The sequence below is a fragment of the Pediococcus pentosaceus genome (genome assembly GCF_001437285.1).
Lineage (GTDB): Bacteria > Bacillota > Bacilli > Lactobacillales > Lactobacillaceae > Pediococcus > Pediococcus pentosaceus.
The window spans coordinates 173015-230685 of record NZ_JQBF01000002.1 but is presented as its reverse complement, the minus strand read 5'-3'; the positions used below and the strand labels follow the sequence as shown (position 1 = coordinate 230685).

The 57671-nt window shown below is 37.1% G+C and carries 56 protein-coding genes and 1 other RNA gene (2 of these 57 running past the window's edge); 16 read left to right on the top strand and 41 right to left on the bottom strand.

Translation table 11 applies throughout. The features are described 5' to 3' along the window. From IV86_RS02955 to IV86_RS02905, 12 genes are all read right to left on the bottom strand, one after another. On the bottom strand, window positions 1-746 hold the 5' portion of the coding sequence (locus IV86_RS02955) for an ATP-binding protein (protein WP_002833060.1). It extends 1711 nt beyond the left edge of the window; only the first 746 of its 2457 coding nucleotides appear in the window; the start codon lies at window positions 744-746; its stop codon lies off the left edge, out of view. A 1-nt stretch (window position 747) separates the two neighbouring features. Next, window positions 748-1827, bottom strand: coding sequence for a carbamoyl phosphate synthase small subunit (locus tag IV86_RS02950; protein WP_002833059.1), 1080 nt, complete (start codon window positions 1825-1827; stop codon window positions 748-750). A 27-nt stretch (window positions 1828-1854) separates the two neighbouring features. Next, on the bottom strand, window positions 1855-2388 hold the full coding sequence (gene pyrR, locus IV86_RS02945) for a bifunctional pyr operon transcriptional regulator/uracil phosphoribosyltransferase PyrR (RefSeq protein WP_056979343.1): 534 nt from the start codon (window positions 2386-2388) through the stop codon (window positions 1855-1857). Window positions 2389-2548: 160 nt separating this feature from the next. Next, window positions 2549-3451, bottom strand: a complete 903-nt coding sequence (locus IV86_RS02940) for an RluA family pseudouridine synthase (RefSeq protein ID WP_011673359.1) — start codon at window positions 3449-3451, stop codon at window positions 2549-2551. A 9-nt stretch (window positions 3452-3460) separates the two neighbouring features. Beyond that, a complete protein-coding gene (gene lspA, locus IV86_RS02935) occupies window positions 3461-3913 on the bottom strand; it encodes a signal peptidase II (RefSeq protein WP_011673358.1) in 453 nt (150 codons plus the stop codon). 13 nt (window positions 3914-3926) lie between these two features. After that, a complete protein-coding gene (locus tag IV86_RS02930) occupies window positions 3927-5588 on the bottom strand; it encodes a formate--tetrahydrofolate ligase (protein ID WP_056979342.1) in 1662 nt (553 codons plus the stop codon). A 7-nt stretch (window positions 5589-5595) separates the two neighbouring features. Then, entirely contained in the window at window positions 5596-5982 is a 387-nt protein-coding gene (locus tag IV86_RS02925) for an EbsA family protein (RefSeq protein WP_023440352.1), read from the bottom strand. A gap of 13 nt (window positions 5983-5995) precedes the next feature. Beyond that, entirely contained in the window at window positions 5996-7090 is a 1095-nt protein-coding gene (locus IV86_RS02920; protein WP_056979341.1) for an NAD(P)/FAD-dependent oxidoreductase, read from the bottom strand. 9 nt (window positions 7091-7099) lie between these two features. Then, window positions 7100-8230, bottom strand: coding sequence for a THUMP domain-containing class I SAM-dependent RNA methyltransferase (locus tag IV86_RS02915; protein ID WP_002833052.1), 1131 nt, complete (start codon window positions 8228-8230; stop codon window positions 7100-7102). Between the two features lie 86 nt (window positions 8231-8316). Next, window positions 8317-8689: RNase P RNA component class B (gene rnpB, locus IV86_RS08580), an RNA gene on the bottom strand. Window positions 8690-8711: 22 nt separating this feature from the next. Beyond that, complete coding sequence (gene gpsB, locus IV86_RS02910; RefSeq protein WP_056979340.1) at window positions 8712-9053, bottom strand: cell division regulator GpsB; 342 nt, start codon at window positions 9051-9053, stop codon at window positions 8712-8714. A 75-nt stretch (window positions 9054-9128) separates the two neighbouring features. Beyond that, window positions 9129-9680 carry an SLOG family protein gene (locus IV86_RS02905; protein WP_002833050.1) on the bottom strand — a complete coding sequence of 184 codons (552 nt, stop codon included), beginning with the start codon at window positions 9678-9680 and terminating at the stop codon, window positions 9129-9131. Window positions 9681-9816: 136 nt separating this feature from the next. On the opposite strand from IV86_RS02905, the gene recU reads away from it, so the two are divergent. Next, entirely contained in the window at window positions 9817-10422 is a 606-nt protein-coding gene (gene recU, locus IV86_RS02900) for a Holliday junction resolvase RecU (protein ID WP_002833049.1), read from the top strand. A 33-nt stretch (window positions 10423-10455) separates the two neighbouring features. After that, window positions 10456-12765, top strand: coding sequence for a PBP1A family penicillin-binding protein (locus IV86_RS02895; RefSeq protein ID WP_056979339.1), 2310 nt, complete (start codon window positions 10456-10458; stop codon window positions 12763-12765). Window positions 12766-12802: 37 nt separating this feature from the next. Here the strand turns inward: IV86_RS02895 and IV86_RS02890 are convergent, their stop codons facing one another. The 3 genes from IV86_RS02890 to IV86_RS02880 are packed head-to-tail and all read right to left on the bottom strand — an operon-like array spanning window position 12803 to window position 16861. Continuing rightward, window positions 12803-13507 (bottom strand): DnaD domain-containing protein, encoded by a 705-nt coding sequence (locus tag IV86_RS02890; RefSeq protein ID WP_002833047.1) that lies wholly within the window; start codon window positions 13505-13507, stop codon window positions 12803-12805. A 12-nt stretch (window positions 13508-13519) separates the two neighbouring features. After that, window positions 13520-14011 (bottom strand): cell wall elongation regulator TseB-like domain-containing protein, encoded by a 492-nt coding sequence (locus tag IV86_RS02885; RefSeq protein WP_002833046.1) that lies wholly within the window; start codon window positions 14009-14011, stop codon window positions 13520-13522. 60 nt (window positions 14012-14071) lie between these two features. Continuing rightward, window positions 14072-16861: a helicase C-terminal domain-containing protein gene (locus tag IV86_RS02880; RefSeq protein ID WP_056979338.1), complete on the bottom strand. Its 2790-nt coding sequence runs from the start codon at window positions 16859-16861 to the stop codon at window positions 14072-14074. Between the two features lie 116 nt (window positions 16862-16977). On the opposite strand from IV86_RS02880, the gene mvk reads away from it, so the two are divergent. Genes mvk through fni form a run of 4 tightly spaced genes read left to right on the top strand, consistent with a single transcriptional unit; the run spans window position 16978 to window position 20988 of the window. Beyond that, the gene (gene mvk / locus IV86_RS02875; protein ID WP_002833044.1) at window positions 16978-17898 is read left to right on the top strand and encodes a mevalonate kinase; all 921 of its coding nucleotides are present in this window, start codon (window positions 16978-16980) and stop codon (window positions 17896-17898) included. Window positions 17899-17916: 18 nt separating this feature from the next. Further along, window positions 17917-18900 carry a diphosphomevalonate decarboxylase gene (mvaD, locus tag IV86_RS02870; protein WP_002833043.1) on the top strand — a complete coding sequence of 328 codons (984 nt, stop codon included), beginning with the start codon at window positions 17917-17919 and terminating at the stop codon, window positions 18898-18900. A gap of 13 nt (window positions 18901-18913) precedes the next feature. Further along, window positions 18914-19996: a phosphomevalonate kinase gene (locus tag IV86_RS02865; RefSeq protein WP_002833042.1), complete on the top strand. Its 1083-nt coding sequence runs from the start codon at window positions 18914-18916 to the stop codon at window positions 19994-19996. A gap of 8 nt (window positions 19997-20004) precedes the next feature. Further along, window positions 20005-20988: a type 2 isopentenyl-diphosphate Delta-isomerase gene (gene fni, locus IV86_RS02860; RefSeq protein WP_002833040.1), complete on the top strand. Its 984-nt coding sequence runs from the start codon at window positions 20005-20007 to the stop codon at window positions 20986-20988. A gap of 177 nt (window positions 20989-21165) precedes the next feature. Here the strand turns inward: fni and IV86_RS02855 are convergent, their stop codons facing one another. Together IV86_RS02855 and IV86_RS02850 are read right to left on the bottom strand one after the other, a co-directional pair. Further along, complete coding sequence (locus IV86_RS02855; RefSeq protein ID WP_029257943.1) at window positions 21166-21717, bottom strand: TMEM175 family protein; 552 nt, start codon at window positions 21715-21717, stop codon at window positions 21166-21168. 150 nt (window positions 21718-21867) lie between these two features. Then, window positions 21868-22977: a lactate oxidase gene (locus tag IV86_RS02850; RefSeq protein ID WP_002833038.1), complete on the bottom strand. Its 1110-nt coding sequence runs from the start codon at window positions 22975-22977 to the stop codon at window positions 21868-21870. 287 nt (window positions 22978-23264) lie between these two features. Between IV86_RS02850 and IV86_RS02845 the strand changes: the two genes are divergently transcribed. Next, window positions 23265-24044, top strand: a complete 780-nt coding sequence (locus IV86_RS02845; protein ID WP_002833037.1) for an alpha/beta hydrolase family protein — start codon at window positions 23265-23267, stop codon at window positions 24042-24044. 89 nt (window positions 24045-24133) lie between these two features. Here the strand turns inward: IV86_RS02845 and IV86_RS02840 are convergent, their stop codons facing one another. Both IV86_RS02840 and IV86_RS02835 read right to left on the bottom strand, forming a co-directional pair. Continuing rightward, window positions 24134-24814: an NADPH-dependent F420 reductase gene (locus IV86_RS02840; protein ID WP_029257941.1), complete on the bottom strand. Its 681-nt coding sequence runs from the start codon at window positions 24812-24814 to the stop codon at window positions 24134-24136. Then, entirely contained in the window at window positions 24811-25866 is a 1056-nt protein-coding gene (locus IV86_RS02835; protein WP_002834583.1) for an LLM class flavin-dependent oxidoreductase, read from the bottom strand. The genes IV86_RS02840 and IV86_RS02835 overlap by 4 nt, the downstream gene beginning before the upstream one ends. Before the next feature lie 299 nt (window positions 25867-26165). Between IV86_RS02835 and IV86_RS02830 the strand changes: the two genes are divergently transcribed. Further along, complete coding sequence (locus tag IV86_RS02830; RefSeq protein ID WP_002834582.1) at window positions 26166-27599, top strand: L,D-transpeptidase family protein; 1434 nt, start codon at window positions 26166-26168, stop codon at window positions 27597-27599. Between the two features lie 79 nt (window positions 27600-27678). Here IV86_RS02830 and IV86_RS02825 read toward each other — a convergent pair whose 3' ends face one another. Further along, window positions 27679-28632, bottom strand: a complete 954-nt coding sequence (locus IV86_RS02825) for a serine hydrolase (protein WP_056979337.1) — start codon at window positions 28630-28632, stop codon at window positions 27679-27681. Window positions 28633-29129: 497 nt separating this feature from the next. Next, a complete protein-coding gene (locus IV86_RS02820) occupies window positions 29130-30506 on the bottom strand; it encodes an RsmB/NOP family class I SAM-dependent RNA methyltransferase (RefSeq protein ID WP_002833643.1) in 1377 nt (458 codons plus the stop codon). A gap of 177 nt (window positions 30507-30683) precedes the next feature. On the opposite strand from IV86_RS02820, the gene IV86_RS02815 reads away from it, so the two are divergent. Next, window positions 30684-31496, top strand: a complete 813-nt coding sequence (locus IV86_RS02815; protein WP_029257940.1) for a Cof-type HAD-IIB family hydrolase — start codon at window positions 30684-30686, stop codon at window positions 31494-31496. A gap of 47 nt (window positions 31497-31543) precedes the next feature. Here the strand turns inward: IV86_RS02815 and IV86_RS02810 are convergent, their stop codons facing one another. Next, a complete protein-coding gene (locus IV86_RS02810; RefSeq protein ID WP_002833641.1) occupies window positions 31544-31732 on the bottom strand; it encodes a 2-hydroxymuconate tautomerase in 189 nt (62 codons plus the stop codon). Window positions 31733-31857: 125 nt separating this feature from the next. Between IV86_RS02810 and IV86_RS02805 the strand changes: the two genes are divergently transcribed. After that, window positions 31858-33279 carry a C69 family dipeptidase gene (locus IV86_RS02805; protein ID WP_133281359.1) on the top strand — a complete coding sequence of 474 codons (1422 nt, stop codon included), beginning with the start codon at window positions 31858-31860 and terminating at the stop codon, window positions 33277-33279. 88 nt (window positions 33280-33367) lie between these two features. Then, window positions 33368-34468, top strand: coding sequence for an SLC13 family permease (locus IV86_RS02800; protein WP_036673057.1), 1101 nt, complete (start codon window positions 33368-33370; stop codon window positions 34466-34468). A gap of 39 nt (window positions 34469-34507) precedes the next feature. Here IV86_RS02800 and IV86_RS02795 read toward each other — a convergent pair whose 3' ends face one another. Next, window positions 34508-35116: a hypothetical protein gene (locus IV86_RS02795; RefSeq protein ID WP_056979336.1), complete on the bottom strand. Its 609-nt coding sequence runs from the start codon at window positions 35114-35116 to the stop codon at window positions 34508-34510. Window positions 35117-35341: 225 nt separating this feature from the next. Between IV86_RS02795 and lepA the strand changes: the two genes are divergently transcribed. The 3 genes from lepA (at window position 35342) to IV86_RS02780 (ending at window position 39937) form a co-directional block, all read left to right on the top strand. Beyond that, window positions 35342-37183 (top strand): translation elongation factor 4, encoded by a 1842-nt coding sequence (gene lepA, locus IV86_RS02790; protein WP_002833634.1) that lies wholly within the window; start codon window positions 35342-35344, stop codon window positions 37181-37183. Window positions 37184-38401: 1218 nt separating this feature from the next. After that, window positions 38402-38635, top strand: a complete 234-nt coding sequence (locus IV86_RS08755; RefSeq protein WP_029257935.1) for a hypothetical protein — start codon at window positions 38402-38404, stop codon at window positions 38633-38635. Window positions 38636-39136: 501 nt separating this feature from the next. After that, window positions 39137-39937 carry a manganese catalase gene (locus tag IV86_RS02780; RefSeq protein WP_002833633.1) on the top strand — a complete coding sequence of 267 codons (801 nt, stop codon included), beginning with the start codon at window positions 39137-39139 and terminating at the stop codon, window positions 39935-39937. Between the two features lie 122 nt (window positions 39938-40059). On the opposite strand, the gene IV86_RS02775 is transcribed toward IV86_RS02780, so the two are convergent. From IV86_RS02775 to IV86_RS02755, 5 genes are all read right to left on the bottom strand, one after another. Then, window positions 40060-40308 (bottom strand): GlsB/YeaQ/YmgE family stress response membrane protein, encoded by a 249-nt coding sequence (locus IV86_RS02775; protein ID WP_002833632.1) that lies wholly within the window; start codon window positions 40306-40308, stop codon window positions 40060-40062. Window positions 40309-40499: 191 nt separating this feature from the next. Beyond that, complete coding sequence (locus IV86_RS02770; RefSeq protein WP_002833631.1) at window positions 40500-41021, bottom strand: DUF4373 domain-containing protein; 522 nt, start codon at window positions 41019-41021, stop codon at window positions 40500-40502. 123 nt (window positions 41022-41144) lie between these two features. Beyond that, window positions 41145-41885 carry a 3-oxoacyl-ACP reductase gene (locus IV86_RS02765; protein ID WP_002833630.1) on the bottom strand — a complete coding sequence of 247 codons (741 nt, stop codon included), beginning with the start codon at window positions 41883-41885 and terminating at the stop codon, window positions 41145-41147. Beyond that, window positions 41886-42107, bottom strand: a complete 222-nt coding sequence (locus IV86_RS02760; RefSeq protein ID WP_002833629.1) for a DUF2829 domain-containing protein — start codon at window positions 42105-42107, stop codon at window positions 41886-41888. Window positions 42108-42123: 16 nt separating this feature from the next. After that, window positions 42124-42606, bottom strand: coding sequence for a QueT transporter family protein (locus IV86_RS02755; protein WP_002833628.1), 483 nt, complete (start codon window positions 42604-42606; stop codon window positions 42124-42126). A 236-nt stretch (window positions 42607-42842) separates the two neighbouring features. Between IV86_RS02755 and IV86_RS02750 the strand changes: the two genes are divergently transcribed. Then, the gene (locus tag IV86_RS02750; RefSeq protein ID WP_002833627.1) at window positions 42843-43313 is read left to right on the top strand and encodes a TspO/MBR family protein; all 471 of its coding nucleotides are present in this window, start codon (window positions 42843-42845) and stop codon (window positions 43311-43313) included. Window positions 43314-43441: 128 nt separating this feature from the next. Then, on the top strand, window positions 43442-43669 hold the full coding sequence (locus tag IV86_RS02745; protein WP_002833626.1) for a DUF378 domain-containing protein: 228 nt from the start codon (window positions 43442-43444) through the stop codon (window positions 43667-43669). 103 nt (window positions 43670-43772) lie between these two features. On the opposite strand, the gene dnaJ is transcribed toward IV86_RS02745, so the two are convergent. The 13 genes from dnaJ to IV86_RS02680 form a co-directional block, all read right to left on the bottom strand. Beyond that, entirely contained in the window at window positions 43773-44897 is a 1125-nt protein-coding gene (gene dnaJ / locus IV86_RS02740) for a molecular chaperone DnaJ (RefSeq protein ID WP_002833625.1), read from the bottom strand. A 96-nt stretch (window positions 44898-44993) separates the two neighbouring features. Further along, window positions 44994-46853, bottom strand: a complete 1860-nt coding sequence (gene dnaK, locus IV86_RS02735) for a molecular chaperone DnaK (protein WP_011673326.1) — start codon at window positions 46851-46853, stop codon at window positions 44994-44996. A gap of 25 nt (window positions 46854-46878) precedes the next feature. Beyond that, window positions 46879-47451 carry a nucleotide exchange factor GrpE gene (gene grpE, locus IV86_RS02730; RefSeq protein WP_370397706.1) on the bottom strand — a complete coding sequence of 191 codons (573 nt, stop codon included), beginning with the start codon at window positions 47449-47451 and terminating at the stop codon, window positions 46879-46881. Window positions 47452-47461: 10 nt separating this feature from the next. Then, entirely contained in the window at window positions 47462-48502 is a 1041-nt protein-coding gene (gene hrcA / locus IV86_RS02725) for a heat-inducible transcriptional repressor HrcA (protein WP_002833622.1), read from the bottom strand. Between the two features lie 107 nt (window positions 48503-48609). After that, window positions 48610-49554 carry a riboflavin biosynthesis protein RibF gene (gene ribF, locus IV86_RS02720; protein ID WP_002833621.1) on the bottom strand — a complete coding sequence of 315 codons (945 nt, stop codon included), beginning with the start codon at window positions 49552-49554 and terminating at the stop codon, window positions 48610-48612. 3 nt (window positions 49555-49557) lie between these two features. After that, complete coding sequence (gene truB, locus IV86_RS02715; protein WP_002833620.1) at window positions 49558-50457, bottom strand: tRNA pseudouridine(55) synthase TruB; 900 nt, start codon at window positions 50455-50457, stop codon at window positions 49558-49560. A 138-nt stretch (window positions 50458-50595) separates the two neighbouring features. Continuing rightward, complete coding sequence (gene rbfA / locus IV86_RS02710; protein WP_002833619.1) at window positions 50596-50946, bottom strand: 30S ribosome-binding factor RbfA; 351 nt, start codon at window positions 50944-50946, stop codon at window positions 50596-50598. A gap of 16 nt (window positions 50947-50962) precedes the next feature. Then, window positions 50963-53701 carry a translation initiation factor IF-2 gene (gene infB, locus IV86_RS02705; protein WP_056979335.1) on the bottom strand — a complete coding sequence of 913 codons (2739 nt, stop codon included), beginning with the start codon at window positions 53699-53701 and terminating at the stop codon, window positions 50963-50965. Window positions 53702-53713: 12 nt separating this feature from the next. Next, complete coding sequence (locus tag IV86_RS02700; RefSeq protein WP_002833617.1) at window positions 53714-54016, bottom strand: L7Ae/L30e/S12e/Gadd45 family ribosomal protein; 303 nt, start codon at window positions 54014-54016, stop codon at window positions 53714-53716. Then, entirely contained in the window at window positions 54017-54310 is a 294-nt protein-coding gene (gene rnpM / locus IV86_RS02695; RefSeq protein ID WP_011673321.1) for an RNase P modulator RnpM, read from the bottom strand. 21 nt (window positions 54311-54331) lie between these two features. After that, on the bottom strand, window positions 54332-55420 hold the full coding sequence (nusA, locus tag IV86_RS02690; protein ID WP_002833615.1) for a transcription termination factor NusA: 1089 nt from the start codon (window positions 55418-55420) through the stop codon (window positions 54332-54334). Between the two features lie 13 nt (window positions 55421-55433). Continuing rightward, complete coding sequence (gene rimP, locus IV86_RS02685; protein ID WP_002833614.1) at window positions 55434-55910, bottom strand: ribosome maturation factor RimP; 477 nt, start codon at window positions 55908-55910, stop codon at window positions 55434-55436. A 119-nt stretch (window positions 55911-56029) separates the two neighbouring features. Next, window positions 56030-57671: the 3' end of a PolC-type DNA polymerase III gene (locus IV86_RS02680; protein WP_036673054.1), read on the bottom strand. It continues 2672 nt past the right edge of the window; 1642 of the gene's 4314 nt are visible here — the last part of the coding sequence; the start codon falls outside the window, past its right edge; its stop codon occupies window positions 56030-56032.

Below are 57671 nucleotides of genomic sequence, written 5' to 3'. Positions count from 1 at the left end.
AAAATAATGGAATCTCCAGAGTGAACGCCAATTGGATTAAAGTTTTCGCCCCCGTTAATTAAAAGCTTTGATCCTTCAGCGTCACGAATGACAATCATTTCAATTTCTTTATAGCCAACTACACTTTTTTCAACAGCAACTTGATTAGTAATAGAAACCTTGAATGCCGATTCAAGCATCTCCATTAGTTGATGTTCATTATCACACTTAATCCGGTTAGTTTTAGTTAAAGATGCAATGGGCTTAATCAAAACCGGGAATCCAACCCTTTTCGCAAATCTTAACGCATCTGTCACATTTTCAACAACCGTAGTAGGAATAGTTGGTTCTTTAATATGTTTAAGAACGCGGTTCATCAACTCAGGGTTGTTAATATTATGAATAGTAGTGGTTGTTACCCCCAAGGTACGGACGTTGAGTTCTTTTAAAATACCTGATTCATTTAGTTGTTCAGAAAGCTGCAAAGCAACTGTATTTCCAGCCACTGGCAAAATAACATCTATTTCATTTTCTCGTAAAATTTGGATCAGGCTGTTAACCGTTAATTCGGCTTCAATAAATTTAACATCAACATCTAAACGAGGAATCACTGAATTTGCATCACTAGTGACATAAAATAAATTACGATCAGTTTCAGCAAAATTTTTGATTATTTGAACGGCGGCCGCTTCACTTTCGGTATCACGTCCGATTTGTGTTGGTCCTGCTCCAATAATCAAAATATTTTTAGCACGCGATCTTGCCAAATCAACGACCCCCTCTTGTCATCATTTCCATAAATTCATCAAACAATTCGGTAGCTTCCGTTGGACCAGGAGAACTATCTGGAAAGAATTGAACACTGAAAGCTGGAAAATCTCGGTGACGTAGTCCTTGCACGGAGTGATCAATTAAATCGTAATGCGTTACGATTAAATCATTACGATCTACAGAATTAGGGTCTACCGTAAATCCTTGTCCATGTGAGGCGTACATAATTTCATCTGTGATAACAGATAGAATTGGATGATTAGAACCATGGTGTTCAGATGATAATTCCATAATTTCACAGCCATTCGCAATTGCAAAAGCTTCGTGTCCCAATCCAATCGCAAATAACGGGATATTACGCTCAACAATCTGAATCATCTCAATCACTTCCGGAGGCAAATCGCGCGGATTCCCCGGACCGGTCGAAATAATAACACCATCAGGATCTAAACTAAAAATACTATCCGCAGTAGCTGAATACCCCAGAACTGTTACATTACAATCCCGCTGGCTAAGTTGCCGAAGAATTCCGTATTTAAGCCCTAAATCAACGACTACCACATTTTTGCCATTTCCTGGATTTGGAAAGGCTTTGGGAGTAGATACTTGATTAACCTGTTGATTAGTTAAAACAATAGCTCTTAGCTGATCAAAAGCATGTTCCAAATCCTTAACAGGATCTATAATACTGCCTTTAATGGTTCCGGTTGAACGTAATTTTTTAATCAGAGCACGGGTGTCAATTCCAGAAATTCCTGGAATGTTTTGCCGTTTTAAGTATTCATCTAAAGATAAGCGGCGACGTCGATTAATGGAAACCGCAGCTACATCTCTAACAATGACGCCTTTACAAGTGGGATCAACCGATTCATAGCTCGCCCGATCAATTCCTACAGCACCAATTGTGGGTTCAGAGAAAACAATAATCTGATTATGATAAATTTGATTGGTAATGACTTGTTGATATCCAGTCATTACGGTAGTAAAAACAACTTCGCCAAAGGTGGTTGCTCGCGATCCGAATGCTTTACCCTTAAAAACGGAACCGTCTTCTAATATTAAATATCGGTCTGCCATAATAGCCACCTCCACAGTTAAATCATGTTAATTTTCTAAGAGAACAACGTCTTCATTATCAATTTCGCGGACAAAAACGTTAATTTTCTCGTTTTGTGCTGTTGGAATATTCTTACCCACAAAATCAGCACGAATTGGTAATTCCCGATGTCCACGATCGACAAGAACCGCTAAACTAATTTGAGCTGGACGGTTAATATCCATAATTGCGTCCATAGCAGCGCGGATTGTTCGTCCAGTATAGAGAACATCATCAATCAAAATCACTTTTCGATCCTTTAAATCAAGTTTAGCAAGACTAGAATTAGCTTTAGTTGAACGTGGTTCAGCTGAATTACGTTGATCATCACGGTATTCAGCTATATCCAATTCACCAACTGGAATATCAAAATTTTCAAGTTGTTTCAGACGTTCAGCAATTCGCTTAGCAATAAAAACACCACGCGTTTTTATACCAATCAATACGATGTCTTCGACCCCTTTATTACGTTCGATAATTTCATAAGTAATTCTTGTTAAAGCCCTTTTCATTGCCATGGCATCCATAATTTCTTTTTCCATACTCGCCAAGTCCTCCTTCTTCTTTCAAAAACTCACTAATTCAATTATATCAGTAATTGGAACTCCTAACCTTAATCTAACATTATTTTATAAGTATATAGAAAAAAGAGTTATAACAAAAGACACATTGGTAAATATCAATCTTTGTTATAACTCTTTTTTAAATTCCTCTAAGCTTACTAAGTGTATCTTGAAAAATTTGTGGTGGATCAACTTCAAATACTAGTTCTTCACCTGTACGCGGATGTTTAAATCCTAGTAACTTGGCATGTAAGAATTGACCATTACCTTTTAAGGTATTTCGAGGGCCATAAAGTGGGTCCCCCGCTACCGGATGACCAATATATTTAAGATGAACTCTAATTTGATGAGTGCGCCCGGTTTCCAACTCACATTCAATTAAAGTATAGTCCGTAAAACGTTCTAAAACCTTAAAATGAGTTACGGCTGGACGACCATCTTCAACAATAGCCATTTTTTTGCGATCTTTTTTAGACCTACCGATTGGAGCATTGATTGTGCCAGCTTCTTCCTTGAAATTGCCATGTACGATTGCTAAATACTTTCGTTGGTTCGTTTTAGCTTTCAACTGCGCACTTAAGCTCAGCATTGCTTGATCATTTTTAGCAACCATCAATAGGCCCGAAGTGTCTTTGTCGATACGATGAACAATTCCTGGGCGTAGCTCTCCGTTAACCGTTGCTAATGGTGCATGGTCTAATAAACCATTTACTAATGTGCCATTTTCATGTCCCGGAGCAGGATGTACTACCATACCTTGCGGCTTATTAACGACAATTACGTCATCATCTTCAAACACAATATCTAAATTCATTTTTTCGGGTTTTACACTAACTTCGACTGGATCAGGTAAAGTAACGTCAATTACATCATTTTCTGAAACTTTATACCGATTGGTGGTTGGTGCTTGATTTACTAAAATTTGCTCTTGTTTAATTAAATTTTGGATTTTTGACCGTGTTAAATCTGGATAATGATTGGTAACTACTTTATCCAAACGCCCACTTTCTTGATCTGAAACCACAAATGAAAATTGTTCCATAAACTCTAACTACCCCTCAATTCTTTCGTCGCGAATAATGGCAATGAATAATATGATGACACCAAAAGTTAAGCACATATCAGCAATGTTAAAAATTGGAAAATTGAAAAAGTCAATTTGAAACATATCAACAACGTATTTTAAACGAATGCGGTCAATAAAATTACCCAAGGTTCCTGTAATCATGAGGGTTAATCCCCATTGATATAATAAGTGCTGGCGCTGTGTAACTAGTAAATAGATTAATACGACTAAAGCTACTACGGTGATTAGATAAAAAAATATCTGATTTCCTGATAAAATACTCCAAGCGGCACCATCATTACGTAAATTGGTTAAGGACAATACTCCTGGAATAAAACTTTTAACAGTTCCTAAAGCAATCTGATTACTAACAGCGCTTTTTACCAGCTGATCAATTACTAAAAGTAATAAACCAACTATATAACTAAACCATTTCATAAAACTTTAATTACTAGAATAATCCGGTAATTTCTCCTTTACTATCGATGTCGATATCTAATGCGGCAGGATGCTTGGGAAGTCCTGGCATAGTAAGCACCTTACCAGTTTGAATGACTAAGAATCCTGCTCCTAGTCGAATGTTAATATCGTTAACATGCATAACAAAGTCACTTGGTGCTCCTAACTGTTTAGGATCATCTGAAAATGAATACTGGGATTTTGCCATACAAATTGGGAGATGATCCCAACCATTTGCTACACATTCTTTAATTTTCTTAAGTGCTTGTGGTGAATATTCTACATCACTACCACCATATATTTTTTGAACAATTGTTTTAATTTTGTCTTCGATTCGGCCATTGTTATCGTATAACTTAGTCATTGGTCCCTGATTAGTATCAGCCAAGGCAATCACTTCATTGGCTAAATCTTTAGAACCTGCACCACCCTTGGCCCACGCATCGGTAACAATTGCAGATACACCTTCCGCTTCAATCAACTTAACTAGCGTGTTAACCTCTTGGTCTGTATCACTAATAAAATGATTAATTGAAACAGTTACAGGGATGTTATAACGTTGCATATTTTTGATATGACGTTGTAAATTAATGTAACCTTTTTGGAGAGCTTCCACATCTTCATTTTTTAAATCAGCTAGTTTAGCTCCACCATTGTATTTTAAGGCCCGTACCGTTGCCACAATTACAATTGCATCAGGTTGCTTGCCCAGGACAGGGGTCTTGATATCGAGGAATTTTTCAGCTCCCAAATCAGCTCCAAAACCAGCTTCAGTTACAGTATATTTTGCATGTCGTAAAGCAGTTTTCGTGGCTAAAACACTGTTGCACCCATGAGCAATATTAGCAAAAGGTCCACCATGAATTATGGCGGGAGTATGACCAAGGGTTTGCACTAAATTAGGCTTAATCACATCTTTTAGCAACGTAGCAATGGCGCCACCAACGTGTAGGTCTTTAACAAAGATGGGTTGACCATCATAGTTATTGGCAATCAAAATACGGTTAATCCGTTCCTTTAAATCATTTAAATCTTGGGCTAGGCACAAGATAGCCATTAGTTCACTGGCTACGGTAATGTCAAATTTATCTTCTCGAGGCACACCACTAAAGCGCCCTCCCAATCCAATAACTATATTACGTAGCGCGCGGTCATTAATGTCTAAACAGCGACGCCAAACGATGGTTCGAGGATCGATATTGAGTTCATTTCCTTGCTGAAGATGATTGTCAATCAAAGCTGCTAAAGTATTATTAGCTGCAGTCAAAGCATGCATATCACCAGTAAAATGCAAATTGATGTCGTCCATCGGAATTACTTGGGAGTAACCTCCGCCGGTGGCACCACCTTTCATACCCATAACGGGACCTTGGGAGGGTTCACGTAAGGCAATCATTGCTGACCCCGTCAAGTCATTTAAAGCATCACCTAATCCAACGGTTACGGTCGATTTACCTTCTCCAGCGGGCGTTGGATTAATCGAGGTGACCAGAACCAATTTTCCAAGTTGCGTATTTGGTTTCTCGGAAAAAATATCAATTTTGGCCTTGTAATGACCATAAGGTTCGACTACCTTTTCATCAAATCCGGCTTGTTTAGCAATTGTTTGAATTGGTAACATTTCAGCATTCTGGGAAATTTCAATATCATTCATTAATCTTCTACCCCTTTTTTGTCAAAGCTTTAAATAATTTATCTGATGACTTACGACTCATTAATAGTTTATATCTTTTATTGCCATAGTCAAAACTTAGTGACATTTTGCCTTGCGTTACATTTTTAATTTTACTAATGCTTAAAATTGTGAAATTACTTTTGATTACCCGATTAATAATCAGCTCAGAACCAATTATTTCAACGGTTCGACTGACAGTTTGTACACTGATTACTACAATAAACAATGCAAAAAAAGTCGCCGTAATCCAATTAAATGTTGTTACTTCTAACCAGAAAATAATACCTACAATCAGAATCATTAGAGTCCATGACCAGCTGATCATGTTATTTAAAAAATCTGGCTGATAATAAAAACTTTCTACTTTCTTCATACCATGTACCTCTCTACTTAATGTATGTTGTCAGTGGTTTAGTCAAATCAGTCATATCCAACTCGGGATTTTCTACTAAATCAGCTAATAGTTTTCCAATAATTGGACCTGTAGTTAACCCAGATGAACCTAATCCAGACGCTACCATAATTTGTGGTTGGTTTGGCAAATAGCCAAAGAATGGTGCAAAATCCTCAGTATACGCCCGTGTCCCTACGCGCGTATTCTTGACCATCGATTTATCTAAATTAGAAATCACTCGTTGCCCACTGGCTAATAAATCGTCAATAATTTGATCACTCACTGTTAAATCAAATCCTTGATCATTTTCATGAGTAGCTCCAATGAGTAAAGTTCCATGGTTAGTAGGAATAAAATCTCGTTCACCTTCAGGCATTAAAACGGGAGCATTTGCATTAACTTGGGCTTGCCCAGGAAGCTCTACTTCAATTAACTGCCCCTTTTGAGGACGAGTTAAGGCTTCGATGCCAATATCGCTTAAAGTATCTTTTAGCCAAGCACCTACAGCTAAGACGATTAAATCAAATTTTTCACCATTAACCAGGGTATCTGTTCCATTTTTCGATAAAACAGCTCGTTCATTACGTAATTCGAACTTTGTTTGATTGCGCTGATTCAAAAATTCAACAAATTTTTGTCCATCGATTCGTGCGCCACCCTCAACTAAAACTCCATTATTTTCAGTTTGGATAAAATTAAAAAGTTGTTTGATTTCGGCATTATCAATCCGCCGAAATCCCTCCATTTGAGGAGCGTCTTTAATTCGGTCCTTAGCTAAGGTGAGTAGTGCACTAATCTTTTCATTATTATCTCGTGTATAAATTACGCCACTTTTAAAATAGACTGCTGGAGGCATTCGGTATTTTTCTGCTATTTGGTACATATATTCCGCCCCTTGACGAGCCAAATTGTACCATTTTTTATTTCGACGTTTAGATAACCAAGGAGCAATAATTCCGGCAGAAGCTGTCGTTGCAGTCCCTTTAATACCGTCAAATTGGACGATTTGGTATGCAGGAAATCGCTCTAAAATTTCATTAACAAAAGTTGCGCCAACAATTCCATTTCCAATAACCGCAATTTTCACTATCAAGACCTACCTTTCACGTTTACCCCAGAATTGGAAATAATCAGTTCTCAAAGCACCATTATATAATTTACGTTTTTTAGTGGCTTTTTGACCATAATAATTTTCAAAATCTAAATCACTCGTAATAAAATAACGACTCCAGGTAGTTAGCGAACCCGTTGCAGCCCCTAATTGACGATAAATCTTTCGAACTAACTCTTGGTCCCCCATTCGTTCCCCATAAGGAGGGTTACCAATCATAACACCATTCTTCTTATCAGTTTTAAAGTCCTTAACTGCTTGTTGCTTAAAGGAAATAATTCCAGATAATCCAGCTTCTTCCGCATTTTCAGTTGCAATATCAATCATATTTTGATCAATATCGTAACCAGTGATGTCTAATTCAACATCGTAATTGGCCTTTTCATCTGCAGCAGCACGAACCCGTTCTACCATTTCTTGATCGACAATGGGCCAGTCTTCACAGGCAAAATCACGGTTAAAACCCGGCGCAATATTTTGGCCAATCATGGCTGCTTCAATTAAAACTGTACCAGAACCACAAAATGGATCCACAAGTGGTTTGTCTGGATACCAGTTAGTTAGCAAAACCAATGCGGCTGCCATAGTTTCTTTTAGTGGAGCAGTACCCTTATGTAGTCGGTAACCACGCTTGAATAAACTATCACCCGTTGTATCAAGGGTAATCATGACATGGTCTTTATCAATGGCTACTTCAAGACCATATTTAGCCCCTGTTTCTGGAAATTGATTACGCCAATGGAAAACCTCACGTAATTTTTCAACAACCGCTTTTTTAGTAATAGCTTGAATATCTGGAACACTAAAAAGAGTTGATTTTTTAGATTTACCACTAACTGGAAAAGCTCCATCCACAGGGATCAATTCGTCCCAAGGCAATGCCTTTACAGATTCGAATAAATCATCAAACGTTTTAGCTTCAAACTCACCAACAACGATTTTAATTCGGTCAGCGGTTCTTAACCATAAATTAGTTTTAATAATATCTTCAAAGGTCCCTTCAAAACGAACCCGACCATTTTCAGTTTGAACTTCATAGCCTAAATCTTTTAATTCATTTTTTGTTAAACTTTCTAAACCACTTGCCATTGTGGCAATTAAATTGAATTTCTTCATATTTACTTCCCTATTTATAAATTTTAGTTAAAATAAAAAGCCAGGATAAAAGATAACTTTTACCCTAGCTTTCCTGATTTGTAAATCTCTATAAGCCATGTTTTGTCCAAAATAAATTCTCAGGAAAATTTAAATTTGGGTAATCATCTATCTCCAGACAATGTCTGCCCCCACATTTAGTTCAATTCCAGATGTGAAGCTCCCCTACCATAGTTTGGGTTGCCCGCTCGAGGGGTTTACCGCGTTCCAACTTATTAATTTCTTAATAAGATCGTCTCTGTGGCACTTTTCAAAGCTACTTAAGCATGACCGAAGGCTTTAGCTTGTTCACTTGCCGTCATTTGCAAAGCAAATGCCCCAGCTTATTTTTTCACCAGGCACGAACACTACAAGCATCGCAGCTTGTGCGAGCATGGACTTTCCTCAGTCAGCAGATGCTAACCGCAATTACCCGAGATTTACAAAGTGTTATTAAATTGAATTAGATACGATGTGAACTATTATCAGTATCTTCAAGTTGAGCACCAAACACGCGACGTTCAAGGTTTGACAAACGTTTCAAAACATCTACGTTTGTAGCTCCATTAACTGGTGCTGATTCTTCAACAGTTCCACCAGCAGAAACTTGCTTATTAAGTTCGTCAACTTTGTCAGTTAAACGATCATTTTCATTCTTCATACGTTCAATTTCTTTACCGAAATTTTCGTAATCTTTAATCACTGAATCTAGGAATGTATCCACGTCAGCAGGATCATATCCACGCATCTTTGGTTTGAATTCCTTTTGCAAAATATCTTTTGGAGTAAAATTAATGTTGTCCATCGTTGCACCTCGTCGATTACTTTTGTTCAAATTACCATGTATCATTGTATCAAAGATTTTAAAAAATTCAAAGAATTATTCGTCCTTTTCTTCATATAACATGGATTCTTCTTCTAAATCGTAAAAATCAATCGTTTCTACATTATATGAATTATGTTCTTGAAAGCTTCGAATGGCATTTAAATCAAATTTAGTTTTTCCTTCATGTTCATCATCATACAACAAAAGGGCCTCATCGGTATGGTTTAACATGAAGTTTTGGTAATTTCTTAATTGTTGAGGGTTTTGATAAGGATTTTCGCTAACATTAGCAAAAAAATCTACCTTGGCTTTGATTAAAGCTAGTTTCTCGACTTTTTCTTCTTTCCACTGTTTACCAAAATCACTAAATGGAAACATTAAGGCTGTCTGTAATTCTGGATAATCCATTTTGAGTTCGTTTGCTAATTCAAGCGACCACTGTTCAGTTCCTAATTGTGGCCCAGCAATTATCCACGTGGTGCCAGATTCAACTTTCTCAATTAACTTTCGTTTCAGTGCATTTTGAATTACTTTTAATTTGGGATCCTGGTCTGAAAAAATTGATAATTCATAACTACGATACCCTGTCACCCATAATCTACTCATTAACGCTCACCTCAATCCTAAATTTAGCATAATATTAAATTTTGTTTTATTTTCTATATGATATACGCTTTTTAAACTATTTGTAATCTATCAAACTAAATACCATAGTATAATAGATGAACAGGAGGACGTATCTTTGAAATTTAATTATCCAACTGGGTCAAAAGCAACCACTCCTAAAATGAGCCAAGCCAAGGTTAGCATGCCTCCTATTTACGGTAAAAGAGGTATGTCCTTAGAAGAAGAACTTAATGAAAGTAACGCTTATTATCTAAGCCACGGGGTTGCTGTTATTCATAAAAAACCAACACCAATTCAAATTGTGAAGGTTGATTATCCTAAACGCAGCGCGGCACAGATTAAAGAGGCTTACTTTAGTAAGGCTTCCACTACTGACTATAATGGAGTATATCGAGGTAAGTATATCGATTTTGACGCAAAGGAAACAACCAATTCTACTTCCTTTCCTTTAAGTAATTTCCATGAGCATCAAATTAATCATATGAAGGATTGCGAGAAAGTTGGTGGAATTTGCTTTACAATTATAAAGTTTGTAAAATTGAACAAGATATTTCTACTGAAGACGAAAGATCTTTTTCAGTTTTGGGATAGTAAAGAAAATGGTGGTCGGAAATCGATTCCCCTTTCGGTATTTGAAGAACAAGGATATCAATTGGAATACCAAATGAATCCTTTAATTCCATACCTAAAAGCGGTTGATAAAATTATAGAGAATTTATAAAAAATCGATTTTCTAACAGCAAGGAGATTATCTATGAACAACGGAAATCAGTACCAAAATCGACCCATGCGACGAACGCAACATTCGAAAATGGGTAAACACCCTAAACCCAACCGACATTCTTCCTTAATTAAGAAGTTATTGTTGGCAGCAGTAGCAGTTTTTGTAGCGATGATTATTTTCGGTGGTGGGCTCTTTATGTACTATGCTCAAAGCGCTCCTAAAATCACGGAAGCTAAATTATCGAGTGATAACGCCACTGTAATTTACGATAAAGACGGTAAAGTATTAACTCGTCTGGGATCACAAAATCGTGAATATGTTAAAAAAGACAAGATTCCAAAGACTTTAAAGAACGCGATTGTTTCGATTGAAGATCGTCGCTTCTACAAGAATAACGGTGTGGATCCCATTCGTATTGTAGGAGCAACAGTTGCTAACCTTACAGGATCTTCTTTAGGTCTACAAGGCGCTAGTACCTTAACTCAGCAATTGGTTAAATTATCTGTATTCTCTACGGACGCATCAGATCGAACTTTAAGAGTTAAGGCTCAAGAAGCTTGGTTAGCTTTGAAGGTTGATAAGAAATATAGTAAAGATCAGATTCTTGAATTCTATATTAATAAGGTTTACATGGGTAATGGTATTTACGGTATGCAAACAGCGGCTAAGTATTACTTTGGTAAGTCGCTTGAAAAATTAGATTTAGCTCAATTGGCTTTATTAGCCGGTATGCCACAATCCCCTACTAATTACGATCCGATTAGTAACCCTAAGTATGCTAAGTCCCGTCGAGACACGGTTCTTCAAGCCATGGCTTCTAATAAAGTGATTACTCAAGCTCAAGCAACAGAAGCGCAAAAAGAAAGTATCTCTGATGGACTTTCAGAGACCCATGAAACTTCAACTAACTCAGCTAAGAAAAACAAGATTATTGATCCTTATATTAAACAAGTGTTACAAGACCTTTCTGATAAAGGATTTGATACTGCTAAGGGTGGTTTGAAAGTTTATACTAACATGGACTATGCGGCTCAAAAGAAACTTTATGATTTAGCAAATAATGACCAAACGGTACAATTTAACGATGATGAGCTTCAAATTGGTGCCACGTTAGTCAATAGTAAAAATGGAAAAATCGCCGCGATGATTGGTGGACGTAAAACTGGTGATGTTACTTATGGTTTAAACCGAGCTGTTCAAACTGACCGTAGCTCTGGTTCAACCGCTAAACCACTAATGGATTACGGTCCCGCATTTGAATATCTGAAGTGGTCGACGTATCGAAAAGTTAAAGATACTCCATTTACTTATCCTGGAACAGACACAAAACTTTATGACTTTGATCATAAGTTTAAGGGAACAATGACAGTACGAGATGCGTTAATTCAATCTCGAAACGTTCCTGCGATTCGAACCTTACAAGATGTCGGCATTTCCAAGGCAACAACTTTCCTTGAAGGTTTAGGAATTACAAGTAAGGAACCCTATAACCTTAATAATGGAATTGGGTTGTACATTTCTACACTTCAAACAGCCGCTGCCTATGCTGCCTTTGCTAATGATGGTATCTATCACAAGCCAACTTATATTAATAAAATTGATACTAATAGCGGTAAAACCTATACCTACAAGTCTAAAGGTGTTCGTGCAATGAGTAAGGCTACAGCTTTCTTGATGACATCGATTCTAAAAGGAGTCACAACTGACTCGCAAGGCTCTGGTACTGCAGCTAATATTACTGGCATGAATATGGCTTCTAAAACTGGTACCGTAGCCTATTCGAAGAAAGCTACCGAAGCAAATGACATTCCAAGTTCAGCATCTAGTGATTCTTGGATGGCTGGTTATACCAAGGATTACTCGTTAGCTGTTTGGACTGGTTATGATCATCCAAATACTTCGACTGGTTACCTAACTCAATCACAAACTGAGTTAGCTCAGTATTATTGGAAGTATATGATTTATTACCTATCTCAATACTCTTCCAACGAAGACTGGACCATGCCTTCAACAGTTGGTAAAAAAGGTACTAACCAGTATTATCAAATTGGTGAAGATTATGATGAGACTGGCAAGAGTGATGAATACTCTAAGAACAACAGTAGCAGTAGCTGGTCAAGTTATTCTAGCAAGCATTCAAACTCTTCTTATAGTAGTCGTTATAGTAGTTCTGATGCTGACGACGATGATAGTAGCAGCAACGATACTTCTTCTGAAGATAACTCCAGCACATCATCCTATAGCTCTAACGTAAGCAGTAATGATACGACAAGTGATAGCACTTCTACTACCACTTCTACTTCAACAACTTCTACTAGCTCTGCTAGTGATTCTGAATAACTAAAAAAGATCATCTCAATCAATGAGATGATCTTTTTTAGTTGTCTTTAGTTAATTTAACCAGTGGAATTTGGATATGCTTCTTTTGATTATCTTTATTCGACGAACTCGTATCCTGACTAGTAGGTCGAGAGTTCAAACTATTTTCAACCTGAGCTGGAGTGGTTAAGTGACGTTGTTGCCAATTTAACAAAATTCGATCCATATATTTTAAATTATATGCTTGATTTAATACAGCTTCCTTAAGAGCTAAACGTATTAAATCATAAGAAAAATGGTCGGTATCAATCCATTGCGAAATGGTTTCAATTTCAATTGGCGATAAAGGTCGACCAAACTCAATCTGAATTTGATCATAGATATTATTTTCCTGCTTAGCGGTCGCCACCTTTTCAGTTTCTTCTACTTTATTATCAAATAACGCAATCATTTTTTGATAAAGCAGGCTAAAATCATAAAAATCGGTTAACCGCCCCTGGTCGTCTTTTCGCTGTTTAATTTCTAGAATCTTTTTGTCTTGTAATGCTTGGATGGTCGAAAAGAGGTTTTGACTAGTCATTCCGAGGCTATCAGCAAGTTTATCCATCTGAGGAAACGAATTTCCCCGTGATTGCTCCTTTTTAATCTGTAGATAAAGCAAAAACTCGTCATTTGTCATGCCGAGTTTTGCATAGTTATCTAATAAAAAGTTAGCAATGCTGATACTCCCGTCCTCTAAAAGACTAAGAAGTAAATCTTGCATTTGTTCCTCCTATTAGTATGTTGTAATGGTTTTAAGTTCTTCACCCGTTTTAAAGTTAATCGTTTTAGTAACTAATCTATCTTTTTGGTTGATATAAGAAACCATCCAGACCGGTTTGTTTTTAATAATTCCAAATCGACTAGAAGTAATTTTCTTCAGATTAGGATCACTTTGAACACTAGCGATGGCTTTTTGTTCACTTACGCCTGCCGTTTGGTCATAGACTGTAGCCTTTTTGCCGTTATCCGTAAGCACAACGAAAATACTATTTCCATTAGCCTTGGTTCCAGAGACCGTATATTCAACCTGATTATATACAAATCGAGTTACTCGATCGACTTTCTTTAAATTGGTATTTTTCTTTGCAATTTCGGTTGCTACCTTACTGTCATAGCGCTCTGGTCGATTAATTTCTTGCACGATAATAAATATTGAGCCCACAACCGTTGCAATGACAATAAAGGCGATTAACCAAAATGGATGCTTATTATTTTTTTCTGCCATAATACCCCTCGTCTAACACTAACAAAATGATTATATATCAAAAGTCAGCTTCAAAGAAAGCTATTCTTGATTATTAAAGAAATTATTCACTCTTTCTTTGACTTCATTAATATTACCTAAATTGGCATTTACGCCACTTGGCAGCTGTTTAATAAATAATTTACCATAATCTTTATTAATAATACGGTTATCTAACATTACTGCTACCCCTGTATCATCACTATTACGAATCAACCTCCCGATCCCTTGTTTGAAAGTTAACAAGGCATCTGGTAAGACAAAACTCATAAAGGAGGAGCGCTTATTCTTACGTGCAAATTGAACCATCCGATCTTCCGGTGAGCGGAATGGCAAGCGAGTCACAATTAAATATTCCAAACGATCTCCTGGAAAATCAACTCCCTCCCAAAAAGAGGCTGCTCCAAACAAAATAGCATTTTCTTCATCGTTAAACTCTCGAATGATTTTTGCTTTAGAACCATGGATACCTTGCGCGATAATCCTGCGACTTTCGTTTAAATCAGAATCATGTAGCCTATTATAAACATTTCGCAAGGTTTCTAAAGAATTAAAGAGAACTAGCGTTTGACGGTTAATATCCCTCGTCAACGCTTCAATTGCCTCTGCCAAAAAGTCAGCATATTGATCCTGGTTGCTTTCATAATCAATCGTAAAGTCGCTTTGTAGTACTTCAAAATCTAACTGGTTTTCGAAGTCCACGCCGCGTCTGAAAGTCCGTATCGATGTCTCGGGTTTATGCAAGCCAAATTGGTCTAAGAAGTAACTACGCTTATGTTCAAAGAATAGCGTTCCACCAATTAAAAGAACCTTATGATAAAATGGTTCGATTTTTTGCCGGTAGAATTCTCCCGTATCTAAAATTTCTTTACCAATCCGAATACTTCCCGGATCATGATTTGGACCTAGCGTGATCCAATAAATATTTTGATTGAGATGATCAGTAATTTCTCGAATAGCATCGTAGAATTTCGTTAAATTACTTTGAAAAGCTTTGATTTGAGCCCAATCATCCCTAATTTCCGGAGTAAGTTCTTGGTCTTTAAAAAAGCGATCTAACGCATCAAACTCAATAAATGTATTGGCCAATTCCTGAACCACTTGATGAAATTCGTGCTTAGCCATTTGGTTAATAACATTATTTTTAATGACAATCTCGGCTGGTTGGTTTTCATATAAATTTTTCTTACAAGGAGCCACAAATTTATCAAATAGCTTTTGTTGAATCTCCGTAATTTGAGTATTAATATGCTCGAGACTGTTAACAAAGCGCCGAATATGAAATCCAGCTAAGGGTTGATGTTTAGTCGCTTGAATTAAATTGCGCTTATGGTTCATTACTAAACGACTAACTAACCGATGGGTTTCCATCATCAACTCGTTTAAGTCTAGAAATTTTTGATTCATATTGGAAACAATCGTTGGAAAATGCTGGGCTTCGTCAATCACTAGTAATGGTTGTTGATCAGATTCTCCAATTTCATCGGCGTGTAATGCTAAATAACGATGATTGGTAATAATAAAGTCTGCATACTTCAGCTTTTTCATCGCTCTACGGTAAAAGTCATACTCAAAGAACTTAGATTTCGGGTTAAGCACGGTTTTTCCATGATGTCTTATGCCATCGACGAAGTTAGAAAAGTTAATATGGTGGTTAATTTCATCAAAATCACCAGTATCCGTCTTAGTAAGCCATACCAGAATCTTCATGGCCACCAAGCGAGAATCTTTGCTTAACGTTTGATGGGTAATACTTTTCATGAAGGCTTCTAAATTAAGATAATTACTACTCCCTTTCAGAATTGCAAACTGCATCGGCGTTTCTAAAATAGCATTCAACTGCTGACGTCCTACTGCTAGAACTTGGTTTTGTAAAATGGTTGTAGGTACACTAACAACTACTTTACGCTGTTGTTCACGTGCAATATAACTCAATGGGAATAAATAACCCAAGGTTTTCCCAGATCCGGTAGGAGCTTCAATAACCACATGCTTTTTGAAGCCTTCCGTAACTGAAAACTGTTGATGGGTGAAATTCATAATTGAACCCTGTAATTTACGCCAGCTTAAGGTTCCATTGTATAACTGTTCCTTTTCTCGTTTTCCCCGAGGATAAACCAATTTCTCGTCTGCTTGGTGTTCAGTTTGTAAAGCAATCGGCTTTTTTAAAGCAACGCCATCGACCACCATTAAATCAACATCAATTTTTTGCGGATTTTGTTTGTTCTCATGTAGAGCGTCCTTTAAAATCGATAGCGTTTGGCGTGGTAAGTCTTTTCCTAACTCCACTAAACGTTCTAACGTTACAATGGGAAGTTGTTGGAGATTTTTTTTGATCGCAATTAGCAAATTAGCTGTAGCAATGGCGTCACTATCAGCAGAATGTGGATCATCATGTTCAATTTTTAAATAGCTAGTTAAATCACGTAATCGGTAACCCTTGGTAAATGAAAAGACAATTTGACTGAGGGAAACCGTATCGACAGCTGGAATGTTAAGTTCCGGATATCCACTACGAACCAATTCTTGATTCAAGAAGGGAAAATCGAATTCTACATTATGAGCTACAAAAACAGTATCGACTAATTTTCGATATACTTCATCTACAATATCATTAAATTTAGGGGCATTTTGCACCTGCTCATCGGTGATTCCTGTCAGTTTAGTAATTCCCGCTGGAATCGGTCTTTGCGGATTAACCTTACTTTGAAAGGTATCCACAATTTTTCCATTTTCAACAAAAGCGCATCCGATTTGGATGATTCGATTGTCACCATCGAAATCACTACCTGTCATTTCTAAATCAACGACGGCATACTTTGTTTTATTCATTTCACATCTCCACTTTGTTATCTACCTATTAATTTTACCAAATGTTTACCTTCTCTACATAGAACAATTGTTTTATTTAAGGTATCATTTAATTTGGACCAAAAAGGAGTATCGTCGTGGAAGAAATTATAAAGAGTAGTAATTCAAAAATAATTTTAATTGGCGAACATAGCGTCGTCTATGGACAGCCTGCAATTGCATTACCAATCCGTAATGTTAAAACTACGGTTAAAATCCAACCAACTAATGGCGACATTGAAATCAAAAGCCGCTACTTTAATGGGTCTCTAAATGATATCCATAGTAATCTACTTGGTATTAAAAATCTAATTAAACAAACTTTAAACGAGCTTAATCGCCCCAATACTAATTTATTAATTACCATTGATAGTGATGTTCCAGCCGAACGCGGAATGGGCTCTTCAGCATCGACAGCAGTTGCTCTAGTACGGGCCCTATACGCGTATTTTGAACATCCCTTGACGCGAACGACCCTTCTAAAAACTGTCGATATTTCAGAAAAGATTATTCACGGAAAGCCTAGCGGGCTAGATTCTGCTACTGCAAGTGCTAATAATCCAATCTGGTTTAAAAAAGATGGCACCATTAAGCCATTACCAATCAACGTCGACGCTTACCTCATAATTAGTGATTCGGGAATTAAAGGTAAAACGAGTGAAGCAGTCGAAATCGTTAAAAATAAGCTTCGATTTGACTCTGACAGTAGACTTTTAATCGAAAAATTGGGAGAATTGACTAGTCAGACTGCGACTGTCCTCCGTCAAAATGATGTAAGTACGTTAGGGAAAATTTTAACTGAAGCACATACTAACTTACGTCAATTGGGAGTCAGTCACCCTGCTGTTGAAAAATTAATTAAAATTGCTAATGATTCAGGTGCGCTTGGCAGTAAATTAACTGGCGGTGGTTTAGGAGGATGTGTGATTTCACTTGCTCCTAATCTTCCAGCTGCTGAAAAAATTAGTCAGCAACTTACTGCTGGCGGAGCCACGGCCACTTGGATTGAAAAACTTTAAAAGTAGGTTTCGATACGTATGAATGAAAAACATGGTTTTGCAAGAGCCCACACTAACATTGCATTACTTAAATATTGGGGTAAAATTAACTCGGATTTAATTCTACCCGCTAATGACAGTATTTCTTTGACCCTCGACAAATTTTATACCGATACTGAGGTAACCTTTTCGGATGAATACACTAGTAATCTTTTTTATCTAAATCATCAATTAATCGATGTTAAAAAGATGCAACGTATTAATCGCGTCCTAGAAGCGGTTAAAAGTGAATTTGGTTATCAAGGTTTTGCTAAAATTGAATCTGAAAATCACGTTCCTACTGCCGCTGGCTTAGCCTCCTCAGCTTCAGGCATGGCTGCTCTAGCCGGGGCCGCAGTGAGTGCTTTAGGTTCACATACTGATTTAACTAATCTCTCACGACTAGCACGTTTAGGCTCCGGTTCAGCTTCGCGCTCAGTTTTCGGCGGGATTGTGCATTGGCATCGCGGATATGATCATCAAAGTTCCTTTGCCGAACAAATTGTGTCTGAGGACCAAATAGACTTGAATATGGTTACTATCGTCATTGATCGACGCCAAAAGAAGGTTAAAAGTACGCTAGGGATGCAACATACTGCTAGGACTTCGCCTTTCTATTCTGCGTGGGTGGAAGCTACTAACCAAGCAATCCCAGAAATGATTAGTGCTGTACAAAACAATGATTTTACTAAAATTGGTGAATTAGCAGAACACAGTGCAGCCATGATGCATGCAACGACTTTATCTTCTAAGCCCGCTTTTACCTATTTTGCACCTGAAACTATTCAAGCGATTAAGTTAGTCGAACAACTGCGTGAAAGTGGAATTGAGTGTTACTACACCATTGATGCCGGACCCAACGTTAAAGTTCTGTGTCAATCTAAAAACATTACGCGGGTTAAGCGGTTCTTTGCCAACTACTTTGACCAAGATCAATTAGTCGTGGCTAAGCCTGGTAGTGGAATTAAATTTACTAAAAACTAAGAGGAATTTTAAATTGATAACAGAAAAAGCTCCCGGAAAATTATATATTGCTGGTGAATATGCCATTGTCGAACCTGGCAATAATGCCGTGCTAGTGGCAATTAATCAATTCGTCACTGCCAGCCTTGAACCTAGTAAATTAACCGTCGGAAATATTATTTCTAAACAATATCAAAATAATGTTCTTTCCTGGCGACGTCGTGGTAGTGAATTAGTGGTTGATAACCGGGACAACCCTTATCACTATATCCTTTCGGCTATTTCGATTATTGAAGAACTAGCTGTTTTACTTAATCGTAAATTAAAAACTTATAATTTGTACATCAACAGTGATTTAGATAGTAGTGATGGTAAAAAATATGGTCTAGGAAGTTCTGCGGCCGTAACCGTCGCCACCATTAAAGTTGTGGCCAAATTTTATAATATTCCGTTAACTAAAGAACTACTCTTCAAACTTGCATCAATCGCGCATTTAGACGTGCAAGGAAATGGTTCTTTGGGAGATATTGCAGCTAGCGTTTATGGCGGTTGGATTGCTTACCAATCTTTCAATCGAGACTGGTTAAACAGTATGCGTCGTACTAAAGATTTAGAAACAATCTTAAGAACGCCTTGGCCTCAATTGAAAATTGAATTACTCACTCCTCCATCAGATTTACGCCTTTACATTGGTTGGACGGGCTCTCCGGCCTCCACTTCTGATTTAGTTGATCAAGTTGCTACAACCAGTTATCAAGAAACGGATAGCTATCATGAGTTTTTGACCAAAAGCGCATCTTGTATCAATAAGATGATTGATGGTTTTCGTGATGCTGATATTACAGTTATTCAACGTGAGATCACTAACAATCGGCACCTATTACAAGAGTTAAGCTTATTTAGTGGCGTTTCGATTGAGACCACGACGCTTACCAACTTTTGCGATATTGCTGAAAAATTTGATGGAGCTGCTAAGTCTTCTGGTGCCGGTGGTGGTGATTGTGGCATTGTCATTATGCCCAATTCCACGAAGACAGCAAAAATGTTTGCTGAATGGGAGAAACATAATATCAAACCCCTTGATTTAGATGTTCACCATGTCACAGAAATTAATTAGGAGTTGTCATGAAAAATATTCATTCTCATCGTAAAGATGAACACATTTCATTGGCTGAAAAATTTTACAGCCCAACTGCCAGTGCTGGGTTTGATACAATTCACTTATTACCAAACGCATTACCTGAAACGGGAATTTCAGAGGTTAGTTTAGAAACTACCCTGGCAGGGCTAAAAATGCCCCTTCCCTTCTTCATTCAGGCTATGACGGGTGGAAGTGCCTACACCGCCAAATTAAATGCACGGCTTGCTAAAATTGCGCAAGAAACTGATTTAGCGATGGCCGTTGGCTCTCAATCAGTCGCTTTAAAATATCCTGAACTAGCAGACACATTTAAAATTGTGCGAGAAACTAATCCCCAAGGATTGATTATGGCGAATGTTGGGGCGGATGCCAGTGTTGCTAAAGCGCAGGCAGCTGTAGACATGCTTCAAGCGAACGCCCTACAGTTACATATCAATGTTGCTCAGGAACTAGTTATGCCTGAGGGTGACCGTACTTTTGATTACCTAGATCATATTGCTGAAATCGTTTCTAACCTGAAAGTACCCGTGATTGTTAAAGCGGTCGGTGCGGGAATGACTCATCAAGATGCCCTCGCCCTAAAAAAAGTTGGCGTAAAGTTTATTGATGTTGGTGGTCGAGGCGGTACTAACTTTATTCAAATCGAAAATGCTCGTCGTCACACTAAAGATTTTGATTTTATGACATCGTTTGGTTTAACAACGGTAGAGTCACTTAAATCAATTACGGTTGATGGCTTGTCAATTACCGCTACTGGCGGTATTCGTAATTCAAGTGATATTATTAAAAGTCTGGCTTTGGGGGCTGATAACGTGGGAATTGCGGGCTACTTCCTCCATCAGCTACTCCACCATGACGATACATTTATGGTTGAAATGATTGAGCAGATGAAATACCAATTAAAGAGCCTCTTGGTACTGTTGGGCGCTAAATCTATCAACGAACTTTCTGAGAAAAATTTATTTTAAAAGTGTCGTTAAATATGTTCTCGATTTTGTCGGGGGCATATTTTTATGAGCATCAAATATGGTTTAATTACAAAAAACTCCGTACTGTTATTATTCTCACTAATAACAGCGCGGAGCTTTTTATCTTAACAATTTTATTAGAACACAACTAATTTAAGCATTAATCAATAGCTCACCTTATCTTTTATGACGAACTACCGGTTGAATCGACCACAGTAGAATGTCCATTAACAAACTTATCATAATAAAGGGAGGCCAGAAGAATACAATAAACAATGCAACAATATTTAAAATCAGCGATGCTATCTCTGTAATGTATAAATGCTTCAACCTATCATTGATTTTTAAAACTTCATTTCTCACCATTGAGAAAGAAATGTTGTAAACAATGACGTTGACAGCGTACAGCCAAGCTGCCGTTGATGAGTAGATGTCTGAACCAAACCAGGCTGTGGTAGCTGGTAATAAAGTTGCCCAAAACAATAGAAATATATTGGTATATAGAATTTTATGATTTACTGTTTTCACATGAAGAAATAAATTATGATGGTTAACCCACATGACTGCTAGTATTGTAAAACTAACGATGTATGCAAGAAATGAAGGAGCAATGGCAATAATCGCTCGCATCGAATGATCATCTGTAGGTAGATGTATGTCTAATACTAAAATAGTCATTATAATGGCAATTACGGCGTCCGTAAAAGCCTCAAAGCGTTCTTTATTCATAATAAATTGCATCCTTTTTATCATTTTTTATACCACAATTATAACATTTGTCTATTAAGTCAATAAATATCCAACAGTATCTAGTAGCCAACACATCAAAACAGCTCCTCGATATCTAAAAAATCCCCCAAAATTGGAGGATTTTTTAGATTAATATTTGATATTTAGTAATGGGTTATTTTTGATATCATCAATGGTTTTAGTACCTGCTAGTTGCATCACAATTTCAAGTTCATGGTCTATATGTTCAAATACAGATTGAACCCCTTTGGCACCACCTAAAGCTAATCCATAAATTACTGGACGACCCAAAGCCACGATGTCTGCACCACTAGCCAAAGCTTTAAATACATCTGAACCGCGACGTACACCACTATCAAAGATAATTGGCACTTGCTTATTAACGGAGGTAGCGATATCTTCCAAAACATCAAAAGATCCAGGTCCCCCGTTTAGCTGACGGCCTCCATGGTTTGATACATAAATGCCGGCTGCCCCAGCATCAATTGCTCGAATAGCATCCTCAGGAGTTTGAATTCCTTTAACAATTACGGGTAATTGTGTGTAATCAGCAATTCTTTTAACGTCTTCAGGTCTTATATTTTGAGCTGCAGAAGCGTAGATTTCTTCAATTCCTTTTCCTTGACCATCACCTTCGGAAAACTTAGTTAAGTTAGCCATTGGAAGTGGAAATGCAAACTTATTTTTAATATCAGCTTCTCGATAACCATCAACAGTGGCATCTACGGTCAAAATAATTGCTTTAACATGAGCTTTTTTAGCCTCATCTAGCAAGCTCTCATTAAAATTCCAGTCCTTACTCATGTAAAGCTGGAAAAATTGAGGAGCACCTTCACCAGCAGCTGCCGTATCAGCAATAGAAACTGATGAATATGTGCTTTGTGCCATTAAGCCTCCTACTGCGGCAAGACCTCTAGCTGTATCTTTTTCACCTTGTGAATGTGCTAAACCTTGAGCTGCAGCTGGCGCCATCATTACTGGAGTATTCAATGGAATTCCAAAGATTTCTGTATTTAGTTCTGGTTTTTCGATTCCACTCAAAGCTTTGGGCGCGATTTGTCGATGCTGGAATGCAGTTCGATTTTGTCGGAGAGTCCATTCATCTTCAGAACCACCAGAGATATATCCAAACCCACCAGTTGGAATAATCTTTTCGGCTCTTTCTTCCAAAGACTCCAAATTTAAAATGTCAATTTTTTCTTCACGATCACTTTGTTCATAACCATTAACCATTGTCATAATATATGCCCCCATCCAAATCACTACTAATTTTAAGATTAACTATTCTAAAATTTACTGATAGCAAAGAACAGAATAGTAACAGATTTCTACTTGCTATTTCACTTACTTATTGTAAGTTAATCGTTAATTAAATGCAAGTATTAATCTTTGAAAAAGCTCATTAGTTGTAATAAACTGACGTCGAGATGAATTGATTATTAAACTAACACCCGTTTTGACAACTAAATTAGACTAGTTTTAGAGTGATAACCAAATCTTTCAAATAACTAGAGAGAAGGAACGTAATGAAAATTAAGAATGATTTAATTTACGATGAAATTCACGCTTTAAAAGCTGACTTATACCAACCTGATAATGCTTCCAAGGGCTTGATTATTGATATCCATGGCGGAGGCTGGTTTAGAGGTAATAAAGCTAAAGATCAAGATTTAGCAGAAGCTTTGGTAAGGGACGGATTTTCCGTTATTGTTCCTAACTATCGACTAACTCCAGACGCTTATTATCCAGCACCTTTAGATGATATGGATACTTTATATCACTGGATTAAAACTTCTTCAAAATTGTTTGATAGTGATCGAATTGCCGTAGTTGGCTCATCTGCTGGTGGAAACATGGCTGTCGAAATGGGAATTAAATATGGACTCCCGATTGTTTCTTTGTCTGGGATTCTTGATATTGATGATTGGTTAAATGAGCATACTGCCGTAATTGCTCAACCTGATCATCAACAAGATTTTACAAATTCCAAAAGTTCTGAAATAAACCAGACTGGTCAAAACGACGCTTTTTATAAATGGTTTGTTACTAATTATTTTAACGGAAACTCAGATCAATATTCACTAGCAACCCCCTACAAACATGTCAACAGTCAACCCGGACCGATGTTTTTAGCAAACTCATTAAATGAATTTGTGCCAACAAGTGGCGTTTTAGAAATGGCAAAAATTTTAACTAGTAAAAACGTTCCCTTCGTGGAATGGATGTTACCTGGTACTCAGCATGCAAAAGGATATTTAGAAATCGTATATCCTACTGTTTTAAATTTCCTCAATCAATATATCTAGCTCTCGATTAAAAATAATTGTTACTTTAACAGACTTATCTGGAAGATATATAAAAAAACTACCTTGAAATTTATTCAAGGTAGTTTTTTTCAATTCAAAGTACTACTAATTTTACGTCCAAAGTCAGTATGGTCAAAATTATCAATAATTTGTTTTAATTCTTGATATTTTAGACTAGCCCCAAACAGTGGACTACCAGGTTCAGTCATAATTCCATCAGTGAGCTTATAATGAACCACTTGATCAAATCCCATTGAATCAACAAATTTTGTTACTTCATCAACAGCTGCATGATTATCACCCGTAACGAACAAAGCCTTGCGTTTAGGGTCACCTTTTGGTAAAGCCTCTTCTTGAAGATTGTGGTATCCCATATGATTAAACGTTTTGACAATAGTACTGTCCTTAAAGTAGTTTTGAACTTGCTCACTAGAAGTTAAGGTTGGATCTAGGACCTCCTCGCGAATGCCATCCGTTTCCCACCAGTAGTTCATCGCATCAATCACTAATTTACCTTTAAGTAACGTAGGATCGATATTTTTATAACGGCTTAGTGGAATTGCTAAAATGATAATGTCACTATTAGCGACCACTTCGGCATTTTCAGAAGCAATGGCGCCTGGAACCAGAGTACTAATTGTTAAATCAATTTTATCAACTGAACCTGACCCTGAAATTCGTACTTCATATCCGGCCTTTAAGGCTAACCCAGCCAAAACAATCCCCACTTTACCGGCACCTAAAATTCCGACTCGTTTAATGGTCATTATTCTGCGCCCCCTTTGCTTTTTAAAATCTCTTTAACTCTAGGGATGACTTTTGTGGCATATAGTTCAATCATACGCTCACGTTGTGCAGCGGTCTGATTACCAGCACCATACACTAAGTCAAAGCGACCTAAATTAAGTAAATCTATGGTCCGAGCAATTCGTTGCGCAACCGTTTCAGGATCACCCACATAAAATGAACCAACTTTAGTTTCACTATCAAATTGTTCACGGCTCATAGGAGCCCAACCACGGGTAAGTCCGATTCGATCAAAATTCGCTTTAATATTTTTAAAAGCTACTTCAACGGCTTCATGATTGTCATCTGCAATAAATCCGTGAGAGTGAACCGCAATTGGTAGATCTGGAGTCCCAAATTTTTGGTTAGCTTTGTGATACAAATCAATATACGGTTTGAATCGATCAGCTTGCCCGCCGATAATGGCAATTATGACTTTATAACCAAACCGAGCGGCACGAATAATCGATTCAGGAGAGCCACCAATTCCAATATAAGTTTCCAGCTTACCACTCTCTGTCTTAGGATAAACTTCCTGCTCCTTTAAAGCTGCTCGGAATTTTCCCGACCATGTTACGGCTTTTTCTGTACGTAATTTATCAAATAGTTCTAGTTTTTCATTGAACAAATCATCATAATCAGTTAAATCATATCCAAATAAAGGAAATGATTCGGTAAAGGAACCCCGACCAAGCATCACTTGTGCTCGTCCATTAGATAAGCCATCCAGTGTGGCAAAACGTTCATAAACTCGAACAGGATCATCCGAACTTAAGACTGTTACGGCTGTAGCTAGTTTGATCTTTTGAGTTACGGATGCGATTGCAGCCAAGACAGTTTCAGGACTAGACACACTGTAATCAGGGCGATGATGTTCACCGACTCCAATCACATCGATTCCATACTTATCAGCAATTTCGCCTTCGTGAACAATTTGTCGAATCGATTCAGCGGCTGATTTTAAACTACCATCTTCATTGGCAACAATATCACCAAAAGTTTCAATTCCAAATTCTAATTTATCTACGTTTACCATGATTAATCCCTCCGTTTACTTACTTTTTGTAAGTTAATAAAGTTAGATTAATACATTTGTCGCAAAAAAGCAACATTTAATGCTGATAAACTTAAGTCATATTGCCATAGTACTTGTAAATATTTAATAAACGTTATTTTAATTTTTGCATTTAAATAATAGTTTTATGTCCTTCTAAAGCATTTACGTATTAATTAATTTTAAAAATTTATCAAGGATTTCGTAATAATTGCTTCACAAAAATGTAACATTGCTGTAATATTTATGAAATAAAAGTGAAATAGAAAGAAGCCAGTAAAATGCAAATCAACAAAAAACATCGGCTAGCATGGGTACTAGGAATAGCTTGCTTAATATTAGGTATTCTAATAATTCAACAACTCTATTATCAATCGACACATTTTTGGACAAATACCACGATTGATAATATCAATATTAGCCACCTCAATTATCAAGAGGCAGTTAAAAAAATTGAGAACCAACGGGTGACACCAAGTTATACTATTAACGATTCCCAAAACAAGAAGGTGTTAGCTAGTAAAAAGTTTAATAACATTCCAGTTACCGATTATGAAACGCAATTGAAGTATCGACTAACTGAACAAAGGAATCGACTATGGTGGTCGATTAACCATAGTACCAAACAATTTAAAGCTTTAACTTTATATAAAAAAAGCGCCCTGCTTTCTGCTATAAAAACAGATCAACCGTCTTTACAAAAACATTTAGAAGCAATTAATGCTTCACGGACCATGCCTCAAAATGGAAAAGTAATGATCCAAGATGGAAAAGTTTCTTTATTGTCCGCTCACTCTGGTAATCAGATATTGGTAAATCAGACCGTGGAAAAAGTTAGTGATAAACTTTTAAATACACCTAATAAACACGTTGAAATTACTGCCCCATTACTTTCTGAAACATGGAGTGGAAAAACCACGGCTAAAAAAATCAGATTACTATTAAAAAATCAGTTTACGTTTCGAGCTAAAGGACACCAAATTACTGGTCAAGTAAGTGATTTAATAGAAAATGGAACGATTAGTAAAGATGGTCCATCAATCGACTTAAAGCCCGCCTATAAATTCATTAAGCGTTTTAACCATAAATACACACTTTCTGGAGCACAAAATTTAACCTTTACAACAGTCCAAGGCAAACAGGTATCTTTTAGTAACGCTGAGGGCACTCTAGGTTGGAGTTTAAATACGGATAGTGAAGCACAACATCTTATCCAAAGTTTACTGGCAGGAAAAAATAATGTTTCAGCTAAAAACTTCAATCAGGCTAATCAAACGCTAAATCAAAAAAATTGGCATAAAAAAATAGCTAATTCCGATCATATCGAAATAGATTTAACGCATGAACGACTATATTTAGTACAAAATCAAACAGTGGCGCAAAAAATTCGGATTAACACTGGATCTCCCAAGATTAATATTGCTACCCCAACAGGCGCTTATTTCATTAAATTCAAAATTGCGCCTATAACTATGCGAGGTTATGAAAAAAATGGAGAACCATATAAATCTTATGTGCCACAAGCAGACAATTTAACCGATGACGGGATATTTATTCATTCCGCTCCATGGGTACAAGCCTCTGTATTTGGTAATCCTAGTCAGCGTTACAATCATGGCTCTAACGGTTGTATCAACATTCCACCTAAGGATATGGTGAAACTATATCAAAAAACAACCGTAGATGAACCAGTAATTATCTATGGACAAGGTTAATCCGTTTGGAATCTATCTCCAATTAAACATATAAAAAATAAAAGAAGGACATCCCTAAAGGACGTCCTTCTTTTATTTTTTATTTAATTTTTAGTTCGCTACTAACCGCCTTAGTGAGATCTTCAACTAATTTTTCTCCACTTTGTTCTGTTTTATTTCCAGTAGACATTATCGCAATCGTACAGCTATTCTGACCAGTTCCAATCTGTCCCATACTATTAATAATCCATTTACCATTTGGCATTTGCTTCCAACCATTTTTCAAACAAAAATGCTTAGAACCGACTGATATCCCCCAGTTTTGGTCTTCAGCTACATGACCCATCAAATATTCAATATAACTTCTTGAAGTATCACTAATATAATTGCTTTGATAAAAAATTATATTAAGTGTTTTAATTTGATCAAGCGGTGTCGTAGCCGTCAACGCCCATCCAGTGGTCAAAGCTACCGATCCATCCATTCCAACATTACTGAAGTACCTAGCTAAGCCACTATATCCACCAATTTGATTATAAACATTAGTAGCCGCATCGTTGTCACTATGCTCCATCATCTTTTGAATCACAGCTTGTTCGTTAACATCTAGACTCTGACCAGCTTTATGTTTCTGATGCAAAAGTTCTACTAAAAAATCGGCTTTAATAATACTAGCAGAAGGATAAGTGGTTCTTTTACTATTAGTTGTTTGATAAATATGGTTATTCTTTTTTGAATAGATCGCGACGGATACTTCTGCATCAGTATTTTCAAGATAAGGACTTAACCGCCCGTTTAAAACTTTCTCATCATTGACCTTAGATGTAGTTTCTTTAGTTTTTTTAATAAGATTTCTTTCGGCACGACTAAATGCACGTTCTTCCTTTTTTTGCTTTGCGATAAAGTCACTGCGCATTGCATTAACAGTATGAATGTCATTGATTTTTACTGCTTCTAGTATTATCGATACTATCACAATCAGTGCCAAGAGTGCTTCTAGTAAAAATAGAACCAACCCTCGATTATTAAATAACTTTTTCAATTCCTCAACCATAAGTATCGTATAGCCTCGCTACTTTAAATTTACTCTTCTCACTTTATCGGATAGAACATCAGTACATTATAACTATATACCCGATTAGTGTAAATAATTTTCTAGCGCTTATCTGGTTCTTTGAAGACCTACGATAATGAAAATTGATCCAATAATAATTAAGGTTCCCCAGTCTAAATAAACTTTTATTATTAAAATAAAACTAACTAAAAGAGCAACACTAATGCTGTAACCATTTAGTTTGAACCAATTAAACATTTTTGTAATATATCCCCTTTTTAATAAAAAAATGATCAACTACTCATTCATCACCTAACTATACCGTTTGCTTAACCATCCTAGCATTAAATTATGATTCATCCCCGTTTTTATTGTGAGATTTGTTTTTCAAAGTATTATCTTAAAAAGCTAAAAATAAAAAAGAGCCCTAAAATTAGCTTAACCAGTCCTAATTCTAGAGATCATTTTTTAAATTAATTTTTATTCACTTTAGTAAATCAAAAGTTCATCCGTAACCCTTTGGGATAGAAGTTTTTAACCGTACCTTGTACTAACTTACCAGGTCCAACCACTGTATCATCTACAGCTACGGCTACCCAACCTTTACCAGCAGTAGTTGTCGACAGAACGTCGCCATGCACATATTGACGCCACTCCTCATCTGTAATTTTAACAACTTGTTGGAATTCATCAACGGGGAGGGCCATTAAAAGGCTCTGGCTGGGTTCAAAACGATTTTTCTTAAATTCTCCCAGCTCTAATCCAGGCTTGATATACCTTAATCCTTCTAAATCTAAACGCTCACTTTGATAATATAAGCGATCTTTTTGAACCATTAAATGAGCTAAATCGAAATAATTTGAATCTTTCAAAAATGCTTTAGCAAAAGTCTCCCACAATTTCACCTGGGTCTTGTTTAGGGACTTTGAATTGCTTGATTGTTTCTTTTTCTTCTTAGCTCGGGGCTTTTCAGTGGGCGTCTCCATCCCGTGGTTGACCAGTTTTGCCATAAAATGTCCTTCACCCTGAAAATGATGAGGGAATAAACGTACCGCCTTGGTTAGTTCTGGATTGCCGTCGGCCCACTCTGGACGCCCTGCATCCATGTCATCTCGTTTAGGGACATCCACCAATGCTAGATTTTCGTAGTTATCTAATAACCAAGCGATAATTTGTTCATCTTCTTCAGGAGCAAAGGTACACGTCGAATAAACTAAAGTTCCCTTAGGGGCCAACATCTTCATCGCGCTCTTTAAAATTTCTCTTTGGCGATTAGCGCACTCAGATGGGTAATCTTTATTCCAATATTCCATGGCTGCAGGATCTTTTCTAAACATTCCTTCCCCAGAACAAGGCGCATCCACCACAATCACATCGAAATAATTGGCAAAACGATCTTCCATTCGATCAGGTGACTCATTTAAAATCACTGCATTCTGAATACCAAAGCGTTCAACGTTCTCAGCCAAGATTTTAGCTCGGCCTCGATTGATTTCATTAGAAACTAATAACCCTTGTTGATCCATGAAACTAGCTAAATAAGTAGTCTTTCCACCTGGTGCGGCGCACAAATCTAACACTTTTTGACCTGGTTTAGGATGGGCTAATTCACCGACCAGCATGGCACTTGGTTCCTGGCTGTAAACCAGTCCACTTTGATGATCGATGGTTTTCCCCCGTACTTTACCAAAATAGCCCCAAGCTGAATAACCCACAGATTGTTGCATTGCATGTTCATGAAGATGTCCGTGATATTTAAGCGGATTAATCCGAAATCCCTTTTGAACAGGATTATCGAAGCTCGCTAAAAAAGCTTCGGCTTGATCCCCAAGTAATTTTTCATATTTTTTCTTAAAATCAACTGGTAGTTGCATTTTTAAATATTCCTTCTATTCTTTATTCATTCGCCATAAAACTGGACTTAATTATACAGAAAAAAAACGGGTTGAGCCACCTTAACAATTCATTTAACTTCCTAAAGTACTCTAGTTTTTTAAATTTAACCATGTTAACTTATAAGTAATACAGAAAATAGTAAAAGGAGCGATCAAATGCATCAAAAATTAATCACTCTTGATTTAGATGGCACCACCTTAAATTCAAGTAGTCAACTCTCACCTCAAACCATTAAAACTATCAAAAATGCCACGGCAGCTGGACACATCGTTTCCATTGTTACGGGACGACCTTATCGCATGGCTCGCGATATTTACGATGAACTTAGCCTTAAAACGCCGATGGCGAATTTTAATGGGGCTTTAACACATATTCCTCACCAAAAATGGGATGGTGAATATTCCAGAACCATCAACAAAGCGGTCGTCTACGATCTGATGAAGCATAAAGATGACTACGGTATTCAATTACTTGCGGTTGAAAGTAAAGATTCATTTTTTGCGGATCATGCGGCTCCCGCTTCATTTGAATTTTTTCCTCATGAAATTTCCAATGACCAAATTTTAACCGAAAAAACGCTAAGAACTAATCCAACTTCGATTACGATTTTAGTGGAACCTAATAGTGCTCAAAAAGTTAAAAATCAATTACTACACTATTATGGTGAATATATTACTGTCGGCGTTTGGGGCGGACCCCAAAGTGTTCTGGAAATCGTTTCTAAAGGTATTCAGAAAGCCAAGGCGGTGGCCTACCTAGCAGATTACTATCATATTGATCGACAGGATATAATTGCCTTTGGAGATGAACATAACGATGCTGAAATGCTAGATTATGTAGGACGTGGAGTGGCAATGAAAAATGCTACAGAACGAATTAAGGGAATTGCTAATGATATTACTGAATTTGATAATACCGAAGATGGTGTTGCAAAGTATCTCAATGAATATCTCGGTTTAGCCGAATAAAAAACTTCAAAATCACTGATCTTTCAGTTGATTTTGAAGTTTTTTTATTATTTTTCGTCGCTCTTTAAAGTTCCGGCAACTGAATAATGATTTTTTGACATTTCATTTAGCACAACATGCACGTGTTCTGCTGGAGCCCCCGTGTTTTTAACGACGGCTGCGGTAACGTCTTTGACTAGTCCACGAAGTTGGTCTTCATTCCGACCTTCGATTAAATCAATATGAATTAATGGCATCTTTATTTCCTCCTTAAATTATCCATTTAAACCCATATATATATTCTCATGAAACAGAAATAATTCAAAGTACTTTTCTGTGTGATAAACTATGATTAAGTAATTTACGGAAGAAGGTCCTTATTATCGACAATAAATATTCTGCATGTACAAGTTTTTTAGCTGGTAAAGCAGCTACGGCTGATGGATCAACCATCATTGCGAGAAATGAAGATGCTAAATCAGCTTGGCCCAAGCATTTTACCGTTCATCCTCATGATGAAGCAGCTAATACTGAATTTAAATCTAGTGATAACCAATTTACGATGTCCCTTCCCCCAGTGCGAGGAAAATATACCGCCACTCCGGAATGGACCACTGAATTCGGCTTGTTTGAAGAAGATGGTATCAATGAATATGGGGTAGCAATGAGTGCCACCGAGAGTGCCTACACTAATAATCGAGTCCTCGGTTATGATCCCTTAGTTGAAAATGGAATTGGTGAAGAGGCAATGGTTACAGTTACTTTGCCCTATATCAAATCTGCTCGGGAAGGCGTGAAATACCTCGGCGCTATCATTGAAAAATATGGTACCAACGAGACTAATGGAATTCTTTTCTCCGACGCTAATGAAGTTTGGTATATGGAGACTGCAGGTGGACACCAGTGGGTTGCACAACGGATTCCAGATGATAGTTATGCGGTAGTTTCTAACCAACTTTCTATTCAAGAAGTTGATTTTGAAGATCCAGAAAACTTTATGTTTAAGGCTGATCTTAAACAATTTGTTGCAATGCATCATTTAAATCCCAACCCAACCAGTTTTAATTTCAGAAACATTTTTGGTTTAAATGATCTTTCTGATGAATATTACAACACTCCTCGTGTTTGGGAAGGACAGCGGATTCTTAATCCAGAAATTACCCAAAGTCCAGTTAGCCATGACTTACCATTTATTCGTAAGGCCAGCCGATTAATTCAAATTGAAGATGTCCAACAAATTTTAAGTTCTCATTATGAAGGAACGCCATATAACCCAGTTGGAACAGGCTCAGAAGCTGAAAAACATCGTTTCCGTCCTATTAGTCTTCCAGCTACTCAAGAGTCTCACATCTTGCAAATTAAGCCTAATCAACCTATTGAAGTTGGTGGAATCCATTGGTTAGCCATGGGGGTTGCGGCTCAAAGTGTATATGTGCCGTTTTTTGCAGGGATGTCGGAAACGCCTGAAATGTATCATCATGGAGCTAAAGTTTACACTGCCGACTCTGCCTATTGGGTTTTCAAACTGGCTAGTGTCTTAACCGATGCGCATTATAAGGAGTTCGTAAAAGAGTTAAATACAACTCGTTCAAAAGTTAACATTCAAATGCGGAATCAACTGCATGATTTTGAACAACGAGCTTTAGAATTATCCGATACAACCGCCCTAGAAGAATTATTAAATCAAGCTGGAAACGAAATTAGCGCTACAGCAATTCAGGCTTTTCAAGCCTTAAGTGCCAACTTAATTACTAAGTCAACCGACTTATCACCATTATATTACCAACACAATGAAGAACTTTAATCAATCGTTTAGGAGCGTCTCTTCTGAGGCGCTTTTTATGTTTTTAAATTAAATCTGATTAAAATTACATTACCTCGATGAACTGGAGTTGGACATTATTATAAATAAACTTGTGCATGACAAAATCATGTGGATTGCCTTGGGCGTATTTTTAGTTAGTTGTCTGCTAAGCCCTTTACAGTTAGGTGACATTAATTGGAAAACCATTTTTGCTCTATTTGCTTTAATGGTGGTGGTTAAATGCTATGAAGAACTCCATTTATTAAGTTTTGCCGCTAGTGTATTAATTCAAAAAGCCACCAACACTCGCCAAATTGTAAGGATGCTGGTTTTACTATCCTTTTTCAGTGCCATGTTGTTAACCAACGATGTCGCGATTATTACCTTACTACCACTTTTATTTATTATCAGCGAAAAAGCACACCTAAAATTGGTTATCCCTACTATTTTAATTACCATGGCAGCTAATTTAGGAAGTATGTTGACTCCTATGGGTAATCCGCAAAATCTCTTTATTCTAAACTACTATCATTTGAGCATTATCCAGATGTTGACAATGGCTCTAGCAATCAGTTTAACCAGTCTTTTATTTTTAGCTAGTTGCTTGCTTTTAGTCCCTAAAACCCCACTTCAGGGTGTGACTATTAACGTTCCTGCAATTAATCTTAAACAAACCATCATTGCTGGGTTGGTTACCGTGATCGTCTTGTTAGGAGTCTTCTCCATCTTGCCTCTTGAGGTTATGCTCATTAGTGCAATTGGTTTAGGTCTGTTAATTAATCATAACGTGTTCGATAAAGTAGATTATGGCTTATTAATCACCTTCCTGTTCTTTTTTATGGCAGCGGGTAATCTAAGCCGCTATCCGATTCTCACACAGACCCTGCATCAATTACTACAATCCAGTACTTCAATCTATCTTAGTTCAATTTTTAGTAGTCAAATTATTAGTAACGTACCTGCCACCATTCTCCTTTCCAAGTTCACTAATGACGTTTATCCTCTCTTTTTGGGCGTTAATATTGGTGGATTAGGAACTCTAGTGGCTTCACTAGCTAATTTGTTAGCCTACAAACAATTTCGTATTCGTCACTCAGAGCCTTTCATGTTACGTTTTTCAATTTTAAATTTGGTCGGTTTGGTACTTTTAGGCCTTGTCGGTTGGGTATTAATTGTCTTTTTTGAATAAATAAAAAACCTCAAAATTTATAAATTTTGAGGTTTTATTTTACTTTTTTTGATGTCTACCAATGCTAGTTGGACGTTTTTGACGTCGTTTTTTCCAAATAAAATAGCCGCCAACTAGTAGAATCAAAACTACTAAGAAAGTCATCATCCCACCATGGCTATTTCGATATTCAATATCTGAACCACTATTTGAATCAGATTTAATTGTAGTAATAATCCGACTTTTTTTAGCTTTATGAACTTTTTCTTCCGAACTGCTCTTACTGCTGCTCGATGAAGAATCTTCTTCGTCCGTGTCATCACTATCATCGCTATTATAATTATCATAAGAATTAGTTGTTCTATTAGGTTTAACGTAGTAATAATAAGTACTTTGCTTACTACTTACTCGTGAACTAGCCTTAGATGTACTATCAGATTTGGCACTAGACTCGCTATTAGTTTGCGAATTCGCTTTATCATGGTTGCTATTAGTTGACACTGATGAACTAGCTTGGTGACTCGCCGAGGTGCTTGTATTAGAATTGGTGGCTCCACTATTATTCGGTTTAGTTGATGTTGAAGAATTATTAGTTGCTGGTTTAGAACTACTAGTTACTGGTGCAGAACTTGACTGCGTAGCAACTGCCGGCTGATTTTTTTCAGGCATGACCTTACTCCCCCGCTGTAACTTAAAAATTAAATTTCTGAAAAATTCATATTACTATTTTAGCATATTTATAATCCGAGAAACCTCAACCGGTACTATATTTTATAGTTCGGTTAACAAAAAATGAATTGATATATTTTTACAATATTTTTTAGCTTAGTTTAACCTTTAAGGTTTGGTCTGATATAATTTAATACAGTGACTACTTATGAAAAGGAAATTATTATGAACGAATATAAAGATTTACAAGATCGTCAAGCCCACATTCGAAACTTCTCAATTGTGGCCCATATAGATCATGGAAAATCCACGTTAGCCGACCGAATTCTTGAACTAACAGAAACGGTTGCTAAGCGCGATATGCAAAATCAATTACTGGATACCATGGATCTTGAACGTGAACGTGGAATTACTATCAAATTAAATGCCGTTGAATTACACTATACAGCAAATGATGGTGAAAAATATATTTTCCATTTAATCGATACCCCAGGACACGTAGACTTCTCCTATGAAGTATCTCGTAGCTTGGCCGCCTGTGAAGGCGCCGTCTTAGTGGTCGATGCAGCTCAAGGAGTGGAAGCACAAACTTTGGCTAACGTTTATCTTGCTATCGATGATGATTTGGAAATTGTACCAGTTATTAATAAAATTGACTTACCTGCTGCAGATCCTGAACGGGTTAAAAATGAAATCGAAAATGTAGTTGGCTTAGACGCCAGCGACGCCGTGATGGCTAGTGCCAAACAAGGCATCGGAATTCCCGAATTACTAGAACAAATCGTTGAAAAAATCCCGGCTCCAGATGGTGACCTAGATGCTCCCTTACAGGCATTAATTTTCGACTCGAAATACGATGATTATCGTGGAGTTGTTTTGAGTGTTCGTTTATTTGAAGGGATGGTTAAACCTGGCGATAAGATTAAGTTGATGAATAGCGGTTCAGTTTACGAGGTTAACGAAGTGGGTGTTAACTCTCCTGATCCTTTGAAGCGTGACTTTTTAATGGCTGGGGATGTCGGTTACTTAACGGCCAGCATTAAGGACATCAAAGATACTCGTGTTGGTGATACAGTTACATTGGTCAAGAATCCTGCGGCGCAGCCTTTAGAAGGTTATCGTGAAATGAGTCCAATGGTTTATTCTGGTCTATATCCTACCGATAATGCTAAATATAATGACTTACGTGAAGCACTTGAAAAACTACAACTAAATGATGCCGCCTTGGAATTTGAACCTGAATCTTCGCAAGCCTTAGGTTTTGGTTTCCGTTGCGGATTCTTAGGTCTACTTCACATGGACGTGGTTCAAGAACGATTAGAACGAGAATTCAACCTCGACTTAATCACGACGGCACCATCAGTTACCTACCGCGTCGAAATGACGGATGGGTCTGAAAAGATTGTTGAAAATCCTTCTGAAATGCCTGATGCTTCTAGCATTAAAAATATTAAAGAGCCTTACGTAAATGCTAGTATTATGGTCCCTAATGAATATGTCGGTGCTGTAATGGAATTATCGCAATTCCGTCGGGGAATTTTCGATACAATGGATTACATCGATGAAAACCGAGTGAACGTTAAGTATGCCCTTCCCCTTTCAGAAATTATCTTTGATTTCTTTGATAAGTTGAAGTCTAGCACTCGTGGTTATGCTTCGCTCGATTATGAACTCGGTGAATATAAAGTTAGCGACCTGGTTAAGATTGATATCTTATTGAATGGCGAACGAGTGGATGCTTTGAGTTTCATCTCTCATCGTGACTTCGCGCAACAACGTGGTAACGAAATTACCGCTAGTCTGAAAGAAATCATCCCTCGTCGAAACTTTGAAATTCCAGTCCAAGCTGCAATTGGAAATAAAATCATTGCTCGTACCAACATTCGAGCTTATCGTAAAGATGTTACTTCCAAGATTCACACCGGTGATCCTGACCGTCGTGCTAAATTGCTGGATAAACAAAAGCGTGGTAAGAAACGAATGAAATCCGTTGGTAAAGTTGAAGTTCCTCAAGAAGCCTTCATGACCGTTTTGAAAACTGATACTGAGGGAAAGGGCGGTAAATAAGGATTATTGAGTTTGAAAAAATGCCATAAATGTTAATTTTTCTGCGAATTTCCTGCATAACTCATTTTTTAGATGTTTTCGCAGAAAATAAATATAAAACAAAAAAGCCTATCTAATCATTAATTTGACTAGATAGGCTTTTATTTTGTAATCGATTATTTTTCCTACACCTGTAGTTTAAGTGCTTTTGAATCAGCTACTATACAAACATACCTTATTTTTATACTGCTTTCGTTTACATTCTAAGGTTGTTCTTTTACTTGATGTTTTGAGCATAAAAAAGAGCGGTCTAGCGTCGTGTTCAGGACGGTTTTAAATTATTTTTTCGTTTTAAAACTTTTATAAACTTACTCTACTATCTGTTGCCTTCATTATACATTTTCACAATTTTAAATTGACTATCCTGTTCTCAGAAAATATCAAACCAAGAACTGATAATAAGCCTGCTAGAACTTGCCACGAAGTTGGGCCTCGTGGAGGTTTTGTTTCCAGAGTTCGTATATATTCGAAAGTGCGATCGATTGCCACCCACTCCGAAACCTGAAAATAAATGATCGAAGTGACAACTTTAAATTACGCGGTACTCTCGAAGTTAATTCGAGGATATTTTTATTTTTCTTCTAGAAAAACAATATGTTCTTCTAAAAGAATCTATTTGTAACCAAGACTCGACATATAATTTACTATCTTCGTAATATTTATTAATGTTTAATTATCATTAGTTTCTCCTAAAACAATCATTACGTAACTTAGTTTGTTTTTTGTTAAATAACCAATCAGGATTGTTCTCTCGTTGCGTATTCCCTTTACATTCCTCTTCATTTTTGTAAGCCTCTTCATTGTTGACCTAAGTACAATACGTCATCTATTACATTTTTACTTATTTCATGTATACTCTAGTTAAAGAAGGTGTTCACAATCAATTACTATAATGTTTTACTGCATACTATAATCGAAAATTCTAATACGAGACGACCTACTATTGTAGATCCTTCTAAAATTCGCCAACACTCTAATTTAGATAATCAAACATTTGTTGAAGCTTTAGTTTCGCTTGAAAAACTTGGATATATTGAGCTATGTTACAGAAATAAAAAATTAGTCGGTATTTTTATTACTACTTTAGTTCCAATTAAATAAATTTCTTGGTAATAACCTTTTTTACTAAACATTTTTATCTTTTCTTGTATAATATCTATTTGAGGAGGTGCATCAAAAATGAAGATAAATACTCCGAACGAGTTGCCTCGAGTAGATATTATCGATAGATCTAAAAATCGTTTATACGCTAGGCATGAATATTCAAACGGATTAATATTAGTTTCAGAAATAACGCCCGGTAATTTAAAAGTATCATCAAACTATAAACTTTTAAAAGAATCCGATGGTACATATAGTCCTGACTTTGATTCACCAAACTTCGATTTTTACGAATGTCCTCGTGTAATCTAAGACAATAATAATCATTTAAAACAACGTAATTGATACGGTGTTTTTTTAATCTCTGACTAAATCAACTAAATCCTTTAAATATGAGTAGTAAAAATAGTTGAAGTGAATGCTAATAACTGTTACGAGTAGTCCAATATAAAGTAATACTTTTCCACTCTGGCGATTTGCAACGGTTCGATTCCGTTAGTGGAATTAAAAATTTATCTCTATAAAAATCTAATTTAAAAAAACCGATATCTGAATATATTGTAAAATTTATAAAGTCTTACTTATACCCCAAAATAGTATTTCTAATTAAATCCTTCACCGTATTTTCTAAACATTTTAAATCTTAGCTTAATACTGTCCCTCAATAATAATCGTTTAATCCCGCTAACATTATGAATATATGTTTCAAAACATATTATTATGTTTAAATAAACAATCATGATATATTTCTTCCTGTACTATGTTGTTTTATATAATGTAACTTCGTTTTTCACTTAAGAAAGAGGTGTCTTTATGTTTAAACATACAAGAAAACTGCAATACAATGCCAAACCAAATCATCCAGACCCAATCATGGCCAGACGCTTACAGGAGGCGCTTGGTGGACAATGGGGGGAAACTACAGGGATGATGTCATATCTTTCGCAAGGTTGGGCATCAACTGGTGATGAAAAATATAAAGATTTATTATTAGATACTGGTACAGAAGAGATAGCTCATGTTGAAATGATTTCAACAATGATTGGATATTTACTTGAAGAAGCACCATTTAGTGCTGAAGATTTAAAAAGAGATCCATCATTAGCAGTAACCATGGCAGGTATGGACCCAGAACACGCTCTAGTTCATGGTTTAAATGCTAGCCTAAATAATCCCAATGGCTCAGCATGGAATGCAGACTATGTAACATCAAGTGGTAATTTAGTTGCTGATATGCGATTTAATGTCGTCAGAGAATCAGAGGCTAGGTTACAAGTCAGCCGACTCTATTCTATGACTGAAGATGAAGGTATTCGTGATATGTTGAAGTTCCTGTTAGCCCGCGAAACTCAACACCAACTTCAATTTATGAAGGCACAAGAAGAACTTGAAGAGAAGTATGGAGTCATCGTGCCTGGTGATATGAAAGACATTGAACATAGTGAATTTAGTCATGTTCTGATGAATTTTTCAGATGGTGATGGTTCAAAAGCTTTTGAGGGACAAATCGCAAGAGACGGAGAAAAATTCACATATCAAGAAAATCCTGAAGCTATGAGTAGCATCCCACATATTAAACCTGCTGACCCCAAATTACACAATGATCAAGGGTAAATAATTAAAATTTTAAGGTACTTTTTAATTTGCTCTAACAATTAATCATTCATAATTTTTATCCAAATAAAAAGGACGATTCTATTTAGAATCATCCTCAAAATATTATATAAAATAGCTAATTACTTATGTGTAGCTTTTAGAATCCAAGAAACTATAGCTACTAGAATAACAGCGCCAATAATTGATGGTATTAAAGCCATACCAGCTAATGAAGGCCCCCAAGTACCCAATAAGCTTTGTCCTAGCCAAGAACCAACCAAACCAGCAACAATATTGCCAATCCAACCAGCAGGCATGTCTTTACTTGTAAGAGCCCCGGCAATAACACCAATAATAGCACCTACAATCAATGTCCAAATAAGTCCCATCTGTTCACGCCTCCTTCCCTAACTAAGTAAAATTAATGTTATCAAAGCTAAATAATATAAACAAGTAAAAGGCCTTATGCCTTATAACTTTCATTTTATAACAATAAAAGCTGGATGTTTGTCATTTAAGTTTCTTTTTGTTACTAACGGTGTTAAAGCTGTTCAATATTTTTCTATCTCATATTAGTAATTTAAGTAAGTTTTACCATTGGAATTGGATCATTTACACAGCCGCCTTTAATTAAATTAAGGTCTTTATTACTTTGATTTAATTTATTTTTGTTTCCTTTACTTTGTGGATTAATGACAACATTAATCTCGGTCTCAATTTCATCGACTAACCAATATAGAGTGGGTCTTGGCGCTTTTCTTCTTTTAGTCGCCTCTAAATACGTGGTCTGAATACGTGAGCTTGTCAAAACCTTAGCCGAGTTGAACAGTTCCTCATCAAAGGTCCCGTAAGCAACCAAGCGGTTAACTACCTGCTCTACCAATTTACTATTAACTCCATCAATTCGATTTGCAAGGCTATTTTTAACAAGTGGTGTCCACTCCAAAAAATATCCCCTTTTATAAATCGCTGAAAAGATAAAAATCGTGGTTAAAACTCCTTTAGCTCCAAATTCTCCCATAATAGCTTCCGTTTTTTCATTTACATTAAAATCAACGTCAAATGGAAAATAATCTAAGCCCGCTTTTGTTGGTCTGGCCATTAAGGCACCTCCTATGATTAAAAAGATGTACTCATAGTTAGTAACGTTTTAAAAGCTAAAATGTAAACTAAAAATATACTTTTTAACAAAAAAACTTTCCAACTAAAGTTGAAAAGCTTTAAATTATTTTGTGATCCAGCCGCCATCAACAGGGATAATTGTTCCCTGTAAGTAACTCGCCCCATTACTAGCTAAAAATGTAGCAACTCTGGCAACTTCTTCAGCTCCAGCCCAACGTTTTATAGGCACTTCTTTAGCGACAGACTTAGCCATCTCCCCACCATTTGCAAAATCTTTTGCATTCATCGGTGTATCAATACATCCTGGAGCAATGCCATTCACTCGAATTCCTCGCTCAGCCAAATCTAGTGCTAATTGTTTAGTAAATCCAATAACGGCATGTTTTGACGTTGTGTAAGCTATACCACCACCGCCAGCAACCATTCCAGCAATTGAAGCCATATTAACAATAACGCTACCTTCAGCTAACAGCGGTAAAATCTTTTTAGTTACATTAAACATTGTTGTAACATTTGTAGCCAGAATTTTCTGCCATAAATTGATCGAAGTAGTTTCAATTGGCTGATAATCGTCAAGTACCCCAGCTGTATTTAATAAAATGTCTACTTTACTTATCTTATCAATTACCATATCTAACTGTTTTTCATCAGTCAAATCCACTTGGTAATAACCAAAATTGGTCGTATATATTACTTTTAATTGCTGCATTTGATCTACATTGCAATCGAGTCCGATTACTTTTGCGCCTTGACCCAAAAATTCGCGAGCTTGAGCAAGCCCAATGCCAGAATTAGCTCCTGTAAGTAAAACATACTTATTCTTTAACTCAGGATAATTAGCCAATTAATCCACAACCTTCCAATCGTCTGCCAACACGTCGCAAACGGTAGGTGCGAAGCTAGAATAGCCTTCGCTAGTCGTTTTAATTAACATATAAGGAGTTATGGGAATATTATTAAATTTTTGATCTTTGACTACTAAGATAAATTCTTCATCGCCATCCCACTGTTCACGAATTGCTTTACCATTATTTTTTAAAATAGGTAATATTTTTTCAAAAGTCATTTATTCAACCTCTTTTTTATTTATATAAGTCAACTTTAGTAGAAATTAAGTAGATTAAAAACGCGCCTATTACCATTGAGGCAATTTCACCCGCAGCCAATATCCAATAAGTCGGAAACATGGGAAGATTGCTGTATAAGTGCATTTCTAAGTCTACCAGTAACATCCCCGGTAACTGGCAAATTGTCGCAATGGTAAATTTACCAACCAATGACGTAACTTTGCGTGTGCAAAAGTACGTTAGCGTTGTTCCAATTAGGGTTCCAGCCGTACCAAAAAGCATATCAATGGGCCCTAATGGACTAAATACATTCACAATCAAGACCCCTAACGTAACTGCAAAAATATAGCGTTTGTTAAACGCCGCCAAATGGTTAAACATTTCTGAAAGTCGCAGTTGAACTACGCCAAAACTGATAGGTGCTAGTGCAAGGGTAATGGCCACGTAAAGAGCCGCTATGATGGCCGTAGCGGAAATATTTCGATTAATCTTATGCATATGTAACTCTCCTAGTTTTAGTTTGAGGCGGGAGGATATTTCGAACCACCGTGTGTGTTGGTATCAGATAAAATTTAATATCAACACCTTTAATCTTAACTTTTAGTTGAAAGAATGTCATCTTTAGTTTTATTTTTGATTTCACTACCCTAAGCAAAATATTATATTCTCTCCTCTACTTTTGGTAAGCTAACCTTAATAAGATAGGTTTCACAAAATATAAGGGAGGGATTTTTATGCAAACCAAAAGTAAATGGATTCAATTAATTATTGCGGTAGTTGGAGTAGAACTAATCGGCTCATTATCTGGATTATTAGCTGGTGACATCAAAGCCATCTATAATAGCTTTACTTTGCCACCATTCTCACCACCAGATCGTTTGTTTGGTATCGTGTGGCCAATTTTATACTTAATGATTGGTATCGTTGGCTACCTAATTTTCACAGTTAGAAGTAACTACCGCAAAACAAACCTAACATTATTTATTGCCCAACTTTTCTTGAATTTTATTTGGAGTATTGTATTTTTCAACGCAAGTAGTCGTTGGACCGGACTATTAATCATTCTTGTATTAGACGCACTAGTATTCTTTTGTATCAAGGAATTTTATAAGAGTAGTAAATTGGCAGCCTACTTAATGATCCCGTATTTCCTTTGGATTTTATTTGCTACTTACCTAACCTTAGGAACAGCCATCCTTAACTAACCTTCTGTTATTGCATCATTTGATTGTAAAATTATTAATTTACTTGTAAGCGTATTTTTAGGTATATTCAATTAACTTTGCTAGAATTAAGTTGTTCCAAAAATAAGAGACTAAAGGAGGATTCAACCATGAAAACACTAGATGTTATCGCACTTGTTCTATTGATTGTCGGTGGCTTAAACTGGTTATTAGTTGGTATTTTCCAATTTGATTTAGTAGCTACACTTTTTGGAGGTCAAGCAGCAATCATTTCTAGGATTGTATATGTTTTAGTTGGTATTAGTGCCATCTACTGTCTTAAATTTTTTGGTTTGATTAGTGCTCAACCAGAAAAAAAGAATGATAATAACTATTAAAAAAAACGCTATAGATGGATGAGTAATCTACATACTCACCTTGTATAGCGTTTTTTAGACTCAAAAAAGGCGTGCAAGAATAAAAATCTTGCGCGCCTTTTTTCTAATTCATAAACTTATCAAAGAAACCACTCTTACCATGACCAGAAGGTTCTTCACCACTAGCTTTAGCAAATTGTTTCAAGGCTTCCTTTTGTCCGCTGTTAAGCTTCTTAGGTACAGTGACCTTAACTTTAACATGTTGGTCCCCAGTTCCATTACCACGTAAACGTGGGGCTCCCTTGCCTTTCAAACGGAAGTTAGTTCCCGTTTGAGTACCAGCTGGAACCTTTAATTTAACCTTACCATGTACGGTTGGTACTTCAATTTCGTCACCCAAAGCTGCTTGAACAAATGAAATCGTTTGGTTGTAATAAATTTCTGAACCATCTCGTTCATACATATCGCTTGGTTGAACTTGGAAAATAATGTATAAGTCCCCATAAGGGCCTCCATTAAATCCAGCTTCTCCTTGACCTTGGAGACGCATTTGTTGTCCATCTTCAACCCCAGCAGGAACCGATACCTTAACTTCGTGTTGTTGAGAAGTATGACCTGTACCACCACAAGTAGGACATTTTTCTTTAATTTCCTTACCCGTACCATTACATACATCACAAGTTTGTTGGCGAACCATTCTACCAAGTGGTGTATTTTGGGTTACTTGAATCGTACCCGTACCATTACACTTATGACAAGTTACGGGAGAAGTACCTTCTTTAGCACCAGATCCACCACAAGTTTTACATAGGGCTTCACGAGAGTACTTGATGGTCGTCTTCTTACCAAAGATAGCTTCCTCAAATTTAAGGCTCATTTGGTATTGCAAATCTTCTCCCTGGCGTGGTTGATTTGGTGATTGGCGTTGTCCACCACCAAAGAATGAACCAAAGATATCTTCGAATCCACCACCAAAGTCACTAAAACCACCTTGGCCGCCAAATCCACCGCCACCAAAGCCAGCATTCGGATCAGCTGAACCAAATTGATCATATTGAGCACGTTTTTGAGAGTCACCTAAGACTTCATACGCCTCATTGACGTCTTTAAACTTCTGTTCGGCATCAGGTGCTTTATTGATATCTGGATGATACTTTTTAGAAAGCTTACGATAGGCCTTCTTAATTTCATCATCAGACGCATCCTTACTAACGCCTAGAATGTCATAATAATCTTTATTTGCAGCCATATTCATCCTCCATGATTTCTATTAGCTTATCTTAACAGATAATCATGCAAAAAGGTCAAAGTCAGTGACTTTGACCTTTTTACGATTACTGGTTATTTATTTGTTATCCTTGTCCGGATCAACTTCTTCAAAATCACCATTGACTGTATTGTCATCATCAGTCTTAGCGTCACCAGCGTTGGCTTGAGCTCCATCAGCAGCTTGACCTTGAGCTTCTTGAGCTTGTTGGTAAAGCTTTACAGATAGATCTTGAACAATCTTGCTCAAATCATCTTTCTTAGCTTTCATTTCGTCAAGATTGTTATCTTTTTGAGCCTTTTCAAGAGCTTCTTTAGCATCTTTAGCCTTCTTGATTTCATCTTCAGAAACTTTACCTTCAAGGTCTTTCAAAGTCTTATCCGTTGTAAAGATTAATTGATCAACTTCGTTACGAAGGTCAACTTCTTCTTTACGTTTCTTGTCGGCTTCTTCGTTTTCTTTAGCTTCCTTCATCATGCGATCAATTTCTTCATCACTTAGACCCGATGAACTCTTGATTGTAATCTTTTGTTCCTTACCAGTACCCTTATCAGTTGCAGAAACGTTTACGATACCATTCTTATCAATATCAAACTTAACTTCGATTTGTGGAATTCCACGAGGAGCAGCTGGAATATCAGTAAGTTGGAAACGACCAAGTGTCTTGTTATCAGCAGCCATTGGACGTTCACCTTGAAGTACATGGATATCTACAGCTGGTTGGTTATCAGCAGCTGTTGAGAATACTTGTGACTTACTTGTTGGGATTGTTGTATTACGATCGATTAACTTAGTGAATACACCACCCATTGTTTCGATACCAAGTGAAAGTGGAGTAACGTCAAGTAAAACAACGTCCTTAACATCACCAGTAAGCACACCACCTTGAACAGCAGCACCTAAAGCTACGGCTTCATCAGGGTTGATTGAGTGGTTAGGTTCCTTACCTGTCCAGTTCTTAACGGCTTCTTGAACGGCAGGAATACGTGTTGAACCACCATTTAAGATAACTTCGTCAATTTCAGAAGCTGAAAGTCCAGCATCTTTAAGCGCATTTTCAACTGGAGCCTTAGTACGTTCCACTAGGTCAGCAGTTAATTGATCAAATTGCGCACGTGTCAAAGTCTTTTCAAGATGTAATGGTCCGGCTTCGCCAGCTGAAATAAATGGTAGACTGATTTGAGCTTCGCTAACACCTGAAAGGTCCTTCTTAGCTTTTTCAGCGGCGTCCTTCAAACGTTGAAGAGCCATCTTATCTTGTGATAAGTCTACACCATTGTCTTTCTTGAATTCATCAACTAACCAGTCGATGATCTTTTGATCAAAGTCGTCACCACCAAGGTGTGTATCACCGTTTGTTGAAAGAACTTGGAATACGCCATCCCCTAATTCAAGAACGGAAACATCAAAAGTACCACCACCTAAATCATAAACGAGAATCTTTTCATCCTTACCGTTTTGATCTAGTCCGTAAGCTAATGAAGATGCAGTAGGTTCGTTGATAATACGTTTAACATCCAAGCCAGCAATCTTACCAGCGTCCTTTGTAGCTTGACGTTGTGAATCATCAAAGTAAGCAGGTACTGTGATAACAGCTTTATCTACTTCTTCACCAAGGTAATCTTCAGCAAATTTCTTGATATAACTTAAAATCATTGCTGAAACTTCTTGTGGTGTATAAGACTTGCCATCAACGGTTACTTTATAGCCAGCTTCACCGATGTGACGTTTGATTGAAGCAATTGTATCAGGGTTAGTGATTGCTTGACGCTTAGCAACTTCCCCAACTTGAGTTTCACCATTCTTAAAAGCAACAACTGATGGAGTTGTACGTGCTCCTTCAGGGTTTGTGATAATTTTTGGTTTGTCACCGTCCATGACAGCAACTGCAGAGTTTGTAGTACCTAAATCAATACCAATAATTTTATTACTTGCCATTGTTTAAAATCCCTCTTCCTCTTTTTTATTGAGCTACGATTACCATTGCTGGTCGTAACACTCGATCTTTTAAAATATATCCTTTTTGTAATACTTGAACAACTGTATCGGCTGGATGATCATCATCAGCTGGCACCGTCTGAACGGCTTGATGCATATTAGGATCAAAAGCTTGTCCTTCAGCTTCAATTTCAGCAACATGATTTTCCTTCAAAGCCTTTAACAAATCGGTTTGAACCATCTTGACCCCTTTTAGGAGTTGTTCCGAAGCAGACTCAACTGCTAGAGCGCGTTCAAGATTATCAAGTGCTGGCAAAATCGCTTTTGCAAGTTTTTGACCATCGTACTTGATTAATGATGCTTGTTCTTTTTCGTTTCGGCGACGCATATTAACAATTTCAGCTTGAGCACGAATATACTTGTCTGAAAGTTCATCGCGTTCAGCTTCCACCTTTTTAATATCATCTAAAGCCGTTGTTGCTTGAGTTTCTGTAGTTGAATCATCATTATTAGTTGATTCAACATCTGCTGACCCTTCTGTTGAGGTAGCTTCAGAAACTTCTTCTTCTTTGACTTCTTCTTTTTTCTCTTTTGCCAATTCAATCCTCCTAACTATCATCAAGGTGCTTATAATATTCGAGCATTCGATTAGACAACTGGTCTCTAAATGTATCAAGTAAACCTAATGTCTTCGAATACTGCATACTAGTTGGACCGAGAATGGCAATTAATCCCTTGCCTCGACTACCAACATCATAAGTAGCAGTGATTAAGCTAAAATCCTTTAGTAAAGCATTGCTTAATTCATCGCCAATCTTTACATCTAAGTCACTCTGATTATTTCCAAGTAATCCATCAAGTTGATCATTCTCATTAAATAGAGTCAAAAGCCCTCTAATTGAACTAACATCTACATTCTTGGAGAAATTAAGGATATTCAACTTCCCTCCAATGAAGTAACGGTCCTGTGAAGACTGCGCAACTACATTTTCGAAAATATCAATAATTCCGTCGTTACTATGCAGATAATGCTCAACAATTTTAGGAATATCTGTTTTCAGGTGATAATAAACTTGATCAAGCGTTTCGCCAATCAAGCGATCATTCATAATTCTCAAGACGCGTTCGACAGTCTCACTATTCATTCCTCGGGGGATCGAAAATTGCTGACTAGTAACGTCGCCATTACTAGAAACCAAAATCAACATTACTTGATTTCCACCGAGTGGAACCATTCGAAAACCATCTAAAGTCGCATCTTTTTGGTCAGGTTTTAACGTTAATGCTGTATAATGCGTTAAATTTGATAACATTTCAGCCGAAGTTCGAACAATGTCATCTACTTCTCTAAAATGCATCCCCAGCCCCTTTTGAATCTGTTGAGCCTCACTTTGATTTAACTTCTTGGGGCTTAACAAATGATCTACGTAATACCGATATCCCATCAAAGATGGAATTCTTCCAGAAGATGAATGCATCTTTTCAATCAGACCCATCTCTTCTAGCTTAGCCATATCATTTCTAATCGTTGCCGAACTCACTTTTACTGGAAGATTATTCATCAACGTTTTTGATCCGATTGGCTGACCATTCTCAGTATACTCTCGGACAATCTCCTCTAAAATTAACAACTCACGATCTGTTAACATGAAAATCACCTCTTTTAGCACTTAGAAAGTTGGAGTGCTAAGAACACTTAATAAGATACCAGAGGTTTGTAGAAATGTCAACTATAGTCAAATTTGGTCAGACATCTTTATAACTTGTTAAAAAATTCCCTTGTATCAGCTTCATCCTGATGCAGTTGTGCGATTAAAGCATTAACCGAATCAAATTTAATTTCGCCTCGTAAGCGATGGTACCATTTAACTTTAACAGTCTCTCCGTAGATAGCTTCTTTAAAATCTAAAATATTAATTTCAGTAGTAACAGGACGACCTTCCCCAAAGACTACATTTTTGCCAACGGATGCCATTCCCTTATACCATCGGTCGCCTACTTTGATTTCAACAACATAGATTCCGATCCCAGGTGTAATTTGATTTTCATTAGAAACTATATTAGCAGTTGGAAAACCGAGTTCTCTTCCACGTGCTTCTCCATGAACCACCACGCCACTCGTTTGAAAAGCATAACCTAGATAGGCATTAGCATCATCAATATTTCCTAACGATACCATCTCACGAATCTTACCAGATCCAATCTTATCATTCTTTAAAATGATTTTAGGTACTTTAATAACCTCAAATCGTCCCTGAGCTAGCGCTGGTAAAGTATCCATATTCGCTAGCTCAGCAGGTCCAAACGTATAATCAAAACCTGCAACTACCACTTTGGCATTTAAGTCTACCATATATTGTTGAACAAAATCTTCGGGATTTAAACTACCAAATGCAGAAGTGAAATCAACAACATAAAGTATATCAACGCCTAATTCGCGCATTAATTCCGCTTTTCGTTCTACAGAAGTTAGGTAGCTTAACGGGCTAAAGTTACGATCCTGTTCAAATACTACCGACGCATGATGGTTAAACGTCATTGCTGCCACCTTTAAATGCTGTTCTCGGGCCTTTTGGCAAGCTTGCTTAATAACTGCTTGGTGTCCACGATGAACACCGTCAAAGAAACCTAAAGCTAGTGCTACAGGTTCTGCTGGAATTATTTTTTTTGAATATGGATGATGTATTCTTACTATTTGCATTTTCTATCTCACCAACAACATTTTTTTAGGAATATAGTTTTGACGATTTGTATCATACTGATATAACGCCTGAATATTCCCATTATATTTTAAAGCTATGATTTCATCAGTTTGCGGACGATTCAAAAATCCTCCATTTTTAACAATTTCCCATTCAACATCTGAAATTGTAATTGTATTAAAGTTATCCAAGGCCCGATCTAAAGGCTGAATAACCGTCGATAAACGATCTTCATCTCGTGCTTGTTCTAAGTCGGATAACGTCAGGCATTCCTCAATTTTGAATCCCCCACTAGCCAAGCGACTTAAATCAGACATCACCGCTGGTAATCCAAAATGACGACCAAAATCAACTGCTAAAGTTCTCACATACGTCCCCTTGCCACAACTAACCTTGAAATAAATAGTTTGTTGTCCCTTTTCTGCATCAAAAATTGATGGGCGAGTTTGAACAAAATCATAAACCTTAATTTGACGCTGAGGACGTTCTACCGTCTCACCAGCGCGGGCATATTCATATAACTTGCGACCCTTAACCTTTACTGCGGAATACATGGGTGGAATTTGAACTAAAGTTCCTGTCATTGCAGTCAAAGTTTGATTAATTTGTTCGTTCGTTAATGGTTTATCAAGTTTTTTGGTTTCAACTACTTCACCATCTAGATCTTCCGTAGTAGTTGAGAAACCTAACGTAATTGAACCTTGATAAACTTTTCCAAATCCCATTAAATAGTCCACAACTTTCGTAGCTCTGCCAACACAAATTGGTAAAACTCCGTCAACACTAGGATCAAGGGTTCCACTATGACCAACTTTTTTAGTTCTTAAAATACCTCGAACCTTGGCAACAACATCGTGACTTGTCATTCCTCGTTCTTTATTAATTGGAATTATTCCATCCATTTTGGTAACCTCTCATTCTGTACTTAAAATGCACTCTTCATAGCCATTTTACATTACTTATATCGTATTAAAAAGATTTCGTCCTATTTATTTAGGTCCAAACAAAAAAGAGCATGCCATTAAGCATACTCTTTTGGATTAATCACGATTTAATTTATTGAGTAATTGATCAATTTTATCACCATATTGAACAGATTCATCTCTGATGAAACTAAGTTCCGGTGTCTTGTAAATTGATAGGCGGCTACCTAACTCTTTACGAATTAAACCAGATGCCTTTTCAAGACCCGCCTTGGTTTTTTGATCATCTGATGCTTTATCAGATAAAATACTGTAATAAATTTTTGCTTGTTGTAAATCACCTGTCACATCAACGCCAGTGATTGTAACTCCCTCAACGCGAGGATCACGCACACGACGACGAAGGATATCACTCACTTCTTTTTCAATTTCTTGAGACAAGCGATCCGAACGGTATTGTCGAGCCATAATAGATTCCTCCTATCTACTCAACTGGTACTTCTTTCATGCGGTATGCTTCGATAACATCACCAATTTTGATATCATTGTAATTTTCAACCGTTAAACCAAGTTCAAATCCTCGTTTAACTTCTTTAACATCATCCTTGAAACGTTTAAGACTACCTAGTTTACCTTCATAGATAACTACACCATCACGAATCAAACGTACTCCAGAATCACGTGTAATAAATCCTTCAGTTACAAAACCACCAGCAATTGTACCCACACGAGAAACCTTGTAAGTTTCGCGAATGTCAACTTGACCAATAATTTCTTCTTCGTAAACTGGTTCAAGCATTCCCTTCATTGCTGATTCAACTTCATCGATTGCGTTATAGATAACACGATGGAGACGAATATCAACATCTTCAGAGTCAGCCATTTGTTTAGCTTGAGCTGTTGGGCGAACATTGAAACCAATGATAATCGCATTACTTGCAGCTGCAAGGGTAACGTCACTTTCGTTAATAGCTCCAACGGCCTTATGAATGATATTAACTCGAACACCCTCAACTTCAATCTTTTGTAAACTATCAGCTAAAGCTTCTACAGAGCCTTGAACATCAGCCTTGATAATGATGTCAACCTTCTTCATTTCGCCTTCTTTAAGGGAATCAAAGAGATTATCCAAAGTAACATGGTTGCTACGTTTACGTTCTTCCATTTGAGCACGTTTAGCACGTTCTTCACCAGCTGCACGAGCTGATTTTTCGTCATCAAAGACTACGAAACGATCACCGGCTTCTGGAACACCATTTAAACCAGTAATTTCTACTGGTGTTGATGGAGTAGCTTCTTTCACTCGACGACCATGTTCGTTAACCATTGTTCGAATCCGTCCAAAGGTGTTACCAATAACAATTGGATCACCAACGTGCATTGTACCTTGTTGAACTAAGATTGTTGCAATAGAACCTTTACCAGGATCCAATTGAGCTTCAATTACTGATCCAGCAGCATTTTGATCTGGGTTAGCTTTAAGTTCTAGAACTTCTGCTTGAAGTAAAATCATATCAAGTAATTCATCGATATTTTGACCTAATTTAGCTGAAATTTCAACGAAAATTGTGTCTCCACCCCATGATTCAGGAATAAGACCATATTCAGTCAATTGTTCCATAACATGGTTAGGATTTGCTCCTTGCTTATCAATCTTGTTAACGGCGACGATAATTGGAACATTAGCAGCCTTAGCATGGTTGATAGCTTCAATAGTTTGCGGCATTACACCGTCATCAGCAGCGACAACTAAGATTGTAATATCCGTAACATCAGCACCACGAGCACGCATTTCAGTAAAGGCCGCATGACCAGGAGTATCAAGGAAAGTAATCAACTTATCATCATGCTTAAGTTGGTAAGCACCGATTCCTTGAGTAATACCACCGGCTTCTCCTTCAGTGATATGACTATGACGAAGTTTATCAAGTAAGGTTGTCTTACCATGGTCAACGTGTCCCATGATAGTAACAACTGGAGGGCGTGATACAAGGTTAGTTGTATTCTTTTCTTCGTCTTCAAAAATCTTATCAATATCTGAAATATCAACTTCAACTTTTTGTTGAGCTTCGATTCCATAATCGGCTGCTAGAAGTTCCACTGTATCATTATCAAGTGATTGATTTTGGTTAACCATTACACCCATCATGAACAATTTCTTGATAATTTCTGCTGGTTCACGATGAATCTTCTTAGCAATCTCTGCTACATTGATACCTTCGCTGTATTCTAATACATCTGGCAATGGACGTTCCTTACGAACAGTAACAACTTTGTTAGTTGTTTCCTTCATCCGCCCATCGCGTTTAGCTTTTCTATTTCTCTTTTTGTTCTTACGGTTTTCTTTATTAAAGGGACGGTTTTGATTATTTCCAAAACGGTTCCCACCCCTAGAATTGTTGTTACGTCCGCTGAAACGATCTTGCTTCTTTTCACCACTATTATTAGCTGTCGTAGCTGCTGGAGCAGCTGGTCTAGTTGTATTGTTAGTTGGGCGATTATTAGTCGTCTGATTAGTATTATTTGGACGACTTGGACGATTTTCATTGTTACGATTGTTATTGTTTGGACGATTATTATTATTCGTACGATTTACATTGTTACCGTTACGATTATTGTTGTTTGGACGATTTTGGTTATTACGACCTTCCCGACGTTGTTCACCCGGCTTAGCGCTATTCGTGCGTTGACGATTAGCTTGGGGCTTCTCGTTAGCAATTTCGCGGTTAGCTTGAGCAGCCATACGGGCAGCCTCTGCTACTGAAGCACGAATTCGATCTTGTTTTTCATCGCGCTTAGGTTGGTTAGGACGATTACCATTACGATTGTTGTTTGGACGATTTTGGTTATTGTTTGGACGACCATTTGTATTATTACGGTTTTGGTTGCCATTTTTGTTATTGTTATTGTTTCTTGTAGTACTTTCATTATTTGATGATTTCAATCTTTGAATACCCTTCGTTCCATCAGCTGCTGGATGGTCGCTTTTCTTAACCACAGTTTTACCAGTTTTGCTTGAACGGAATTTAGGTGTCCGTTTTTCTTCCGGTTTGTTTGTAGTAGTATTTTTTTTGAAAGCATTGCGTAAATGCTTTTCAGAAGCATCGTCTAGCGTCGACATATGGTTTTTTACATCAAGACCATCGGCCTGCGCCTTTTCAATAATATCTTTACTCGAAACGTTGATTTCTTTGGCTAATTCATAAATTCTTTTTTTGCCCATCGTTTCACGCTCCTATTCATTTATTTTCTTTAGTAACCCCTTTGCAAAACCATTATTTTCAGTCGCCACTACCGATCTTTCCTGCCCAATTGCTTTGGAAAGATCTTCTTTAGTTCCCAAAATAGTGAATGGAACTTCGTAAAAATGACACTTATCAATAATTTTTTTCTTTGAGGACTCGCCAATATCTTCTGTTACCAGAACGAATTTGGCTTTCTGACTACGAATTGAACTGAGTACTAGTTCTTGACCAGTAACCAAGTTACCTGAACGGCGCATCAATCCGAGATATTTACTAATATTTTCTTTAATCATTTACTTACCAAATAACTCTTTTCGTGCTTGCTGATGATCAACATAAGCAATTAAGTCATCGTAGAACTGGTCGTCAACTTTAATTTTAAACGCTTGATCAAAAGTTCGCTTCTTTTTTGCCTTTTTAGCAATTTCGACATCTAATCCAATATAAGCGCCTCGTCCTGCAGCTTTACCCGTCGGATCAATAGCTACTTCGTTTTCCTTATTTTTGACAACTCGCACGAGTTCCTTTTTAGGAAACATTTGATTTGTCACAATGTCTTTACGCATTGGTATTTTTCTGGTTTTCATCAAGAACACACCTCCAATGGTTTATTCAGCGGTTTCTTCTGTACTTTCTTCAGAATCTTCTTCTTCAGCATATTCTGATGCATCTGTTTCCGATTTGATGTCAATCTTGAAGTTAACAAGTTTAGCAGCTAAACGCGCATTTTGTCCACGACGACCAATTGCTAATGAAAGTTGGTAATCTGGAACGATTACCATGCAGTAATTTTCATCTTCTTCATTAAATAATACGTCAATAACTTCAGAAGGTTTCAAAGCATTAGCTATATATTCTGCTGGGTCCTCTTTCCATTCAATGATATCCATGTTTTCACCATGAAGTTCATTGACAATCGTTTGAACACGTTGGCCCTTAGCACCCACACATGTCCCAACTGCATCAATATCAGGATCATTAGAACGTACCGCAATTTTAGCACGATCACCAGCTTCACGAGCAATCGACATAATCTCGACCGTTCCATCATAAACTTCAGGAACTTCTTGTTCAAAGAGCCGTTTCAAAAGTCCCGAATCCGTTCTTGAAGCAAAAATTTGAGGTCCCTTACCGTTATTTTCCACCTTCGTAATATAAACTTTAATATGATCATGAGGTTCATATTGTTCACCTGGGATTTGGTCTGACTTAGCCATCACAGCTTCGACCCCACCCAAGTCAACATATACGTAACGATTATCACGGTGTGATACTTCGCCTGTAACAATTTCATCTTCGTATTGACCATACTTTTCGTAAATTACACCACGTTCAGCTTCGCGAACCCGTTGCATAATAACTTGTTTAGCAGTTTGAGCTGCAATTCGGCCAAAGTTTTTAGGAGTAACTTCAAATCTGATTTCATCATCTAATTCGTATGCTCGATTGATCATCAAGGCGTCAGCTAAACTAACTTCCAATTGATCATCTTCAACTTCTTCAACAACTTTTTTAACGGCGTAAACATGAATATCACCTTTACGATCATTAAATTCTACTTCAACGTTTTGAGCCTGTCCGTAATTACGCTTGAATGCCGAAACTAATGCAGCTTCAAGTGCTTCAACGATAACTTCTTTTTTGATTCCCTTTTCTTTTTCTAAGATATCAAGAGCGGTAATCATTTCTTTACTCATTTTAAACTCTCCTCTAAATCTTGATTGCTAATCTAGCAAATGCAACCTGATCATACGTTACTTTAAGTTCTTTATGTCTAGTCTTATCTAAATAGTCCAAAACAATTTCATCATTTTCAAAGCTTTTAAGGTAACCTTCGAAAACTTTTTGCTTATTAATCGATGCATATAGTGAGATATGGATATATTCACCAATTGATCTCGTAAGATCTTCCTTCGTTTTTAAAGGTCGTTCAGCCCCTGGAGAAGACACTTCTAAGAAATAAGCTTGTGGAATTGGATCTGGATCTTGTGCGTCCAAAATTTCACTTAGCTCATCACTGACCATGGCACATTCTTCGATGTTAATGCCACCAACTTTGTCAATATAGACTCTTAGGAACCAACCTTGACCTTCTTTTACAAATTCAACTTCAACAAGTTCAAAATTATGGCGATCAGTAATTGGTTGGACTAATTCTGTCACCTTTTCAATAACATTGTTACTCAAACTTGAACCTCCAGAATTATATTTTGCCAATAAAAAGAGCGAGCATCGCTGCTCACTCAATTAACGAGTATCAAATTACTACTCTGAATATACCATTATATGGGCATTTTTGCAAATCATCAGAATAAACTAAGCTGATTTTCATCCGGCAACTCCGATAAAACGTTGTTCTCAGTCATGAAATCAATTAAAGTTTGCGAAACATGTCCCCGCTTTGACAAGTCTTCTTTGGAAAGGAATGGCTTGTCTGCTCGCGCAGCCACGATTTGTTTAGCAACGTTCAATCCTAAACCTGGTAAAGCATTAAATGGTGCAATTAAGGACTTGCCTTCAATTAACCATTCTTCAGCATCTGATTTTTCAATATCAATCATTTTGAATTCAAAACCACGTTCTAACATTTCGTTAGCTAATTCTAACACGGTTAGGAGATTTTTTTCCTTTGTCGACGCATCGTTACCTTTATCATTAATTTCTTGCATGCGATTTTTGAGGGATTCTTTCCCGCGTGCCATCGAAACAATGTCAAAGTCATCTGCTCGTACCGTGAAATATGCTGCGTAATAAACCAATGGATAATAAACCTTAAAGTAGGCAATTCGTAAGGCCATTAAAACATAGGCTGAAGCATGCGCCCGTGGGAACATATATTTAATCTTTCCACAAGATTCAATGTACCAATCGGGAACATTAGCCGCACGCATCTTATCTTCATAGCCTTCTGGAATTCCCTTTCCCTTACGCACACTCTCCATAATTTGGAAGGAGGACTGTGAATCTAAACCATAATGAATTAAATCCATCATAATATTATCACGACAACCAATAACTTCTTTCAAAGTTACGGTACCCGCCTTGATCAATTCTTCGGCATTCCCTAACCAAACATCAGTACCATGTGATAATCCAGAAATTTGGAGAAGCTCTGAATAACTAGTTGGATGGGTTTCTTCCAACATTCCTCGCACAAATCGCGTACCAAACTCAGGGATTCCTAAAGTTCCTGTTTTAGATTGAATTTGATTTTCATCAACGCCTAAAACTTCTGGGCCAGAGAAAATTTTCATCACCCCGGGGTCATCAGTTGGAATGGTCTCTGGATCAATTCCTGATAAATCTTGTAGCTTACGAATCATTGTTGGATCATCATGTCCCAGAATATCCATTTTCAGAATATTATCATGGATAGAATGAAAATCAAAATGAGTCGTTTCCCAAGCAGCCGTCTGATCATCAGCGGGATATTGAATAGGACTAAAATCATATACATCCATATAATCAGGAACAATCAAAATTCCAGCCGGATGTTGTCCAGTCGTTCGTTTAACACCAGTTGCGCCCTTAGCCAAACGTTCAATTTCGGCTCCGCGCAAATGCTGATTGGTATCTCTTTCGTACGCTTTAACATATCCAAATGCTGTTTTATCAGCAACCGTACCAATTGTACCAGCTCTAAACACATTATCTTTACCAAATAAAACTTGCATATAATTATGCGCAATAGGTTGATAATCTCCCGAGAAATTTAAATCAATATCGGGAACCTTATCTCCTTTGAAACCTAGGAAAGTTTCAAACGGAATATCTTGTCCATCACCAATCATCCAAGTTCCACATTCCGGACATTCTTTATCTGGAAGGTCATATCCAGAACCATATTCACCCTTGGTATAGAAGAACGAATATTGACACTTAGGGCATCGATAATGAGGCGGTAATGGATTAACTTCTGTAATTCCAGACATTGTAGCAACAAAACTA

What these genes read in the sequence shown, in the direction of transcription:
- gpsB (WP_056979340.1), bottom strand. Translation starts at nt 9,053, where the DNA reads ATGGACAACATTAATTTTACTCCAAAAGATATTTTGCAAAAGGAATTC.
- IV86_RS02770 (WP_002833631.1), bottom strand. Translation starts at nt 41,021, where the DNA reads ATGGCCAGACCAACAAAAGCGGGCTTAGATTATTTTCCATTTGACGTT.
- lepA (WP_002833634.1), top strand. Translation starts at nt 35,342, where the DNA reads ATGAACGAATATAAAGATTTACAAGATCGTCAAGCCCACATTCGAAAC.
- IV86_RS02915 (WP_002833052.1), bottom strand. Translation starts at nt 8,230, where the DNA reads ATGAAGAAATTCAATTTAATTGCCACAATGGCAAGTGGTTTAGAAAGT.
- IV86_RS02750 (WP_002833627.1), top strand. Translation starts at nt 42,843, where the DNA reads ATGCAAACCAAAAGTAAATGGATTCAATTAATTATTGCGGTAGTTGGA.
- IV86_RS02850 (WP_002833038.1), bottom strand. Translation starts at nt 22,977, where the DNA reads ATGACAATGGTTAATGGTTATGAACAAAGTGATCGTGAAGAAAAAATT.
- IV86_RS02925 (WP_023440352.1), bottom strand. Translation starts at nt 5,982, where the DNA reads ATGAAGAAAGTAGAAAGTTTTTATTATCAGCCAGATTTTTTAAATAAC.
- ribF (WP_002833621.1), bottom strand. Translation starts at nt 49,554, where the DNA reads ATGCAAATAGTAAGAATACATCATCCATATTCAAAAAAAATAATTCCA.
- IV86_RS02810 (WP_002833641.1), bottom strand. Translation starts at nt 31,732, where the DNA reads ATGCCATTAATTCATATTGATTTAATCGAAGGTCGGAATGAAGACCAA.
- IV86_RS02855 (WP_029257943.1), bottom strand. Translation starts at nt 21,717, where the DNA reads ATGAATAAAGAACGCTTTGAGGCTTTTACGGACGCCGTAATTGCCATT.
- IV86_RS02755 (WP_002833628.1), bottom strand. Translation starts at nt 42,606, where the DNA reads ATGCATAAGATTAATCGAAATATTTCCGCTACGGCCATCATAGCGGCT.
- IV86_RS02950 (WP_002833059.1), bottom strand. Translation starts at nt 1,827, where the DNA reads ATGGCAGACCGATATTTAATATTAGAAGACGGTTCCGTTTTTAAGGGT.
- IV86_RS02825 (WP_056979337.1), bottom strand. Translation starts at nt 28,632, where the DNA reads ATGGTTGAGGAATTGAAAAAGTTATTTAATAATCGAGGGTTGGTTCTA.
- IV86_RS02930 (WP_056979342.1), bottom strand. Translation starts at nt 5,588, where the DNA reads ATGAATGATATTGAAATTTCCCAGAATGCTGAAATGTTACCAATTCAA.
- IV86_RS02885 (WP_002833046.1), bottom strand. Translation starts at nt 14,011, where the DNA reads ATGGCAGAAAAAAATAATAAGCATCCATTTTGGTTAATCGCCTTTATT.
- IV86_RS02835 (WP_002834583.1), bottom strand. Translation starts at nt 25,866, where the DNA reads ATGGTAAACGTAGATAAATTAGAATTTGGAATTGAAACTTTTGGTGAT.
- infB (WP_056979335.1), bottom strand. Translation starts at nt 53,701, where the DNA reads ATGGGCAAAAAAAGAATTTATGAATTAGCCAAAGAAATCAACGTTTCG.
- IV86_RS02830 (WP_002834582.1), top strand. Translation starts at nt 26,166, where the DNA reads ATGCAAATCAACAAAAAACATCGGCTAGCATGGGTACTAGGAATAGCT.
- mvaD (WP_002833043.1), top strand. Translation starts at nt 17,917, where the DNA reads ATGAATGAAAAACATGGTTTTGCAAGAGCCCACACTAACATTGCATTA.
- IV86_RS02895 (WP_056979339.1), top strand. Translation starts at nt 10,456, where the DNA reads ATGAACAACGGAAATCAGTACCAAAATCGACCCATGCGACGAACGCAA.
- dnaJ (WP_002833625.1), bottom strand. Translation starts at nt 44,897, where the DNA reads ATGGCTGCAAATAAAGATTATTATGACATTCTAGGCGTTAGTAAGGAT.
- dnaK (WP_011673326.1), bottom strand. Translation starts at nt 46,853, where the DNA reads ATGGCAAGTAATAAAATTATTGGTATTGATTTAGGTACTACAAACTCT.
- rbfA (WP_002833619.1), bottom strand. Translation starts at nt 50,946, where the DNA reads ATGGCTCGACAATACCGTTCGGATCGCTTGTCTCAAGAAATTGAAAAA.
- IV86_RS02745 (WP_002833626.1), top strand. Translation starts at nt 43,442, where the DNA reads ATGAAAACACTAGATGTTATCGCACTTGTTCTATTGATTGTCGGTGGC.
- IV86_RS02760 (WP_002833629.1), bottom strand. Translation starts at nt 42,107, where the DNA reads ATGACTTTTGAAAAAATATTACCTATTTTAAAAAATAATGGTAAAGCA.
- IV86_RS02815 (WP_029257940.1), top strand. Translation starts at nt 30,684, where the DNA reads ATGCATCAAAAATTAATCACTCTTGATTTAGATGGCACCACCTTAAAT.
- IV86_RS02795 (WP_056979336.1), bottom strand. Translation starts at nt 35,116, where the DNA reads ATGCCTGAAAAAAATCAGCCGGCAGTTGCTACGCAGTCAAGTTCTGCA.
- IV86_RS02820 (WP_002833643.1), bottom strand. Translation starts at nt 30,506, where the DNA reads ATGCAACTACCAGTTGATTTTAAGAAAAAATATGAAAAATTACTTGGG.
- IV86_RS02775 (WP_002833632.1), bottom strand. Translation starts at nt 40,308, where the DNA reads ATGGGACTTATTTGGACATTGATTGTAGGTGCTATTATTGGTGTTATT.
- truB (WP_002833620.1), bottom strand. Translation starts at nt 50,457, where the DNA reads ATGGATGGAATAATTCCAATTAATAAAGAACGAGGAATGACAAGTCAC.
- IV86_RS08755 (WP_029257935.1), top strand. Translation starts at nt 38,402, where the DNA reads ATGAAGATAAATACTCCGAACGAGTTGCCTCGAGTAGATATTATCGAT.
- hrcA (WP_002833622.1), bottom strand. Translation starts at nt 48,502, where the DNA reads ATGTTAACAGATCGTGAGTTGTTAATTTTAGAGGAGATTGTCCGAGAG.
- lspA (WP_011673358.1), bottom strand. Translation starts at nt 3,913, where the DNA reads ATGAAATGGTTTAGTTATATAGTTGGTTTATTACTTTTAGTAATTGAT.
- rnpM (WP_011673321.1), bottom strand. Translation starts at nt 54,310, where the DNA reads ATGAAAACCAGAAAAATACCAATGCGTAAAGACATTGTGACAAATCAA.
- fni (WP_002833040.1), top strand. Translation starts at nt 20,005, where the DNA reads ATGAAAAATATTCATTCTCATCGTAAAGATGAACACATTTCATTGGCT.
- IV86_RS02905 (WP_002833050.1), bottom strand. Translation starts at nt 9,680, where the DNA reads ATGAGTAGATTATGGGTGACAGGGTATCGTAGTTATGAATTATCAATT.
- nusA (WP_002833615.1), bottom strand. Translation starts at nt 55,420, where the DNA reads ATGAGTAAAGAAATGATTACCGCTCTTGATATCTTAGAAAAAGAAAAG.
- IV86_RS02780 (WP_002833633.1), top strand. Translation starts at nt 39,137, where the DNA reads ATGTTTAAACATACAAGAAAACTGCAATACAATGCCAAACCAAATCAT.
- IV86_RS02890 (WP_002833047.1), bottom strand. Translation starts at nt 13,507, where the DNA reads ATGCAAGATTTACTTCTTAGTCTTTTAGAGGACGGGAGTATCAGCATT.
- pyrR (WP_056979343.1), bottom strand. Translation starts at nt 2,388, where the DNA reads ATGGAAAAAGAAATTATGGATGCCATGGCAATGAAAAGGGCTTTAACA.
- IV86_RS02845 (WP_002833037.1), top strand. Translation starts at nt 23,265, where the DNA reads ATGAAAATTAAGAATGATTTAATTTACGATGAAATTCACGCTTTAAAA.
- IV86_RS02940 (WP_011673359.1), bottom strand. Translation starts at nt 3,451, where the DNA reads ATGGAACAATTTTCATTTGTGGTTTCAGATCAAGAAAGTGGGCGTTTG.
- IV86_RS02880 (WP_056979338.1), bottom strand. Translation starts at nt 16,861, where the DNA reads ATGAATAAAACAAAGTATGCCGTCGTTGATTTAGAAATGACAGGTAGT.
- IV86_RS02700 (WP_002833617.1), bottom strand. Translation starts at nt 54,016, where the DNA reads ATGATTAAAGAAAATATTAGTAAATATCTCGGATTGATGCGCCGTTCA.